Source organism: Halolamina salifodinae (genome assembly GCF_017874235.1).
Taxonomy (GTDB): domain Archaea; phylum Halobacteriota; class Halobacteria; order Halobacteriales; family Haloferacaceae; genus Halolamina; species Halolamina salifodinae.
On record NZ_JAGGLC010000001.1, the window covers coordinates 387905 to 442111 of the forward strand.

Sequence of the window (54207 nt, forward strand, 5' to 3'; positions counted from 1 at the left end):
CCACGAAGAGGTGCCCAGCGCTGCGCCCGGTGACAACGTCGGGTTCAACGTCCGCGGCATCGGCAAGGACGACATCCGCCGTGGCGACGTCTGTGGCCCGGCCGACGACCCGCCCAGCGTCGCCGAGACGTTCCAGGCGCAGGTCGTCGTCATGCAGCACCCCTCCGTCATCACCGCTGGCTACACGCCGGTCTTCCACGCCCACACGGCGCAGGTCGCGTGTACCATCGAGTCGATCGACCAGAAGATCGACCCGTCGACCGGCGAGGTCGCCGAGGAGGAGCCGGACTTCATCAAGTCCGGCGACGCCGCAGTCGTAACGGTTCGTCCGCAAAAGCCGATCTCGATCGAGCCGTCGAGCGAGATCCCGGAGCTGGGTAGCTTCGCCATCCGTGACATGGGTCAGACCATCGCGGCCGGCAAGGTGCTCGGCGTCGACGAGCGATAGATGCCCGAGCAACAGGCTCGCGTCCGACTCACGGGAACGAGCCCGGAGGATCTGGACGAGATCTGCGACGACATCCGCGAGATCGCGGAGAAGACGGGTGTCTCGCTGTCGGGTCCCATCCCGCTCCCGACGACGGAGCTCAACGTGCCCTCGCGGAAGTCCCCGGACGGTGAGGGGACCGCCACGTGGGAGCACTGGGAGATGCGGGTCCACAAGCGGCTGATCGACATCGACGCGGACGAGCGCGCGCTCCGCCAGCTGATGCGGATTCAGGTCCCGAACGACGTCTCGATCGAGATCGTCCTCGAGGACTGAACCCTTCCGTTCTCACGTTTTCTCACCCGGCGAGCGGCGGCTGTATCGGCGCCGTGAGTCGAGGGGAAGCGCAACGTTCAAACCGCTCCCCCGCCTCGATTCTGATGCGGGCTCGTAGATCAGTGGTAGATCGCTTCCTTCGCAAGGAAGAGGCCCTGGGTTCAAATCCCAGCGAGTCCACTACGTTCTGGCCTTCTCACGAAGGCTCCGTTCTCGCACTGGTGAGCGCCTCGCTCGACAACGTTCAGTAGCGGCAGGGGGCGAACAAACCCCCGAAGGATGTGAAGTTCGCCGAAAGTTCTGGCGCACCCCATGCCATCCCCGAAGTATTCTGGCTAGCGCGGGGTGGTTCGCGTGAGTTCCGTCAGCGAGACGGACCCGCGCATCTGTGAGTTCTGCGGGCTCTCGATCACCGACGAGGATCAGGACTGCGCAGCGCTGGATGACGGGAGGTGCCGGCCATGACGCCGGCCCCCACTCCGCACACCGGCACGCTCGGTACTGAGAAGGACTCCGAGTTCCGGTGCGGGACCTGCAAAGCTCGTTGCACCCGTAGCCCGTCCGACGGAACCGAATACGGGCATCTGATCGGCTGCCCTCACCGACCGGACGATCTCACGACCGGATCCTCCGGAGGCGGCCACTACTACCGGCCCGATTCGGAGTCAGTTCCCGGAGGTGAGTCGGCTTGACTTCATGGAACCCCGGCCCGAAGTACGAGAAGCTCGTCCGCCTCTGCGACGACGTCCTCACCGACGAGAAGCGGACGGTCCGGGACATCTACTACGCCCTCGAAGCTCGCGGACACGAGTACGAGTACCGCTCGGTCAAGCGGGCCGTGAAGAAGGGGCGCCGGGCTGGCTACATCGATCCCTCGCTGATCATCGACGAGTCGCGCCGTGCCGAGGCGACCGTCGACAGCGGGTACGACGACGCCCAGCAGTTCGTCGATGAGCAGATCCGCGATTCGTGGAAGGCCTACCGCGAGAACTTCTGGGAAGAGCAGGAGGCCTACGTCGAAGTCTGGCTCGAGAAGCAGAGCCTCGCATCGGTGTTCCGCCCGATCTGTAACGACCTGAACGTCCGCCTCGAGGCAACTCGGGGCGACTGGTCCGACTCGAAGGTCTTCGAGGCCAGCCAGCGGCTCGCCTCCAAGATCCGGGACGGCAACGACGTTCGAGTCCTCTACTACGGGGACTTCAACCCCTCTGGGTACCACGCTCCCGTCTCCGTTCAGGAGACGATGCGGCACTACGGGGTCAAACTCTCGTTCCGAGACCCCGAGAACGCCACCGACGAGACGTACTTCGACATCTGGCCGCTGAGCAGCGCCGCGAAGTTCGACGGGAGCGGCGGTACGCTCGCGTTTGAGCGCCGCGGGATCAACCTCGAGCACATCAAGCGGTTCGACCTCCCGGAGAACCCGAACCCTTCGTCCACGGACAAGGATCGACAGCTCCGAGACCGGTTCCGGACTCAGGTCTCGGAAGGTCGTGACATCAACGTCGAACTAAACGCGCTGAAGGAGTACGAGCGCGAGTTCCTGGAGGACCTGATTCGCGAAGGGATCGAGCAGCACATCGACGAGGACCAACGGCGCGACGTGGAGGAACGCATCGACGAACGGCGAGACCTCGTCCGGCGGGCCGTCGACATCGACGACTCCGTCCTCGGAGGTGGTGAGCTTTGAGCCGTCCGCCAGTCCCGCAGGAGCGTGTCTACGGCGCCACGATCACCGCCAACTGGGTCGGTGGTGCGTGGGTCCAGCCGTGGATCCGGCCGAATCAGGTCACCAACTTCTGGGGTGAGGCAGCGTGATGTCCCCGGCAAAGCGCCAGTCGCGGCGTCGCCGGTCGTCGGAGATCGAGGCGACGATCTTCGAAGCCTGCTGGCGCCTCTACCAGCGCGACGAGACCGACCTGCTCGAAGGCGGCGTCGCGTCGGCCCGTATCGCGAACGAACTCGGCATCACCAGAGACCGAGCCCGGAGCGCGCTCCAGCGCCTCGGGAGTCAGGGCGTCGTCGTCTCCGTCCAGGGCGCCGCGCCCGAGGACTACCGCGCGCGCCGGTCGTTCGTCCCAGCACCATTTGCGGACGGGACCGGGGGTGAGCAGCCTTGACCGGCATCTTTCCCTCCTCGAGGTGCCCCTGCGGCGCCGCCGGCGTCCCCGAGACGCGCCCCTACTGTAGCGATTGTCTTGATCGCCTCAGTGCAGCCGTTACCGACGATCTTCGAGGTGATCAGCTTGAGTAAAGCTGCCTCGAAGGTGGTCGGCGAGATCGTCGAAGATCTCGTCTTCGAGGACGTCGACGAGCTCCAGACAGCGGACGTCCCCGAGTCGTGGGGACGGGCTGCCGAGGACTACTGGCACGACGCTATCCCAGAGGTCGCGCTGTTCGCGAGCAAACAGATCCCGATGGTCGGGATGTGCGTGATCGAGCCCGGCCAGCCCGTCGAGATCAAGGCCGCCCGCGCGACTATCTCGAACGGTTCCAGGTCTCGATGTGGCCGCTTCTACATCACCCGACGCCAGCACGAGAAGCTGGTCGAGACCGGCGGCGTCTACCTGTTCGTCATCTACGGCGAGGATGACGACGGCGACGAAGAGCTACTCGGCCTGCTCGCCGTCCCCGCGGTGATCGTCGAGGAGGAGCTCCGCCCGACGTGGTACGAGGTTGACGGCCGATCGGACTACTACCAGTTGAGCGCGGACGCGCTGCCTATCGACGGTCTCGGAGGTGAGGCAGCTTGAGCGCCGATCACGACGGCGAAATCCGCACGACCTACGTCGGCGGACTCGCCAGTGCCGATGTCGCCGACGAGGACCTCGTGCTTGGCGTCGTTCGCTACGAGTACGACTTCGTCGGTCGGTCCGTCGACCGGAACGTCCCGGCACTCGCTCCGCCGGAGGAGCTTCTCGACGCCTACAACGCGATCCGAGAGGCCGCGGCGAAGGACGAGTCTATCCCGGACACCGACGATGAGGCCCGCCGTGTCGCGTGGGACGGCGTCTCTTTCCGTGAGCGGTATCTGAACTATCTCGATCGTGCCGGTCCCCAGGAGGTCCTCGGAACCCTCCGGGATCGACTCGACGACGATCGCGACGTGTGGCTCGTCTGCCTCGAGGCCAACGAAGCGTTCTGCCACCGGCGACTCCTCGCTGCCCGAGTTGTCGACGAGGAGCCAGCGCACTTCAGCGAGATCTACGGGCCGCCGGAGGTCGAGCAGGATCCACAGGTCACTCTCGACGACTTCGACGGAGGTGAGTCGGCGTGACGGGGATGGTCGATCTTCCCGACCGGCAGAGCGGTGTCTGTCCCCGTTGCGGTCTCGAACTCGAACTCTTCGAGCCGACCCACGGCTACCGCTACTGGACCTGCCCCGCTTGTCACTCACCGCCCGTCATCCAGATGGGTCCGGAAATCGTGACTTGGTCGATCACCGAGGTGGTGGTCGGCCTAGGCGTCACCAGCTTGCGTTCCACCGACCTCGGGGCACTCGACGCCGAGGCCGCGGATCCGACTCGGTTCGTGGACCGCCTGTGCGAGGCGTTCGAGGGTCGACGACAGTGGACCCGAGAGAAGGAACTCGATCGCCGTGCCGATGAGGCCGATCACGACAGCGCCGCAGACGGAACTCAGGCGGACCTCGCGGGGTGGTCGAAGTGACTCTCACCGAAGAGTTCGCCGACGATCCGGAGACGGAGCCGCCGGTCCCGGTACAGGCCAGCGGCTACCTCAGTAACCACGTCGACGATATCGACGCCATCCCCGCGAACCTCGTCGACGACGAGCACGTCGCGAAGATCAACGACACATGGGTCATCCGCGCCGGCGTCGAGTGCCCCAACTGCGGGTCGCACGTGTTCCTCCACCCGCGGAGCATCGTCCCGCGGAACTCGATCTACTGCTTCAACTGTAGTCACGCACCGACCTCGCACGTCTGGTGGGAGACGCCGACACTCGATTCGTTCAGCGGAGGTGAGTCGGCGTGACCTCGGACGAGTTCGACCTCTTCGAGGACGCCGAGCCCGTGACGACCGACGGCGAGGACAGCATCGACAGTCAGGTCTGGGACCACGAAGCGAAAGGAGAGCGGTACTCAGCCGATAGCGACGGCGTCGACGCCGGAGACCGCGTCACGAAGTCTGAACTCGAGGAACAGCGCGAGCAGCGTCACCAGAACTGGGAGTCGAACTACGTCGCCGGCTGCCGCCACTGCCGGGTCTACTTCGAGACGCGAGAAGCCGCTGAGCAACACGAGGGATCCTGCCCGCAGGAACCGCGTGCGACCTGCCGGTACTGTCAGGAGGACCTGGAGCGGCGCGACGATGTCGACGATCACTACTACCAGTGCGACGAGTTCCGGAACGTTCGGAAGCAACAGCAGGCCGCAGCGAACCGGAACAACTCGGACGCCGGCCGGGACTTCTTCGACCTCCGCGCGTTCATCGATCCGCAGCCCCACGAGTTCGCGGCCTATCTCAAGTTCGACACGGGCCTCGCGAGCTACTTCGGGCTGAACTCGCTCCAGAAGGAACACGACTTCGAGCGCCTCGGCGCGTTCCGAGAGACGTTCGAGGACGTCGACGGCAAGGAGTGGGCCATCGAGTTCCGCTTCAAGGGCTCCGGGATCGCCCCGCGTGATCACCCCGACTTCCGCCTCGAGGAGGTTCGCGAGTACCAGGTCTACGTCTACCCGACCGGCTACGAGCAGTACGAGGACGCGAAGGCGGAGGACCGGAAGCGCGCCTACTTCCGCATCTCACCGCGCTGGCCCGAGATCGAGACCGTCGAAGATGCGGCGCCGATGTCGAACCCCCACGACATCCTCGGCTACGACGTGGAGGTCAAGGGCTCCTACTTCGAGTTCGGTCGGTACCCGCATCTCCTCCAAGATGCGCTGAGTCGCCTTCGCGAGCGCCAGGGCTTCAGGTTCAACTCGCCCACGCTGATCGACCCGGACGCGTTCGCTCCGGAGAAGATCCACGAGTCGTCGAACATCGTCGACGCCGAACTCTACGTCCGAGTGAAGGACGGTGAGACCGGGAAGGTGTTCGCGTTCGACGGGAGCTTACACCGCGTCTCGATGCTGCTGGGTCAGGAGCGCCGCGGCTACGCGAAGAGCGTGCGCGACGATCGCGAGAAGCCCGGCCACTACCACACCGCCACGATCGGCCCAGAGCGCGCCGCCGAGCTCCTCGGCGGCCACCAGTACGCGAAGGAACTGAAGCACTACCACGTGAAGAACCCCGACGCCGTCTCAGGAACGGCGCTCGAGAACCCGAAGATCGGCTCCTCGCTACAGCACTCGCTCCAGCGCGATACCGTCTACTGGGACGATCTGGAGCGGCTCGATCGTGAACTCGACGAGGCGCTGCTGAACGTGCTGGAGTGGTCCGGCCTTCCGGTCCGCGCCGACCACCAGATCTTCGTCGACGACGACTACTTCGAGGTTCGTGGACGTCGCCGGTTCCGGAAGCTCGTCTACGACCAACTCCCGCGCATCCGCGCACAGCAGAATCGCGGCCTCGAGGCCGTCGTCGGAAACCTCAACGAGACCGACGTTCGGATGCTCGATACGCTGCTGACCGACGGCGGCGAGTTCACGATGACGGAGTTGGCCGGTCGGATCGACCGCGCCCTCGGGACCGTCTCGACGGCGATCGATCGACTCGGCGCCCTGGTCACGCACGACCGTGCAACCGGCGTCGAACTCGGCTCGAAGTACCTCGCCCAGGAGATCGTCCAGCGCATTGAGGGCTGGAAGGACTCGGTGAACATGACGACCGAGGCCGCCGTCGACCGCTACGTCGACGCCGGCACCTTCGGCGACGGCGAGACGGCGTGGGACCGCTGGCTGGATCACTACGTCGGCTCCCTCGATCGGAGCCAGGGCCGCTCGGAGATGGAGATCGGCTACGAGCCCGAGACCCGCCAGGACGCGAAGCGGCTGATCCGACAGGGTGCCCTGAAGTGGGCCGAGGCGCACGGTCGCCCGGTCCACGAGTTCGCGAAGGAGTTCTCGCCGGTCGTGAGAACGCAGAAGGGTGATAAGTTCCTCCCGGGCGACTGGTGGATCTTCCGCGAGTACCTGCCGTACGACATCAGCCCGAGCAAGGCCTTCGGCTGATTCGGCTCCGTGTGAGTGGCAACACTACCTCTCCTCTCTGATCTTTATAAGTGATACCGCGCGCCAGCCGCTACCTCTCTGTTTTTCGAGTGTTCTTCGCCGTCAACGCCGTCTCGATCGCGTCGGCAGCGCGCCGCTTTCACCGCCCCACCCCGACTTCTCCGTTACGCGTGTGAGTAAGGACTCACTCAACCAAAACACCGCTCCCTCCGGTCGCGGACTCCACCCGCAACGCAGGTCGGCGCCCTGACTCGGGCGCCTCACACGAACAGGGCGAGCGCGAGGAACACTACGAAGGCGGCTGCCGCGATGAACCCGAGGTCGAGTAGGTCGCTGACGAGCGGGAGTTCTCGAAGGAACTCCATCACCCGAAACTCGGCGTACCGGATCCTGCGAACACGACGGCGCTGACCAAGATCACGAGCGGGTCAGTCATGGCAGGAACCCCATGCCGAGTTCGAGCAGCGTCTGTCCGATCGCCAGCAGCGCCGACGGGTTGATCTCGACGGCGCCGGCGAGCACCAGCCCGCCGAGGATCAGCACTGTGCCCCGCAGACTCGACAGAACCCCGCCGAGCGCTGCCGTCTTCCCGAGGTAGTGGTAGCCGACCAGCAAGCCCACGGCCGTCGAGAGCCCCCCGATGTGCCCGATCGTCATCTCAACCGCCGTCACGACCAACTCGGTCAGCATCTCAGTTCTCACCCCGGCCGGGGATCTCGAACTTGACCACGTTGTTCGGTTTTCCGCGCTGTCGCAGCCAGTAGTAGATGATCGCGGCGCCGGCGAGGATCAGCAGCGGCCACGAGCTCGCGGCGCCGCCGAGGAACGTCGCGATCCCGTTCGCGATCCCTGCCACGAGGCTCGCCGCCGAGATGATCTCGAGGCCGAAGATCCCGATGACCACGACGGCGCCCAGCGCGAATCGCTCCGTCGAGATCCGGCCTCGGCCGAACTTCTGGGAGACGAACCAGACGCCGGCCAGCAGCACGACCGAGAGCACGATGAACAGCGAGGAACCGAGCGTCACGCCGCCCTGCCCGGTCTGCTCAGTGTCCTGCTGTTCCGGATCTCCCTTCGTCCCCGAGCCGTCTCCGACGAAGATCCCGACCTTCCAGTCCTTGTCCTCAACGGTCAGCGTGACCGGGGAGTTCGCGACCGCCGAGTCGATCAGCGACGTCGACTCGGGCAGGATCTCCTTGAGGAGGTACGTGGTCCCGCTGCTGGTCTGATAGTGCGTCAGCGAGATCTGGTCGCCCGGGCCGCTCGGTCCCGGGCCGATCTTGAACTGCGGCGTCGATCCGGTCTCGATGACCCGGATCTTCGCGTCGCCGGTGCTCAGGTTCGCCCGGGTCGCGACCGTCGACACGCGGAACGTGTCGTCTGCTCGCGCTCCCGGAACGTGGAGCTCTTGAGAGCCGCCAGAGTCCACGAGGACGAAGCTGTTCGCGTCCCACGACTCCTCGTGCGTGTAGTGAATCCGGTCGCCCTGAGCCGTCGGTCCGACGTCGATGTAGGAGTCGTCGGTCTGGGAGTCGACGCGGATCTTCGAGTTGAGGTCCTCGTTCGGCGCCGACGCCTCGAGGATGGTGACCTCCATGCCGACCGGGTCGACGCGGCCGCCGACGAACCGGACGTCGACGGTCGTGTTCTCGGGGATGTCGCCCCCGTAGGCTTCGTCGACGTCGACGGCGACATCGTTCTGCTCAAGCTGGTAGTTGCTGTCGGCGACAGTCGACCACGAGCCGCCGTCGACGCGCATCTCGACCGAGCGGATCGAGACGACGTTGTGCTCGAACGTCGTGTTCATCCAGACGTTCTCACGGCTGCTCGCGAAGGATTTCGAGACGTTGTAGCTCTCCACCCAACGCCCGCTCTCGTACTGGACGCTCTGCCGATCGAGCGCGTCGTGGGAGTAGTTCAGCGCCACCTTCGGCGCCGGCGCGTCGCCCGAGAGCGACCCGTCGCCGGCCGAGATGTTGAGCACGTTCGTCCCCTCGACGATCGCACTCTGCGGGAGCGTGAGCGTCTGCGTGTCGCCCTCGGCGAGGCCGGAGGTCGAGTTCGAGACGTTGTTCAGCTCCACGCCGGCCGATCCAGTCACCGTCGTCTCGGTGATCACGGCCTCTATCGTCACCGGGCTGCCCGTCGACGAGACCGCCCAGCTATCGTCGCTCAGGCTCGGCGAGATCGAGAAGTTCTGGCTATCGGTCCCGGTCATGAGCCCGGTGACGCTCGCCTCGGGAATGCCGTCGTTGTCGATGTCGACACTCGGGTTTTTCGCCGCATCGACCTCGTTGATCGACAGGCTGTAGTCCGCGGTCATGGCGGGCGATCCGGTTGAGACGCTCGCTAGCGAGATCGAGTAGGAGTTCGAGGCGCCGGCCGTGAGATCCGACGGCGCCCACGAGAGCGTCACCGTCTCGCCGTCCGCGAGCTTGCCCGTGTGCGATTCAGTGACGCTATCGAGCGTCACGCTCGGGTTGTCAGTTTGAGTCCGCTCGGTCCACGAGGCCGAGAGGCCCGTGGTCGTGCTGCTGGCCGTCGAGACCGACAGCGTGTTGCTCCCGGTCGAGAGTGCGGAGATGCTCACCGTCGCCGTCTGCCCCGGCGCGAGCGTCCCGCTATAGGTCGCGTCGGCCGTGCCGTCGCCGTCGGCGTCGACGCTCGGGTCCTCGGTGTGCTCCACACGGTCATAGCTTAGAGACCAATCGTAGGGCGCTCCAGAGCCGCCGAAATCGAGCGTTACCGAGCCAGTCGATAGGGACGAGACTGATTTAGTCATGGTCTCCCCGTTCGAGAGCGTCCCAGAGTAGCTCGCGTCGGCCGTGCCGTCGCCGTCCACGTCGACGCTCGGGTTTTGGGTGGCGGAGAACGCCATGCGCACGTCGCCCCAGCCGTAGATGTTGTAAGTCGAGCCTCCAGCGGAGTATCCGGACTTATCGTTGCCTGAATCGTCGGTTTTGAGCGTCAGCATATCGGTGCTACCGTCTGAGTCGGTGCTCTCAGTAACGAACTCCAGATGGTAGGTTTGGCCTCCGGTGACATCGGCCCCGCTCACCGAGATCGTCTGCTCTCCGGTCGACCAAGTCGGATCCCATGTTGCGATTTTCGTTCCCTCGCGGTAGGTGCTGTCAATAGTGCCGGGCACGAGATAGACAGATATGCCCGTTCCCGTGTCTGAGCCGGAGACGGACGCGATATCGACGGTTAGGTTTTTGATTTTCTCCCCTGCGCTGGGGGTGAACTGAACCGCCGACTTCATCAGGTCGTTATTCCCCGAGTCACCGACCATGTTCTGGGACGATTCGGTGGCGCCGTCCCCCTGGTCCGAGACAATACTGTGCGGCGACGGGCTGGCGCCCCCGATGAAGGTGATCTGCGCGTTTCGGGGCGACTCGTCTCCACCAACGGATATACTGGTGCTTGATCCGCCAGAAACCCCCGTCCCGCTGCGGGACTCGGCAAACGTCGATTCCTCGCCAGTGAACGTCACGGACTGCCCGCTCGGCGGCGCGTTGCCGCCCACGCTCACGGTTTTCGAGGCGCCGTTCGAGACGCCCGACCACGACGAGGACTTGCTCTGCGTCGTCGTGTTGCCCGTCACGGTGACGGTCGGCGCCGACGCCTCCGACGTGTCCGACAGCGAGCCGTCGACGGTGATCGAGCCGGAGTGCCCGTCGCCGACGCCGGCGTGGCTCTGGTTATCCCAGCGGGATCCGAAACCGTTGCCGAACAGCGTCAGCGTCGTGCTCGGCGGCGTTTCGGTCCCCGAGATGTCGGCGGCGATCGTTCCCGACGTCGCCGAGCCGGTGACGGTATCGTTCTGCGTAGTCGCGACGCCGGTCAGGTTGACCGTCGGGTCGCTTGCAGCGTCGAGTTCGGAGATGTGGTACTGGAACTGCGTTCCGTTCGCGGCGCCGGTGCTCGTGATCGAGACCGAGCTCTCCCAAGTCACCGAGTTGCTCGAGAAGTGCTCGGCCGTCGCCGTCAACCAGCCGTCCTCGACGGTCGCGGCGTACTGCCACTGCTGGCCCGTCTCGTTGTTCTTGACCGTGAGGTAGTTCGGGACGTAGCCCAGCGCTTCCTTGAGAACGGACGTTCTGACGGCGATCTCGCGGCCCTCGTGGTTCTGGTCGTCGCTCACGACGAGCGCCAGACTCGAGCCGTGATCGCAGTTGAAGTTCGGGTTCTTCCCCGCCGCCGGCGACGAACAGACCGCCTGTTTCGCCACGTCAGACGGCGAGGAGCCGTTTCCGACTTTCTCCGCTTGGTTGTCCGTCACGATCGAGACCTCTGTCGTCGACGCGTGGCGCGAGACGTAGATCGCGCCCTGCAGGTCGGACTCGGTGACGTTCGTCGATACTCCATCTGGCCGAATGTCCTGCACGTTCGCGTCCGCGAGCGCGGTCATGCCGGCGGGCGGGCTCGACGGTGCGGCCGCCGCCGTTCCGACGACGCCGACGACCGGCGAGAGGCCCACCAGAGCGACCACGAACGCGAGGACAAGTTTCTCTCTGAGTTCGGACATATCTATCGCTCACCTCGAAGCTGCTCGCGCTGTCGACCCCCTCTCCCCGTGCTGGGTCTGCGCGTTACGTGCGCGCGTGTAACGGGTCGAGATCTCGCCGGATTCGAAATGTTCACTCTACCCGAGAAATCCGGGGTTCGAACTTTGATCTCGGGAGGCGTCGGTAGCGGCTCCGACGACGGCGTTTCCGGGTCGCTCACTGCCGGACCTCCACGCCGCTGTAGCTGATGTCTACCTGCCCCTGAAAGTCGTAGCGGCGGTAGGGGTTCGGCCAACTCACTTCGACGTAGTTCACCGAGTCCCAGATGAAGCAACTCCCGACATCGAGGAACTTCGGCTTGCCCGAGGGCAGTGCCACGTCGCCGAGGCCTGCCCTCGAGGACGAAGGGACGGGAGTTCGCGGCATCGTGGCGAACCACCGCTCCTTCTCGAGGACCTTGTGCGTCGGCTCGCTGAGCGAGTGGCTCATCGCGAACATGCTCCCGTCCTTCTTCCGGAGCTTACCGTACCGCTTCGGCCACTCGTTCACCTTGTCCTTCTCGTCGTGTTCGTTGTCCTCCGGGTTCTCTGGCACGAGGTCCCCGAATTCGTCAACGATCAGCGTCGTGCGGTGCAGGAAGACGTCCCGCTTCGCCCGGACCTCCAGGAGTGCGTGAGCGTAGTCCCGCAGCGGCGTGATCTCGTTGGGCTCATCGGCCTCTGGCCCGCTGATGTACGTCGCGTTGACGAGTTCCTCGCACAGTCGAAAGTGCGGATCCGGAAGCACGCCGTAGATCCCGCCCGGAACGACCTTCTCGAAGATGTCGATCGGGTCCGTGTAGCGCACGACATCTCGGAAGATGTCCTCGAGGTCGATCTCGACATCCGGCAGCTGGTAGGCCGTCGGCTTCGCCACCGCGTTGATGTCGACGCCAGCCGGCGCCAGAATCGTCATCCACGGCGCGAGCGGCAGGACCTCCAGCTCGTCGAGCGTCAGCGCCCAGATGATCGTGTCGTTGTTGATCTCAGCGTTCCGGACGGTGCCGACGACGTTCAGGAACGAGGACTTCCCACGGCCCGGCTTCGCGTGGCCGTGTACGTCCTTCCCGCCGTCTTCGAGGACCGAGTGATACTCGGGGTGCTCAGCAAGGAACTCCATCGTCTTCCGGCGGGTCTGAGACGTGTCCTCGAACATCCGCATGTCGTTGGCCTCGAGAGCCGCCTTCTCCGCGTCGTTGACGTGCACGAGCGCGTTGAGGTACGTCTCTGGGTACTGGAGAACCGGACTCTGCTCGCCCCGTTCCAGCGCCCGCTGTTCCCGGCGCAGTGCTTTCCAGAACGGAGTCATGCCGAACTCCCGGAACATATTCGCGCCGTCGTCGTGGCGATTGATCGTCTCGAACGCCTGCCGGCCGTTCTTCTCGTGGTACTTCGCCTGCCGGCTGGTCAGGTGGGGTTCGAAGTCGTTGGCGAGCATCTCGCGAACAATCTTCTCGCCGTCTTTTTCGTCTTCAGCAGATGTGGCAAAACTCATGTCTCGAAGGTCCTCTGTCCGGATTTCACTTCGTCAACCGATTCCTCAGCCATGGACGCTTCTTCGCGGAGCGCCGCGTTGAACACGCTCAGCACGCTGTCGGCAAGCTCGAGGTGAAGGCTCGCGTCCTCAACGCGAGCATCCCCGTCGATCGTCAGCATCCGCCACCAGCGGCTCCAGATCGCATCGTGTGAGAGCCCGCCGTCGATCCCGCGCGACGCCTGGAGTACCGAGCGGACCCACGTCGAGAGGTCGTCGTGATCTCGGAGGCCGCGAGGTTGCTCCGGGTGCCGGCCCAGCACCTTCTCGAGTGCCGTCCGCTGCCGCTGCACGAGTTCGTCGAGTGCTGGACGCATCGCCAGCCAGCGCTGCTCGCCGAACTCCTCGGAGCCGCCAGACTCGTCGGCGTACTGGGTGCTGCTCTGGGCCATGATCCGCATCGACACGGAGCACGCCTCGAGCAGTTCGTCGTCGCGCTGCAGCCGGCGTTCGAGCGCCTCGAGGTCCTCGATCTCCCCCGAGGCCCCGCCGGCCTCCCCCACCAGTGCGGCCGTCTGCTGCCGCGACCGCAGCACGCGGACCGCCCAGTCGTCGTCGACGCGTCCGAGCGTTCGAGCGGACGCCTTGTGCATCCAGAGCAGCAGGTCCGCCCGCGTGTCGAACCCGTCCTCGAGTTCCTCGAACATCTCCTCTTGGGCGAGGGTGAGTTCGTCGACGGCCGGTCGAACCAACTCCCGCCGATCGCGGTTGTCGATCACTGTCGATCACCCGCCTCAAGCGCGAGGTACAGTGTGGCCAGCAGGGTGGCCACCACGAGCAGTGCAGCCACGACGACAGCAGCGACCCCCGGCTCGCCAAGCTTCTGAACCGCCGCGATGACGACCTCGAAGATCGCCACCAGCGGCCGAGTCAGGAGGGAATAGGCGGCTCCCGAGAAGTCGATCATCGTCGATCACTCTCCTTACCGCCGTCTGCTGCCGCTCTCGTGTCTCCTCGAGCGTTACCAGGATCCTCCCGCTGGTCGTCTCGAACGGATCCGAGACCGAGTAGCCGGTCGAGAATCCGCTTCTGGTCCTTCTCTCGAGAGTCCATGAGCGACATGATCGTCTGCGCGAGCTCCTCCTCGTGCTCGCTGTCGTCGCTCTCGAGTTCCTCGAACGTCTCGGCGACCGTGTTCTCGTGCTTCTCCGAGACCCGGATCGCCTTCGCCTTCGAGGCCATCCCGGGAGCGAACCGGATATGCGCCCAGCCGCTGCGGACTTGAGACGACGAGTAGGCCGCGCCGATCGTCCCGACCGCGGCCGCCTGGGTGCCTACTCCGACCACGAGGCTCGCGATCAGGCTCACGAACGCCCACGCCGCGAACGCGGCAGACAGCCGGTCTTTCGACCAGCCGTCGCCGACCGTGTCCGGGACCTCCACGTCCTCGGGGTCGATATTCTCTGACCCGTCCGGCAGTTCGTCGCGGGTCTCTTTCAGGTTACTCAGCCCGACGTCCAGCGACGGCCACTGGACCTCGAGGAGGTCGCCCTCCTCTTCGGCGACGTAGATCTTCGCGTCGGCGACCTTCGATCCCTCACTCGAGTCGTTGTGGAGTTCGACCCGGCTTTCCATGTCGGAGAGGTCCAGAACCGGCCACTCAGCATCTGTGAGGGCAACTAGCAGCCACTTCTTCAGACTCCCCTTCTTGACCAGCTTCAGCTTTGATCCGTCGGGCACCACGTCGAACTTCGTTGCCGTCTCGTGCACGACGTCGGGGACATCCTCGCCGAGTGCGTTCGTCGAGCCCTCGGTCGTCACTTGCTCCAGAGCGACCGACTTCGTCGTCTCGGCGTACTCAGTGGTCGCGATGAACGCCATGCCGACCGCGACCAAGCTGAGTGAGTACGGGGCCGTCACGATCAAATCCGCGATCCGGCCGAGGTACAGATACCCGGCCATGTAGGCGAGGAACCCCGGCACCATGATCCACCACGCGAGGCCCTTCCCGGGCGGAGCACCGACCGCATCGACGGCGCGGAACCCGCCAAAGATCGCGAGCGGGACGCCGATAAACACGACCGCGAAGAACCGCGTCGACGCCCACGCGAGGAAGCTCGCCCAGTTGTCGCCGAACGGGAGCGAGTTCGTCGTCGCGACCGGGTCGTGCGGTGCAACCCAGCGCGCTTCCGAGTAGCCCTCGATCCAGATGCTGACCATCTTCTTTTCGTCGGTATTCGGCAGCGAGACGGTCACTGTGTCACCGCCACCGTTCAGCGTCGCTTCCTTGGACCTGTGCGTCTGGTTGAGAGCGGCCGGCTCGGTTCGGGTCTCGTTCCCCTCGCCGATCGTTCGGGTTCCCTCCTCCCACTGCACGACGTGGATCACGATGTCCTCAGTCGGTGCGTTTTGGGTCCTCGAGAAGTGGAACGTCACCTCGTTCGTGTCGATGGTCTGTCCGGGGGTCACGACCTTGTCGATCGCCCACTCCGGCGAGTTGACGTCGCTCATCTCCTTGATGAAGTTAGTCTCCTCGTAGGCGACGTAGACCATCCCGTCGTCGCCGAGGTAGCGACTGCTGGGGTCCTGCCCCTCGATCTGCTGGCCGCGCTCTGAGAGCTCCTCGTAGCTCCACGAACCCGAGCCGTCGGCCTGCCCCGCAACAGCGATTGCCGGCGACAGCGCCGTCAGCACGGCCAGCACGGCCAGCACGACCACGAGGAGTCGCCGCATTAGTCCATCCTCCTCGCGACGAGAGCCGCCACCAGCAGCGCCATGGCGATCACTAGCACTTGGGTTCCCGAGATCAAGCCGAGGAGCGAGCCACCGATCGCCACGATCGTCCCGAGGTTGGCCGCTGCCAGCGGCGCCGCCAGTCCACCACCGGCTACGCTCACGACCGCGTCGAGAAGCTGTGTCCCGACCGTCCCGGCGATCGCGACGATCCCGACGCAACGCGCCCGTCCCATCGAGGAGTCCCTTAGATCGGCGCTCAGCGCGATCTGCCGTCTTCGATATGACCTCGCTCGCGTCGTCATCGTCCTCGGCCTCGTCGAGCGCCCACCAGAGCAGCAGCCCGAGGACGACGAACCCGAGGATGATCGGGTCCGCCGCCACGATCGCCGCTACTGCCTGCAGTACGCCCGACTGAATCCCCAGCAGCACCGCGCCGAGGATCACGAACACGAGCACGATCTTCGATCGCTGGCCCATTTCCTCCATCTCCAGATCCATCATCGGCGCTCTACCTCCGGTCTGGGTGCCTGTTCACCGTCGTCTCTGCCGATTCTCTCAGTCATCGTTCTGAAATCTTCTTTTTGACTTTGTCGATGAGGCCGTCCACGATGTAGGCCGCGTAGATCGCGCCAGCCACCAGAAACGCGTTCTGGGCCAAGCTGACGGGGATCCACGACAGCATCGAGGCAAAGGAGTTCGTCAGCGAGATCAACGGGAACCACAGGCCCGACGTCACCCCGACCAACTCGACGATCATCGCGAACGTCGAGAACATCGGATCGAGCAGGCCGAACCCGTTACCGAAGAGTGCGAACCCGCCCATAATCGCCGCTGACGGACGCTTCAGCACGTCCTTCATCTTCTCTTTGAATCCGTTGATCACGAGGAGTCACCTCCGAGCAGCCCCCAGACGAACGTCAGGGCCGCGTCGAGCAGGCTCCCGATCACCGGGACAGCGCCGAGAAGGTCCGTCAACGCCGGGATCAACGCCGGCACGACCTCCTCCGCGGACTCGATAACGATGAGGAACACCAGGGCTGCCATCAGTGGCGCGGTCCAGCCCATCGCGTCGATCAAGCCGATCACCGGTGACGCGAGGCCGGAACCAAGGCCGAACAGCCCACCGCCGATCGCATCCCCCAGCGAGATCACGTAGCCCACCAGCATCGTCGGCACCGACGCCGCCTGTCCGACAGCCTGCAGCGCGAGCGCGACGACTGCCGTCACGAACCCGAACAGCTCCTCAAGGAACCAACTCAGCATCGTGCCGACGATCAACTGCCGACGGTAGCTCTGGTCCATGACGAAGCTGACGAGTTGGCCAGAGACATCGGAGAGGTTGCTCAGCGAGTCCGGAACCGAGAGGTCGCCCCACGACGTGACCACGTTGATCAACCCGCCGCCTTCGCCGCCCTGATCGGTCCTCGAGCCCTTAGGCATCGTCAGCCTCCCGGAGGATCACGAGATACCCGAGCACCAGTGCGATTGCCACGACGATGACCAGCGGGTTCGTGACGCCGCTCACCACTCCGATCAGCCCGCTCCATCCCGTCGCGCCGATCTCGATCAGCGTCCCGACGACACCGAGAACGACATCGACGTAGAACGAGGCCAGAGCGTTGAACAGCATCCTCGGCGCCGCCAGAATGCTCTGGATCACCGTCGAGATCCCGATGCCGACCGTTGACATCGCGATCCCGGCCAGCACCATGGCGAGCGAGCGAAGGTCGACGCTCGTGCCGCCGTCGGAGAGGAATCGGCTCGTGTTGATACCGTCGTCGCTGCCGCCACTGCTCATCGGCCCCGACCTCCTTTAAGTAGGGGTGTGGCGGCGTTCATCGTTATTCGTCCTCGTCAGCGACTCCCGAGTCGTCGTTGTTCAGGATCATGTCCGGGACATCCATCGCGAAGCCGATCACGTCGCGGTCGACGTAGTCCAGATACCACGCGACCTCCCACGCAGTGATCAGCGCGATACCGACCCCGACGGGCGTCTGCAGGACGCCGAGGAGACCGAACCACCCTGTCCCGAAGCTCGCGATCCCGGCGTCGAACGCGGCGCCGATGAAGCCCGCTAGCCCGCCGAACGTCGCCTCGTTCAACTGCGGGATCAGCCCCGCGAGCGCATTGAAGACTGCTATCGGGACGTTCAGAATGGCGTTAAACAGGTCCCCGAACCCGAGTGCGAACACCAGCGCGATCGTGCCGATGATCGACTGGCCGAGGCCCGTCCATCCCATGTCCTGGATCAGGTCGCTCGAGGTCGACAGCAAGCTGCGAGCCCGTTCTGTAGACCGGGCGGTGTAGCCGCCTGATCCCCCAGAGCCCATGTCCGACGGCTCGCTGCTGGACATCTCAGTTCCCTCCGCCGAACTTCCGGAGGACGCCGAGGACCGCGACGATCAGTCCCCCGATCACCGGAATCGAGCCGATCCCGCCGGAGGACTTCCCGCCCGTCCCGCCGCTGCCGCCGGATTGGTGGTTCGAGAGCTGGTCAGCGTCGACTTTGAACTCGAAGACCGCGAGGTTGCTCTCGCCCGGAGAGACCGACGAGTCGGCCTGAATCGTGTCGCCCTCACCGGAGAACTGCCCGGTCAGGTCCGATCCCTCCGCGGCGCCGACGAACTCGCTGTCGAGTTCTGCGCTCTTGTCGACGCCCTCGACGTGCTCAACCGACAGCAGTCGGTCGTTCGTGACCGTCTGCGTGATGTTCACGCGCTGGTTGCTCGGCGTCAGGTCGTAGGCGTCGGGTTCGCCGTAGCGCACGGCGATTTTCACCTTGCCCGCGTAGGACGGCCACTTGTCCGTCTCGGTGACGTTCAGGTAGACGTCGTCGGCGCTCTGATCCGCGCCCGTCTCCACAACCTGTACGTCGACGCCGTGGATCGTCGCGGTATCGAACGAGGAATCGAGCGTGTCGAGGCCGGTCAGGCTGATTGCGCCCGGCTCCTTGATCTCGGTGATCGACTCCGTCGCGTCGCCCGGCTCGCTGTCGTCGTCGTCGCCGTCGACGGCGGTCGTGCCGAAGCTGTACGGCGACATCTTGTCCAGATTCAGCATGGAGACGGAGACGTCGGCGTCGCCGTCGACGACGCTGACCTGCACGCTCTGGATGTTGTCGTAGCCGTCACTGTCCGAGTCGGTGGTGTTCATCGCGCCCAGCTGTGTCTGGAACAGGTATCCCTCCCCAGTGCTGTTCGCGATCAGGTCCTCGCCGCTGCTGCGCGAGGGATCGACGACGGCCGTCTTAATGTCGCCGTCCTCGTCGACGACGCTGACCTCGAGCGCCGCTCCCGACTCGATCTGGTTCACGTCCATCGCGAGCGAGAGGTACCGCTTGTTCTCATTCGAGGTGAGCGAGAAGTTCGAGAACGTCGCCGTCGCCGAAGCTCCGGAACTCAGCGTCCCGTCTGTGTCGAAGCGCACGGCGTTGAGACTCGGCGCCGTCTCGACGTTCGAGACCGTCGCTGCGGACGAGTTCTGGCCACTCACGGACCACTCAGTGGCCGTGAGAGCGCTGACGTCTTCCTTCGCGTGTGGGAACGCACCGAAGTCGTCGAACTCGATGTCGGTCGCGACGAACGATACCGGGTTCGCCACGTCCTCGTTGACCCGAGCGTTCATCGTCACGATGTCCCCCGAGTCGTCCTCGTACTTCCGGAGATCCTCGCTCGAGGTCCCCCACGACATATTGTGGACCGCCTTCGTCTCTGTCCGCTCGTAGTTGATCTGTGGTGCCGAGTCCGCGCCCCAGTTGACGGCTCCCCCGGTCGCTGCGAGACCGGCAGAAGTCGCGAGCAGAAGCACGAACGCAAGCGATGCGACTGTCTTGGTGATCTTCTTCATCGTCAGTTGTTAGAGTCGCTTTCCGGGCGACGAGTCCGTTTTCCCAGGATCGGGAGATCCGGGTCGATCCTCGCGATCCAGGCTCGGACCTCACCGAGCCGCGAGATCGCGATCAGCGTCGCACCGTAGCCGACGATCATGCCGCCGGCGCCGGCCGCGAGGTCGCTGACCATGATCAGGCTCTCGCCGTAGACCGCCGCCTCGATCGGCTCGGCGACGGTCCCAGCAAAACACGCCAGAATCCCCAGCAGGAGCAGCGCCATGCCGATCTCGTACAGAAGATCTGCCACGCCGTCCAGCGTGATCGAGACGCCTCGATCCTGTTCGCTCACTGTTCGCCTCCGTCCGCCACTGGTTGCCGATCCGCAGTACTCGTCGGCGACCGTGATCTCGAGGCGCGACCGAGCAGCTTGCCCGCAGCTGCCAGCGAGATCGTCGCGAGGCCGAGCGCGGTCCCGGCGATCGTCGCCTCGAGCGACGAGAACACCGGACCTCCCAGCATGATCTCGTGAGCCGCGACGTAGACACAGACCACCGCAAAGAGCACCGCAAGCACCGCCAGCGCGGCGCGTGCTGCATTCATCGGCGCCTCCGTTGCCACCGCTGCGGGTGGATCCTGTTCGCCTCCTCGTCGGGGAGTCGTCGGTCCCCGTCCTCGTCGTAGGTCATCGCTTAGCCGACGCTCGTCAGCGCCGAAAAGTAGCCGCTGGTGGGCCTCTCGGCCCGGACTTCGTCTGATACCCATGGTTCTCGACCGGGCGTCCCCGGCCGATACCAACGAATGGCTACGGCGGTCCCTAAATCGGAGAAAATCAGGGGATAGCAAACGGGATCCGTGAGATTCTGTTCGGATCTGCCGTTTTAAGATTGATCACGAGAGTCCAGACGTATGGGCATCAACGATCGGTTCGCCGACTGCCGGACTGCACAGGAAAGCAAGGGGAGCGTGACAGTCACGATCCCCAGCCCACTCGCCGAGGAGTGGGAGATCGAGCAGGGAGACCAGATTCCGTTCTACGCAGAAGAGGGCGACGACACGGCCGAAATCCGGCGCCCGTCGAAGCGCGACGACTGACCTCGGATTTTTCTCAGACCGTTACGAGGACCCATGTTGTCACTGCCGCGGTGAAGACGGAAACCGCGACCGTGAGATACGTCATCCGGCGCTGAAGAGAGGCCATCTCCTCGCGATGTTCCTCGAGGATTTCATCCATCTCTCCGCGGTGGTTGTCGAATATCTCTTCCATCTGGTTGGGTCCCGTCCCTCCGCCGCTCATTCCTGCCATACCCTATCTGTCTTCCCGAGAGACATGAGTAATTTGACCTCGCTTTACGCCACCCCTGCCTTCTCGAACGCCTCGTTCACAACGCTCGGTGTCGGGGCGTTCAGGTAGGGCTCGATCGCTTGGAACGAGTCCCAGCCGCCGACTTGCATGACCACTCGGGGGTTCATCTGCCAGTCGACGAGGAGGCGTTGGGCGAACCGGCGCCGGAGATCGTGGCTCGAGACGTAGCGGAAGTCGTCATCGCCGGTGGCCTCGGCCGCGCGCTTGGCCGTGCGTTTGACCGCCGCTCGCACACCTCGCTCGGTGAGGTCGACGAACTGCTCGTAGCGGTCGATGTCCTCCGCCGACTGGTAGCGGTGGGTCGCCCCCTCCACGTCCCGCGGGAGATAGGCGTCGCGAGGCTTCCCGCCGTTCCCGCTGGTGTCTTTCCCCTCCGGGACGCGCAGCCGGAAGTGCTCGCCGTCGTCGGTTCGCTTGACGTGGGTCGGCCGGATCTGTGGAATTTCGAACGATCGGAGTCCGACGTAGCCCCCAAGCTGGATGATCAGATCGTCCCGATGATTCGAGGCCGCTCGGCGGAGTTCCTCGAGCTCGTTGTCGGTCATCCAGCACTTGTACTGATCTGGCTTGTTGGTCGCCTCCAGTCGCATGGAGTCTTGTATAACAAGTCCGCACATAATGGGTCAGTTCCGACCGGGTTTGGGGCGTGATCAGCCCGCTTCCCCCGGGGTTCGTTTCCGACTTATACGAAAAGTCGGCAGGTGGTGAGCGGACCGAAGGGGATAACTTACCAACAGTTAGTGGTTGCACATGGCCATCAACCGACACGCACTCGCTGCCGGAGCCGTCGTCGCTCTTCTCTTGCTGGCAGGATGTGGGAGTATCGCTGGTGGAGGACCGAGCGCCTCCAGTCCAGAGGCAGACGTCATAGACGGCACACCCGTGATCACGTTCAACTACAGCGTCGATGACTATACCTCAGTTCTTCTGGAATCGCCGTCAGGAGACGTGATCAACGAAGGAACTCTTGAGCCAAACCAAAGCACCGGCACTCTCAGGATGGGGGAACCGGTCGAAGGGACCTACAAGATCATACTCCAAACGGGAGGGGAGACGGCCGCTGAAACGTCTGTCTCGTTCAACGGTTCCGACGCCTCGGTAGAGACCACGTCCGCCGTCTGGGAGCGGAACAGCCTGCAGGAGGCAGAGGTCACCGTACGGAACTCGGGGGACCTACCGATGAAGGTGTCTGAGGTCGCGCTCTCCACCGACGACACCACCATCAACGAGGAGTACGCGTACGAGTGGATAGCACCGGGCGAAGAGAAGAGGCTCAGTCTCTCGCCGAGCTTCGAGTCGATCGAGGCCACCGAACGAGGGACGTTCGAGGGCACCGTGATCGTTGGCACTTCGGGCGGGACCGTCGATGGGACCTTCAGCAAACGATTCGAAGGAGCGAACCTCTCGATCACAGATACGTCTGCAGAGTGGAACGGCGGAAATCTGGAAACGGCGACCGTTACTGTCGAGAACAGTGGCGACCTCCCAACCGAGATAGAGGCGACTATCGAATCGTCCGGAACCGATCCTCTCGCTACGTCTGATCAGATAGCTATCGCTCCGGGGGAATCGAAAACGCTTGAGCTTGGGTCGCTGGGGCCGATCTACGAGTCGACTGGAGGAAACGTGTCGCTCCCGGTCGTCGTCAACTCCTCTGTCGGCTTCGAGACTACCAAAATCACTCACGACGTTGCCCCTGCGAGCGTCAAACTCGTCTCGGTCAACACCGAATGGCGAAACGGTGGCCTGATTTCGGTGTCCTACACCGTCGAGAACACGGGAGACGTGGCGACGGACTTCTCAGTTTCTTTCAAAACGGGCGGATCTGAGTTCGGGGTCAGTAGCCAGAGGATCGAGGGTGGTAGCAGCGCTACGTTCACCTATTCCGGCACTACCTACTCGAACGGACCCATCTTCAACGCAGTTTCCGGCGGCGACTTCCCGGTGACTGTGGCGATCGACAGCGGGGACGGAAGCGACTCGATGACCGATACGACGACGCTCGGGGAGCCGGACGTTTCGGTTAGCGGTACAGATGCGACGTTCTTCGATCAGTACGACTCTGAACTCACCGAACTCAGTACCCTGTCGTTCGACATCCAGAGCACCGGTGATATCGCGCTAGTCTACGATGAAGTCCGTATCACCTTGGACGGTTCTTCCCGCTCAAAGACACTTTACTCAGATACGGTGGTTGCACCCGGCGGCAGTGAAACGCAGTACATGACGCCCAGTGACTCAATCGCCGTCGAACCGGGTAGCTATCAGATGGAGATCGTGCTCCTCTTCGACGGGGAAGAAGTAGCGAGCGATACGGTGACCGTCTCTACAGGTTCGTAAATCTGCTGTGCGACAGATCCCTCCGATTGCATGATGGCCCGGGAGTCACACCGGTACAGAAGACATCCTCTATAGACCTTCAATAGGCGGTTGACGGTGTGATGAAGATTTATCACCAGTGGAACCACAGATAGGGATGTCACCTATTGGTAGGTGGCAACCAGCAAAATAACGTAAAAAATTCCGAATTAGCCTGACGACGCAGGCTAATCGGTAAGGCCGTGGGCGATGAGGACCGCGAGCAAAGCCCAGCCGAGTGGGTGGCCTGCTTGGATCAGGCCAAATGCCGCGGCCGTCATCGCGCTGTCTTTGTCGACCGCCATCGTTTCGCTGCCATCTTTCAGACAGCAAGAAGACACATCCGCCGAATACCCAATAACGATTTGGATCCCGGCGCGTTTGGAGTAGTACAAACTCACTTGTGAAGACTCGTATAGCCATATTAGCGGATTCTGAGAAATTGGATGCCTCCTCCGGTTCGCAGTCTACATATAAAGGGTGGCTGGCTCTGTTCATCACTGCCGAACCGAATAGCACGCCCTACTGGGGAAGAATTACGCCACCCGTCGTCCCCGAAGCGGCGCCTTCAGTTGGTCGTCGACGGCCCACCAGTGGTCCCATCGCGAAGAGCCGTCCCCGTCACAGGCCACGAGGTCGTATCGCTGGAGCTTCCGTCGGTACTTGACCACCGCCTGCCGTCCTCGAGGGTTGTCCGAGCGCTCTCGGTACCGCTCCATGATCTCCGCTGGCCGGAGACCTTCCTCTCCGGCCTCCCTGATTACCCGGTAGACGATGTGGTGCTGGCGCGAGAGGCTCGCGAGTAGCTGCTCGCGGATGCGCGCCTTCGCGTGATCGAACGAGTCGCCCACGTCTTCGTCGGTGACGGAGGTATGGCCGCGCTCCTCGCCGAGCTCCACCGCGCTCCGGAGTGACTGGACTCCATAGCGTGCCGATCCCGCGACCTCGTCGGCGATACGTTCCAGTTGGTCGTCGTCGATCACGCCGGGCTGGAGTCCGGTATCGACTCGAGCACGGAGAATCTCCATCATCGACGGGACTGAGTAGGGCTCGAACCAGATCTCCGGCGCGTGTCGGAGTCCCTTGACGGCGTTCGGGATGCTCGCGATCGCCTCGGCCTTGTCGTGGCCGATGCAGATCAGGGAGATGCCCTCGATGTTGGTGAGATCGACGAGGACCTCCGGCACCTCGAGACCGTCGAATTCATCCAAAACAACCACGAACGGCTCCGATTCGACATCGTCGAGTTCGGTGAGAAGTTGCGTGGTCCCCATGCCGTTGTGCTGAGGGACCGAGGGATGCTCGGCGGCGATGTCGCGGAGCAGCTCCCAGCGAGAGGCGCCGACGCACTCAACGAGCGCGAAGCCGATCCCGTAGTCGACGCTCAATTCCTCGAGGAGGTAGCGCGCGGTCGACGTTTTGCCCGCGCCACTCGATCCGATCATCCAGCACGACTCGGCCGGTTCCCCTTCAGCCGCCGGCTCGAGCACGTCTGAAAGCTCGTTGAGTTGCGTCCCCCGCCCCGGGAGGTCTCTCGGCAGGAAGTGCTCGGTGAAGACCTCTCTCCTGCTGAACATGCTCTATTGGTGATGCGACGGGGGGTGATAAATGGCGGGAGGGGGGTGTATCGCGATACACCCCCCCTTCGGGCTATTTGGTCCCCACTCCCCTCAGCGTCGGGTATGGCATCGAAGAACTGGGATGTCCAGCGGCTTGGCAGTGGTACCGAGCGCGTCACGGTCGAGATCGCCGACGGCGAGTCCTGCGACTCGCTGATGCGACTGACGAACCCAGACGGCGAGACCGTGATGATCCGCGTCGACGACGGCCTCGGCGAGCCGGTCGGTGACACGGTGCCGGACTGGGCCGACAACGTGGCCGCGCGCCTTGGCGTGGCGGTGACTCGGTGAAAATGGCTTCAGCTGTTCCGGTCGATCCACGCGCAGAACTCGTCGAAGTCCTCGGCGCCAGCCTGCTCAGCGATGCTTCGAAGCGTCCCTTCTCGGATTCGATCCTTCCGCGGGACCGTCACCACGCGCGGGTCGGTGTTGTGGTGCGCGGGCGGGTCACATCGGAGTTTCACGTGGCTCCCGGTTACGTTCTCGATATGGAACGGGCCGACGTTACACAGGACTGTGATCACGTTCTCGCCCGAAAAGTCTCGTGTAACCACCGTTACTCGAAGATCTCCGAGTCTTCGATCGACCCGCTTTCGTTGTTCTCGGGGTCGACGCCGATCTCGCGCAGTTCCTCCTCGGTCGGCTCGTGGCCGATCTCGCCCTTGTACAGCGCGACTGCGTCGTCAAGCATTTCGAGGGCTTCCTCGCGGCTCTCCCCCTGCGAGGCGACGCCAGTCTCCTCGTCGCATGCGACCCAGCCGTCATCTTCAGCGGTGAGCGTGATCGTCTGCTCGGGTTCGGACCGATCCGCCCCGGTTGCGCTGTCCGTGCTCATGGTGCTTTCTCGGGGGCAGAGCGGCAAAAGCGTTCGGTGCCGAGTACAGCCGCGCGTCGGTCTACTCTTCCAACTTCTCCGGATCGACTTCTCCATCGAGGAAGGATCGGGCGTAGTCCGTGAGTTCGTAGAGACCACTTTCGTCCTTCCGCAACAGATCGAGATCCCTCAGTTCGCCAAGTCGCTTGCTCACGTACTGGCGGTCATAATCGATGTTGACCGCGACGACCTTCGGCGATGCGAGGATATCGTGTTCCTCGAAGAACTGGAGGATCTCGTAGTCAACGGGCGAGAACGACGATACTCTCTCCACCATTTCTTCCCGGCTCTCGTCACCCATATGGGAAAAAGAGTCCCTATGCGCCATCAATCTAACTACTTGCGTAGATATTCAGGAACTACGTACGTCGTTAGATATATCAGGGGTACGCATCAATGGGTCTCTGACGGGGCTTCACACGGGCTGGTCATTCAGACCGGCCTCGCAGAAGAGGTAGCACGGTGCTGGCACACCGGCTCGCGTTGGCCCCGGTAACGGAACCACACATGCACGCAAGCAGTAGAAGACACGGCTGGCAGGGGTTTGAAACCCCTGCAGCGGCCGGCCGTCGTGTCCTGACCCACACCAGCGCCCCTCACCCTTCCAAAGACGAGGGCGCTGATGCAAGGGACACGGCCTCGATCGCGCTGCAAGTTCCCCCGGAGAGGGTCACCTCCAGCGATCACGAGACCAATGAGTCCTGAAGATACCCACCGAGAAAGTAGTACCGACGATAACCAGACGACGACCTCGCCGATCAAGGTTCGATGGAGCGGCGACGCGCGCTCGAAGCTCCGCACGCGGAAGCTTCAGGCCCGGCTCGCCGACGGCGCCGAGGGGGCCGAGGCAGCAGCGCGCGCGATGGACCGTCAGAAGACGCAGGTCGTCGCGGAGACCGAGGCGGAGGCAGTCGCGCTCGAGGAGATCGTCTCCCTGATGGCCGAGAGCCAGTACCGATGGACAACCGAGGGCCACCTGAAGGCGTTCCGCCGAGTCCGTGACGAGCTCCACGAGGAGATGGAGGCCCGCGACTGGGGCGAGTACGGCGTCGACGAGGAGAGCGTCGAGACGACGGATGATCTCCTCCCAGAGTGGACCGCAGAGGCAGGCAACTGTTCGGAGTGTGGAAGCGACGATACAGTGGTCGAGCACGAGGACGGGCGCCGCGTCTGTGCGGCGTGCGACGCCAAACTTCAGGACGCGGGCGGTGGTGTTGATCTCCCGACCTGCGAGACCTGCGGCGAGACGTTCCTGTCCGAGACGATCGCCGGCCCCGGCGAGGCTCGCCGATCCTGCGGCTGCGCGTTCGTCCCGGAGTTCGAAGTCCCGGACGATACGGCGGTCGGCATCACGAACGCGGCGATCCGCGCGCTGAATGCGGCCGGGGACGTGGAGACGGCCGCGCAGATCCACGAAGGCACGCGCAAGCGTCTCGTCGCTGACGGTGGCGAGGACATCATCGACGAGACGAAGGCGCTGCTCGAGGTCGCTCCGGACGCCAGCGACGCGGTCGTGAACGCGGCGTTCCAGCAGAAAATGAAGTCGGGGCACCCTGATCAGGGCGGCGACACTGCGCAGTTCGAGCGCGTGAAAGAGGCACGGGACGCGATGCTCGGGGGTGAGTCGGCGTGAGCGACCGTAGTTCTCCAGAGGCTGCTCGCGACACCGACATCCGTAGCCCGCGGCAGGCAGCGCTGGACGGCGTCGTCATCGCGTCGCTCGGTCTCCTCACGGTTCTGGTGGTGATCTACCTTGTCGCGTGAGGAGGCTGCGGCTAAGTCTCGGGAGGAGCATGTTCGTCGGACCCTCCGGCTGTTGAAGGCGTCCCGAACCGAGGACGCCAAATCGGTCCTTCGGTCTTACCTGCGCAAGTTCGCGGCCACAGAGGAGAGCGCTGTCGAACAGTGCGACCTCTGTCCAGCCGAGGCCGATTACCGCGCTGAGGTCGAAGATCTGGAGACTGGTGAAACAATCAGCCGCGGTCTCTGCGAGCGCCACTACACCTCGTTCACAGCTTGGTGGATGTCGATGGGTCCGGTCGAGAACCCAGACGCTCAGGAAGCAGTCGAAGACGCTCTTGCGGAGGTGTCGGACCGTGCCGAGTAACGACGCGGAGTCTACGGTGGCAGTGCAGCGAATCCGGCTTGAGGTGAAGGACACTCGACGCGGGAAACTGCTGGCGTTCGCTGACGAGAACGCCGACGCTGGGTTCCGCGGGATGACCGACGCCGAGAGAAAAGCTCACGATTATATAATGAATCTCGTCGACGAGTTCGACGAGGAAGCGGTCGAGCCGGGCGTCGTCGGCTACGTCACCGTTGATGACGGCGCTGCGGAAGTCGAGTGGTGCAGCGACGAGGCGCGTGCCGCTGCGGGAGGTGCAGCATGACGCGCGATAGAGACACCGCCGAGGTCGATCGTCCAGAGAAGATTCCGGGTGGAACCGGCCGGTTCATCGACTGCCCGAACTGCGGCGGCGACGGCGAGATCGTCGACTGCTGGGACGACATCTGCATTGCGCAGGGTCGTTGCATGCACGAGGGGAACGCCATCTGCCGCGAGTGTCAGGGCGAGGGCCGCGTCTGGATGTGGTTCTCGGAAGTCCTCGAGCAGCATCCCGAGCTGAGAGACGACATCGAGGAGCCTGATCGGTAGATGCCGGAACCGAGTCACGAGCGCCATCGGGACCACTTGGTCTCGATGACGCCAGAGGAGGGGCTCCAGCGGTTCCTCGAGCAGCGCAAGCCCAGTGTGGCGAAGTCGACCTATCAGAACAACCGGACCACGCTCGAGCAGTTCGTCGGGTGGCTCCACGATCAGGAGGTCGACGATCTGAACGACCTTACGGGTCGGATGCTCGCGGACTACGTCCACCACCGGCGTCAGAAGGTGAAGCCGATCTCACTCCAGAAGGAGCTCTCGGCGATCCGGGTGGCCTTGGAATACTGGGCCGACCTCGATGCGGTCGAGCCCGGCCTTCGCGAGCGCGTCCACGCGCCGGAGGTAGTCGACGGTGCCGAGGCCCGGGACGTGAAGGTCGACGACGAGACCGCCGAAGAGATCCTGGACTACCTCGAGCGCTACCACCGCGCGACGCGCGATCACGTCGTGCTCGAACTCTGGTGGCACACGGGGCTCCGCCTCGGTGGTACCCGAGCGCTGGATGTCGACGATCTTCGGCCCGAGGACGAGGCTCTCGCTGTGAAGCATCGTCCTCAGACCGAGACTCCCCTGAAGAACAAGCAGTCGGGAGAGCGCTGGGTCTGGCTCGGCGAGCGTCTGTTCGATCTCGTAGAGGAGTACATCGAGGTGCACCGCATCGACGTGACCGACGAACACGGTCGCGAGCCGCTGTTCACGACTCGGCAGGGCCGAGTCTCGGACTCGACGCTACGGGACATCAGCTACCGCTGGACGCAGCCGTGCCGGTGGTCGGAGTGTCCCCACGACCGCGAGCAGGAGAGTTGCGAGGCCTACGGTGCTCCGAACACGCCGAGCAAGTGCCCGTCGGCGAAGTCGCCGCACGGGTGGCGCCGCGGCTCGATCACCGACCACCTCGCTCGAGGCGTCTCGCCGGAGGTCGTCTCCGAACGCGCGAACGTCTCGCTCGAAGTTCTGTATCGACACTACGACGCCCGCCAGCCGGACGAGAAGATGGCGGTCCGTCGTGAGCACTTGGAGAAGAAGTAAACATGAGAGAATTCGCCAACTCGGTCCACGAATTCGGTCCGTGCAACGCACCGGCGTTGGCGCTTACCCAGCGAGTCCATCGGCTTTTCGCCGGCTTCTCAGGACCGTAGAGCGACGCGTCGCGCGTGCGCCGGATGCACGCCCAGACCGTGCGCGACCTCGTCGAGAAGACCGTCGGCTGGGGACCGAGCGGGCACCAAGAGTTCGACGAGCAGGCGAAGCTGCCGATCGAGGCAGTTTTTGAATGACCCATTTCTAGGGGAGACGGTGGTACGGAGAAAGTGATTTCTCCCCAGGAAAGAGAGGAAATGTCATGTTTGGGTTCATAATGCGGTTTGGACAGGTCAACGCAACTCTTACCGATCTGTTGGAGATGAAATTCATACCTGACGAATCCCAGGATGAGATGGAGCAGTTTCTGCATAATATATCCGGCAATATTCTACAGGCGCACAATAACGGAAATTACGAAGTGAGGGATTACGAGCTACTCCGCCTGCAGATGTTCGCGAAGCACCTACAAGAAGTCGGGGAGACTAGACCGGATTTGCTGGAAGAATTTGCCAGCGAAATGCACGATATTGGTTATAACGAGTATTTTGGAACCCGCTTCGAGATCGACACCTGTGCGTCGTTGGTCAGGAATGAAGTGGATTTTGAGCATCCAGATCCTCCCGACTTCATAATTGAGAGGGTATCTGGAGAGATTGCTATCGAATGCACCACTTCCCATTACTCAGGATCTAGCCAAACGCTGGAGGACAAATACAAGTCCACGATCGATAGCAAATCTGGGAAGTCCTACTACGAAAGCTCTACCGCCCTTTTTGTAGACATCACTAACCTGTACTACCACGGAGTAGACAGACAAGAACCGCTCTCGCGAGAAAAAATAATAGAGTGGACTAGGGAGCGGATAGAGCTATTCGACCTGGACATAGGGAGCGTCCTTCTTTTCAGTTATATTGTCGACAGAGACGATGGGGGAATGCACCACGCATACAACCGCTTTGATACAGATAATGCAGCGGACCCACTGATAGATTTCTTAGACGAGTTCTATCCGAGTGACGATGGTTTTGATGTAGATCGAGCATATCACCCCCACGAAAGCTGAGCAAGCAGGAGAGCGAGGCACTTCCGAGAAGCAGGGGGAGTGAGTCGGAAGGTCAGCGCTCGATCGGGCCCTTGATCGGCCCGAATCACCCCCGTTTCGCGGAAGCTCGGCCGGGATTCTTCCGGAATCGCGCAAAGAGGAAGCCGCACACCATGATGACTGAAGAATACGACGACAAGAACGGGCGGCGCGTGTGGCTCAGCTGCGACGAGGTCGAGGCGCTGCTCGACGTTGCCGGTGACCCACTCCGGAAGGTGGCGTTCCGACTCGGTGCGGAGGTCGGACGACGCTCCCACGAGGTCGTGGACGTTCGACCCGAGGAAGTCGTCGACGGCGGCGAGGCTGGAAAGGTGCTGGTGGTTGCCGAGGCTAAGGGCGAGAAGCTCCGGGAGGTGCCCATCCCCGACGCGCTCGCCGACACCGTGGACGCCGCAGCCAGCTTCGGCGGCGTCAACGACGACGAGGTGCTGGTCGACCGTTCGACTCGCTCGGTCCGAAACTGGGTCGAGGACGCCCGCGAGGAACTGGCAGCGGAGACCAGTGAAGCGCGCTGGGAGTACCTCACGTTCCACGATCTACGACGCACCTAGGCGGGCCAGCTTGCGAACGCCGACGGCGATCAGACCGTCGCGCTGCGGTGGGTCGGCTGGAACGACCTCGACACGTTCCTGAACCACTACCGGGGCGAAGCGATGGAGAAGGCGCAGGCGCGGGAGCGCGGTAAGGTGGAGTGGCTATAGGGAACACCTATAGGATTTAGCTATTGGGAGGGTTTACAACAGTGGAAGACAGAATATACGGTAGAGTCTATGGCAACCACACAGACGACCCAGCGTCAGCAGTTGGCTAAAATGCCAAAAGCTCTGCTGAAAGGGGTTTCTCTCACCCTGCAAGTTCTGTGGGTTCCAGTAATCGCCTATAGCGTTATCACAAGCATTCCCGCAATCTCTACGGTTATCGAGGCGTATCTGAACACGGCCGAGTGGGAGCTATACGCCCTGTGTGCGATCGGGGGGATGCTTCTACTCAACTTTAGTGCCATCCTCGAGAATGATCTTGAGGACGATTCCTCGGAAGAGAGTGCCGACGAGGAAGAAGAGGATAGCAGCGGGAACGATCTAATAGAAGGCGCTCGGATGATCTACGAAGGACTCGGTGCAATAACGTACTTCAGCCTGTACGTGATATTCGCCGTCTTCGCCGGACTGATCGTGGCGACATACGTCTCTCCCGTGTTCGGTCCCGCTGTCGCCGTGCTCTACCCATCGGCTGAGTACACGCTCAGCAATCAGTTGGAGCATCAGGTGACCCCCTCCGCACTCACGATGTACCCCGCCCTCATCCCGGTCATAATCGGAACTGGACTGATTGTGCTCGCGGCTTTCGTTCTCGGGAGTATCATCGGTGTCCCGACGGCGATCGTCAAGGGGCTGGCAGAGCAGGCACCACCGATGCGAACTCGGCTACCGTTTTCGCGAAACGGCCACGGCCGACGACCGATGAAGTAGCGCTATTCGGCCAGCGTTGAGCACCAGAGGGTAGAGTAGAAACGAGCGTAGCCGCCGGCGAAGAAGGCACAAAAAGTCCCAGCGGTTTCTAGGAGTGGCTGGCCGAGGTACCACATACCGAGTACTGCTATGAGACCCAAGAGCGTGCCGGGGAGCGCAATATGCCACTCGTGAACAATTTTTGCAAGCTGGACCTCCTTGGGGGCAGTGTCGTGTTCTTCATCCCACTCCTCACGTATCCACTCCTTGGAGAACCGTGGTGGGGGATTTTCTTCCTCCGACATACTGGAGCCATTCAACTTCATACCTGAAAGGGACACCGCTAGTACTTGCCGAACGGCGATGATGTGCTCGGTGGGTGAACTGAGCGAAAACGGTCGAAGAACACAACCACATCATTCAGCTGTGTACGCGGTAGTGTCCGGAATCATTGGTCAGGTCGTTCCGTCGACGCCGATACATCCCCTACAGGCGTACATTTACCACTGAACCGAGCGATCACCGATCAATGCCGGAGCAAGCCGACACCTCAAGCAGTACTGTCAGGATCGCCTCGGCGAGGGCCTCAGAGCCGTCGGCTAGCACTCGGGGGACAGCGTCGAAATCGTCGACATTCGGGACGAGCTGGGCAAACAGTACACTCCCGAGGACGTCGACCAGTTCGTCGGGTCCTCGCGGCGGATCCACTCGGACCTCCAGGGGGTAGACGAAGACGTTGGCCGGAACTTCACCGAGTTCATCGACGACTGCCGCGACGCCATGCGCTGAATCGCTCAGTCGGTCTCCGCAGTCACGCGATACCGCGCCGACTGTGGCTGGAGCATCGAGACGGCCTGGTCGATGAACGTCGTCAGCCGGGCGGCTACCGTGCGGTCGAGCGAGATGAGGAGCCCCTCCGGGAAGTGGACGATCACCCCGTTCTCGTGGCCCTCCGTCGTCACGTTCGTCCCGCCCAGGGGCGGGTACTCCTCACCGTGTAGGAACGCGTCCGCCTGCCGGGCACGTTCGACAACTTCGGGCATCGAGTCACGCAACCGTCTGGCCGCGACATACCCACGCACGTAGCTACTCTCCCAGCCCCCTCGTTGTAGTAGAACGCGGATCGGTAGGCGTCTCCGGCACGCTCCCGCAGGTACTGATGGACCGATCGGTGGCGGTCGGTGACCGTATCGACAGTATTCGGTCAGGAGATGTATGTATCTATCCCGAAGCGTCACCGGCCGCAAACCCGCCCGAGGTTCAGCCGAACGCCACCGCGATCTCGAAGTGGACGATCTGGACGCGGTCCAGGCCCGTCGTCTCACAGGAGATTCGCTGGCCGTCCTCGCCGTCGGGCCAGGAACAGCTCATCCCCTGTCCTTCGAGGTACGCCGCCCAGCGGTCGGCCGCTGGCGAGGAGAGCGCGATTTCGAGTCGGTCGACGCCGTTGTTGTCGACTTCGACGCTCCGGATCCGGCGCTCGGCGCGGACGAGCACCGTCCGCGAGCCGGCGATGGTGCGGTCCTCGACGGATAGCTGGATCACCGGGATGATCGCCCGCTTCTCCGAGATGACGTAGTTGGGCTCCTGGAGGAGGAGCGATCCGTCGGGCTGGATCCGGGTCACCGCGCCGCCGGCGTAGCGAATCCGGGTGCCGCTAGCCTCGTACACCACCGGGTCGAGGCTGTAGTTCCCCGTCGAGAAGTCGACCGACCCCGACTCGTAGCCAGTGATGTTCAGCAGCGTCGGCGGCCCGGTGCCGATGCTGGCCTCCGCGAGGCGGATCTCCGTCCCGCGGCTTGGCGCGCCGCGGGCCGTGATGTCGGCGATGTTGTCGACGAGCACGTCGAAGGCACGCTCGGCGTTGTTGATTCGCTCGGCATCGCGCGCGTCCTGAAGGCCGCCGTAGCCGATGGTGAAGACGGTTCCGACCGTGAGCAACACCAACGAGAACACGAGCACGAAGCCGACCGTCTCGCTTACGCCCCGGCGGTCGCGGAACACGCTCTATCCTCGGTGAGCGCGGGTATAAGCGTTCGGCCAGCTCACGCGTCGTCCTCGAGCAGGCCGAGATCCTCGACGACGAGCTCCTGAAACGCCGCCGCGAGTTCGGGGTCGACCCGTGCCACGTCATCGCCGTCGTGGACCGCGTCGTTGTGGCGCTCGATCTGGGCCTCGAGATCCGACAGCGGAACACGAGTGGTGGTCTCACACTCGGGGCAGTAGATCGGCACCTGCGGGCCGTCGTCGTCGGTCATACCCGATCCTCGCCAGCCGCAACCATAAGCCCCCGGGTGCTACTCGCCGTCGAGTTCGTCGGGATCGACGCCATATCGCTCCCGGAGCGCCTCGGGGGAGAGCTTCCCCAGCCGCAGGTCCCGCGCCAGCGCCGACGGCGACCGCTCGTCGGGATCGCCATACCCCCCAGCACCGGGCGTCCGGATGCTGACGACACTTCCGGGATCGAGATCGTGGACGGATTTCTGAGGGAGTTTCTCGCCGACGCTGACCCCCGCATCCTCCTCGGCCGCGTAGGCTTGCGCGTCCTCGTAAAGGTACGCAGCCCCCCGCTCGCCCTCGTCGCCGCCCTCCAGCCCGTAGGGCGCGTGCTGCTGACGGTCCGCGAGCAGGCTGAACCGGGCCGTGTGACCCCGGACCTCGATATCCCGCCGGATCCCCAGGCCGCCGCGGAACTCACCGGCGCCGCCGGAGTCGGGCCGCAGCGAGTAGCGCAGCACCCGGAGCGGGTAGGCCGTCTCCAGCACCTCCGCGGGCGTGTTCATCGTGTTGCTCATGTGGACGTGGACGCCGTCCATCCCGTCTTTCCCGGCGCGGCCGCCGAAGCCGCCGCCCTGGGTCTCGTAGAAGGCGTAGGGCTCGCCGCCGGCGTCTGTGTCCTCAGATCCTCGCGGGTCCGTCCCGCCGAAGGTGACGTTGTTCATCGTCCCCTGACACGCCGCGAGCACGCGCTCCGGGGCCTCCGTCGCGAAGGCGCCGAGCACCACGTCAGTCACGCGCTGACTGGTCTCGAGGTTGCCGCCGACGACGGCTGCCGGCGGTTCGGGATTCACCAGACTCCGCTCGGGGGCGTCGATGGTGATCGGCCGGTAGCAGCCGTGGTTCGGCGGGATCTCGGGGTCGGTTACACACCGGACCGCGTAGTACGTCGCCGAGGAGGTGACCGCCAGCACGGCGTTGATCGGCCCCTCGGTCTGGGGGGCCGTGCCCGCGAAGTCGACGCCGACCTCGTCGCCGTCGACGGTGACTTCGACCTCGACGGGCAGGTCCTCGTTCCCGCGGCCGTCGTCGTCGAGCAGGTCCCCGAACTCGTAGGTGCCGTCGGGGAACGCCTCGATCTCGCTGCGCATCCGGCGCTCGGAGTAGTCCTTCACCGCCTCGAAGGCGCTCTCGAGGGTGTCGGCGCCGTACTCGTCGACCATCCCGTGGACCCGCTCGCGGGCCGTCTCGTTGGCGGCCTCCTGGGCGCGGATGTCCCCGCGGCGCTCGTCGGGCGTGCGCACGTTCGAGAGGATCATCTCCAGCACGTTGTCGTTCACCTCGCCGCCCTCGAACAGTTTTACCGGCGGGATCCGCAGGCCCTCCTGGTAGATCTCGGTGGAGTCGGCGGCGACGCTCCCCGCCGTGGAGCCGCCGATGTCGGCGTGGTGGGCGCGGTTGGCCGCGTAGGCCACGAGTCGCGGCTCTTGGTCCTCGCTCTCCAGCGTCTCGGGGTCGTACACCGGCGAGACGAGGGTCAGGTCCGGGAGGTGTGCGCCGCCCCGGAACGGGTCGTTGAGGAGGACCGCGTCACCCGGGTTCAGGTCACCCTCGAAAGCGTCGACGGCCGCCCGGACCGAGAACGGCATCGCGCCGAGGTGGACCGGCATGTTCTCGGCCTGACTCACCATCTCGCCGCGGGCGTCGAACAGCGCACACGAGCAGTCCCGGCGCTCCTTGATGTTGGGCGAGTAGCCCGTCCGGACGAGGTTGGCGTTCATCTCCTCGGCGACCGCAACACAGCCGTTCCGGACGACTTCGAGCGTGACGGGGTCGACCTCGGCGTCGTCGCCGGCCGCGGAATCCGCGCTCATCGCTCCACCCCCGTATCCACGACCAGCGTGCCGTCGGGGTCCACCTCGGCGGACTGCCCGGGGCGCAGGACGACGGTACTCTCCGGCCCTTCGACGACCGCGGGCCCGTCGATGTCGCCGCCGGCCGGGAGCAGATCCCGGTCGTAGATCGGCGCGTCGTACGCCTGGTCGTCGAACCGGACCTCCCGGTGCTCGGCGATAGCATCGGCGACGGTTCCTTCAGGGCTGACCGCAGCCGTCGACGGCGAATCGACGACGCCGCGGGCGTGCAGGCGCAGCGTGACCAGTTCGACCGGCTCCTCGGGGTCGGCGTGGCCGTAGCGGGACTCGTGGCGCTCGTGGAACCGCGCCTCGATGCGGTCGAGCGCGTCGGCGTCGATTTCGCCGTCGGGCACCGGGACCGACACGTCGAACGACTGGCCCGCGTAGCGCAGGTCGGCGACGCGCTCGAACTCCCGGCGCTCGGGGGCGATTCCTTCCCCGGCGAGTTCGTCGTCGCCCTCCGCGCGGAGTTCGGCGAACGCGCCGGCGACCGTCGCGGCGTCGACGGCGCCCCAGGGTCGGACCATCGACTGGCTGTAGTCGTAGCCCACGTCGCTGATCAGGAGGCCGAGCGCGGAGAGCGCGCCCGCCGTTCTGGGCACGAGTACGGTCGGCACGTCGAGTTCGGCCGCGAGCGTGGGCGCGTGGAGCGGCCCGGCGCCGCCAAAGGCGACCAGCGCGAACTCCCGGGGATCGTGGCCGCGCTCGACCGAGACCACCCGGAGCGCGCGGGCCATGTTGGCGTTCGCAACGTCGAGCACGCCCTGTGCGGTCTCCTCGGGGCTCATCCCCACCTCGTTTCCAAGTTCCTCGAAGCCGGCGCGCACGTCGTCGACGCCCACGTCGCGGTCCTCGGGCAGGAACCCCTCGGGGTCGATCCGCCCGAGCAGGAGGTGCGCGTCGGTCGTCGTCGGTCGCTCACCGCCGCGGCCGTAGCAGATCGGGCCGGGATCCGCGCCCGCCGAGCGCGGCCCCACGCGGAGCGCGCCGCCGGTGTCGACCCACGCGACCGACCCGCCGCCGGAGCCGACAGTGTGCACGTCGATCATCGGCACGCCGACGGTGTAGTCGCCGATAGCCACATCGGTGGAGACGACCGGCTCGCCGTCCTGCACGAGCGAGACGTCACAGGAGGTGCCGCCCATGTCCATCGTGATCAGGTCCTCGTAGCCCGCGCGGGCGGCGACGTGGGTCGCGCCCTGCACGCCCCCGGCGGGGCCCGAGAGCAGCGTGTTCACCGGTCGGCTCCGCGCGGCGTCGGCGTCGATCAGGCCGCCGTTGGACTGCATCAGCTTCACGGCGGCGTCGACGCCGCGCTCGCGCACCTCGCGCTCGAGGTTGCCGACGTAGCTCGCCATCACGGGTTTCAGCGCGGCGTTGAGGGTGGTGGTGACGCTGCGCTCGTACTCCCGGATCTCGGGGAGGACGGCGCTCGACTGCGAGACCGACACGTCCGGTAGCTCCTCGCGCAGGATTTCGGTCACGCGGCGCTCGTGGGCGGGGTTCTCGAAGGCGAAGAGCAAACAGACCGCGACCGCCAAGACCCCGGTGTCGTCGGACTGCGTCCGACTGCCAGACGAGCTTTGCTCGTCGATGTCGTCGATGGCGGCGGCGACCTCCCGGACGGCGTCCTCGTCGAGTTCGCGCAGGACGTTCCCGCGCTCGTCGAGGCGTTCGGGGACGGTGAATCGGCGGTCCCGCGGGACCACGGGTTCGGCCTTCTCGGCGTCGAAGTCGTAGATGTCCGGGCGGTCCTGTCGGCCGATTTCGAGGGCGTCGCGGAACCCTTCGGTCGTGACGAGGGCGGTATCGACCCACGTGCCCTCCAGCACTGCGTTGGTCGCAACGGTGGTGCCGTGGCTGAAGAAGTCCACGTCCGCGGGCGCGTAGCCCGCGGCGTCCTCGCTGGCGTCGAGGCCGTTGAGGACCCCCTGCTCGGGGTTCTCGGGTGTGGAGGGCGTCTTGGTGACGGTGATTTCGCCGTTCTTGACGGCGACCACGTCGGTGAACGTGCCGCCGATGTCGACGCCGACACGGGTCTCTTGGGGCTGTTCGCTCACAGTAGGAGACCTCCGAGGCTCGTGTGGTTCGCGCGACTGCACGGGGTAGGCTGCATTACTCGCAGGGTATGGTTCGCGGTACGTGGGTGTTTCCCCTTGGCGTGGATTCTCTGTTGGTGGCTCGTTTGTCAACTGAAGCGGCACCCGCAACGGCAACAGCATCTCGTTCGTTGGCAACTGAGAGACCGCCGGGCGCCGGACCCAAAGTCCGGCGCAGCCCCGGATCCCCACCCCTCCCCCCGCGCTCGCGGCTGTCGCTAGCGCGAGGCGTCCACCGCGACTGCGGCCGGTGGTGGCGCGCGACGTGAGCGCCTCCGTGCGCGAACGAGCGTGCGAGGGACGAGCGACTGTATGTTCTCGTGAGCGAAGCGAACGAGAGCACAGCAGAGCTTGCTCTGCCGGAGGGAGCGGGTCGGCTGGGGAGGCCGTGGACGCGGTGCTGAGCGGTGCGGTCACAAGTGGCCCTGGGAACTCCGCGGTGCCGTTCGCGGTCGCGGTACTCCTTCAGGAATCAACTCCCTTCACGACCACTATCGCTACCCAGCCAACTGCTACAGCAAAAACGAAATAGCGCCAGACTTAGACGACGTGGTCCGCTTCCTCGGCCTCCACGACCTCGTAGCCACGATTGTTCACCGCGTGCGGATCCAGCCCCTGCTCCTGCATGAACTGCTTGTAGAGCCGTTCCGCCGTTTCCCCGTCCTTCTGCTTGTCCGAGGCCCGGTCACACAGCTCCAGCAGATCCTCCGGCACGTCGTTGGTGTGGACGATCCAGTGGTTGATCAGGTCCGACAGCCGCCGGATGGGCGAGGTGAAGTGGCCGTAGATGTCGAAGTTGAGCGCGTGGTGCCCGCCGAACGGGTCGTTCATGTACTTCGCCCGGGGCATCACCTTCAGCACGGCGCGCTGGATCTTGTCCAGCGAGCGGCCGGGCGACTCCTCCAGCGCGGCGTTGACCGCCTTCCGCGGGTCGTCCCCGAACGCCTCGCCCGGGATGGAGACGCCGTCGAGGTCCTGAATCTCCTTCAGCGCCTCGTTCCACTGATCCGGGGTGGGCTGGGGGTGGACCCGATACATCGCCTCGACGCCCCGGTCCCACATCAGCGTGTGCGTGACGGCCTTGTTGGCCTTCAGCATCGACTCCTCGATCAGCGTGTGCGCTCGGTCCCGCCGGGGGTTGAGGACGAGTGAGCCGTCCGCCTTGCGCTGCTCGTGCATCCGGTCCGCGAGGTCGAAGGCGAGTTTGTTCTCCTCGTGCAGTGGCGCGTCCTCGTCGTCAAGGCGGTGCTCACACTGCGTGTAGGTCAGGCGCTCGTCGGAGTTGATCACCGACTTGTAGATCTCGATGTTCTCGAAGGAGAGGTTCTCCCGGTCGAGATGCATCTCGACGGTGTGGGCCAGTCGGTCCTCGTTGGGGACGAGCGAGCAGACCGTCTCCGCGAGCGCGGGCGGGAGCATGTGGGTCGTGTAGCCCGGCAGGTACACCGTGTTACAGCGCTCGACGGCCTCCTCCCACATCAGCGAGTCCGGGTGGACGTAGTGGCTCACGTCCGCGATGTGGACGTAGAGCACGTACTCGTCGGGGTGTTCCTCGACGGAGATGGCGTCGTCGAAGTCCTGGGCGTCGGCGGGGTCGGTGGTCCACGCCGTCATGTCCCGGAGGTCCTGGCGCTTGTCGAGTTCGTCCTGAATCTCCTGCTCGACGTTCTCGATACGTCGTTCGGCCTCCCGCATCACCGCGGGCGGGAACTCGTCGCGGAGTTCGAACTCCTCGAACAGTTCGTCGCGCTTCTCGGCGAGGCGCTCGTCGAGGGGTTCAGAGAGCAGCACGGGGCCCTGCCCCTCGGCCGTGCCGGCCGCCGCCTGGGCGTCGTCAGATTCGCTCATGGTCCCCGTTGGCGGAGCCGGCAGGTAGGCGTTTCGGGGCGCCGGCCGTTCAGAAGAGTCCGAACGCGCCGGCGTACACCCCCACGCCGACGGCGCACAATGCAAGCGAGAACATCGTCGCGAACGGCCCGCCGACCAGCAGCCGCCGAGCAACTGTGCGCCGGTCCGCGTCGGCCAGCAGGAACGAGCGCCCGCCGTCGATGACCGCCTGCACGGCGCCGACGGCGCCGCGAGCGTCCCGGGCCGCTCCGCAGACTACTACCTCGTCGCCGACTTCGAGCCGGCGCTCGACGTACTGCCGGTCGTCGCCGACGCCCCAGTCGATTGGCCCCAGACTCACTGACAGTTCCTCGTCGTCGATGTCGTCGTTGGCGTCGATGTAGTGCCGGATTCGCTCCGGCGGGGGGTCCCCGCCGTCGACCTGTATCGTCGTGTCCGGGTCGAGTCGGAACGTCGCGCCGGCTGGCTCGACCCGTACCTGGCCGGTGCCGTCATCGAGCAGGAAGGGGTTCGCGACGGCCCCGCCGTCGATGGGTTCGAACTGTGTCACGCTCCCGAACGGGAAGCCGAGCAGCCACCAGCCGCGAGTCCGGCGCGCCTCCAGCACTTGGTAGGCCAGCGCGACCGCCGACCGCCCGGTGAAAGGTGCTTCGACGGTCCCGCCGTCCGGCGCCTCGGCGACGGTGCCGGCGAAGCAGGCGCGGTCGGGCCGGTCACCGAGCAGGGCCGAAACCGGCCGGTCGGGCGTCCGAAGCAGACGAAGCCCCGTCAGCGGCGCCGGGGCAGCGAGCAGCCAGACGAGGATGCCGGCGAGGAGGAAGGCGGCGGGCCAGAGCGGGGGCATGGGACTGAACGTCGGCGCCCGCGGGCAAAAGCAGTTCGGCGCCGACGCCGGAGCGGGCGATTTATGCCCCGAGACGGCCCACGAGGAGGTATGAAGATCAGCTCCCGCCACCATCTCCGCAGCGACGCCGTGGCCGAGATCGAGGACGCGCTCAGCGAAGGGCTGGGTGTCGAACTGGACGCCGACACGTACGAACTGGTCGAACTCGAGGACTCCACGTTCGACGTGGTACTGGTCGACGGCGAGCCTGACGTGCTCTACTACGAGGGCGAGCCGTTCCTCTCGGTCCGCGGGGCCAACAGCCACGCGCCCGAGGAGGGCGTCGTCACCGTCGACGCCGGCGCCGTTTCCTTCGTCAGCGGCGGCGCGGACGTGATGCGCCCGGGGATCACCGAGACCGACGACGACATCGAGGCGGACGACCTGGTCGTCATCGTCGAGGAGAGCCACGGCAAGGCGCTCGCGGTCGGCCGCGCGCTCGTCGACGGCGACGAGATGCTGGGCGACAGCGGGAAAGTGATCGAGTCGCTGCACCACGTCGGCGACGACGTCTACGAGTTCTCGGTCTGAGGCGACGTTTGCAGCGCGTGAAACTCCGCGTGCGACTGAAACCGAGCGACGGCGAACATTCGCTGCCCAGACCGCTCGCGTGGGGGCAGTCACGCACGGTCTCTGGGTGCCGGAAGCACGTCGTCGCGCTGTGGGACGCGGCGACGGGAGGGCTCAGCCCTCCGTGGGATCTCTTCGACTGCGGAACACAGTACCTTTGAGCGGCCACCCCCTCGATTGAGCCATGAGCGACCGTTCCGGCGCCGACGACACCGCGCGGAGCTACCGGCTGGATCGGCTGGCCGGCTTCTCGGTGATCGGCGCGTTCGTCCTCTCGCTCGCGCTGCTGGTCGTCGGCGAGCCACTGTTCTGGGTCCCCTTCGCCCTCGGCCTCGGCATCGGCCTCCCCGGGTTCGCCATCCTCGCCGACCGCGAGCGCGAGCACGAACGCGAGAGCGGGCCGGCGACGGCCGACGAGCAGTCCGAGTAGTCAGGGCACCTCGCCGTCCATCGACCCGCGGTACCAGCGGCCCGTCTCGGTCCCACACCGCTTGCAGCGCGCGACGACGGCCTCCTCGTCCTCAGCGCCCTCGAGTTCCTGATCGGTCTTCTCGCCACAGTTCGGACAGTGCCGGAGTTTCACCTGTGTCCCGTACTCCAGCGGCGCCCCCAGCGCGAGCGCGACGACGCGCTCGTCGCCGTGGTTCCAGCCGCGCTGGAGTTCCTCGCGCCCGAACCGGATCGCCTCCCCGGCACCCACCTCGACGGGACCGTCTTCGGTGTCGAACGTCGCGGTCCCCTCGATGACGTAGAACACCTCCTCTTGGACCTCGTGGCTGTGGTAGGCGAAGCCGAAGGAGTCGCCCGGTTCGAGTTCGTAGTAGTTGATCGCCATGTCGGTCAGCCCCAGCGGGTCGGTGAGGTGGCGCATCACCGTCGCCGGCTGGACGCTGTCTTCCAAGTCGTCGACGCTGACTCGCTCCATGGTCGGGCGCCGGGCCGCGAACGGAAAAACCCGCGCCGTCGCTCAGTCGAAGCCGCTGACGAGCGTGACGAGCCACTGCGCCGGGTCCGGATCGCGCCGGATCTCCACCCGTTCGACCCACTTCACCCACTGGAACCCGCGCCTCCCGGGCGCGACCAGCCGCGCGGGGGCGCCGTGCCCGTGTGCGAGGCGTGAGCCGCCCGTTCCCGTCGCGAGCAGCGCGTCCCGGGCCTCCGCAATCGGGAGGCTCCAGCGATAGCCCGTGACGCTGACGAACCGGACCCAGCGAGCCGCCTCGTCCTCGGCGTCGACGCCCGCCGCGTCGAGCAGGTCGCCGACGCGGACCCCCTCCCAATCCTGTATCGTGTACCAGCCGCTGGTGCAGTCGAGCGTCGCTCGGCGCTCCATGTCGGCGACACCGACGAGGTCGCCGTAGTCCATTTCCTCCCCCGTGCCGTCGAGGCCGGCGACGGTGACCGTCCACTCGCGCCGGTCGATGGGATCGGGGTCGTCGGCGACCCACGAGGTGACCGGGAAGGACCCGCCCTCAGTTTCCGTGTCGTAGAGCTCCCCAGTCGGCTTCGAGCCCGTATTCCGAATCGTCGCCCCGCGAAGCCCAGCGACAGCCTCGCTCACGCGCCACGCGAGCGTGCCCGCGACCAGCAGGCCGCCGATGCGGAGCGCGCTCCGCCGCGAGGCGTCAGTCCGGTCGGGAAGCGTGAGTCGGGCGCGGAGATGGAACAGGAGAACCGGGATCGTGAGCAGCCCCAGTCCGACGTGGGCGGCCAGCGTCGTCCACGGGCCGAGTGGGACGTTCCCGCCGAGCCCCCAGAACACCCCGGAGCCGAGCGTGGCGACGGCGACGGCGCCCAGCAGGACCGATATCGGCGTCGCGCGGTCCCACTGCCGGCCGTCGAGCACGCGCCGGGCGACCCGGGCGAACTTGAACACGAGCAGGCCCGCGAGCGCGAAGCCGAGCAGGCCGTGCAGGTCGACCAACAGCGCCGGCGGGAGCCAGCCAGTCCACGCGAGCAGCCCCGTGGCGACGGCGCTCGCGACGACGGCGAGGATGGCCCAGTCCACCGCCCGCGGCGGCGGGGCGAGTCGGAGTAGCCGGGCGCGCATGGGCGCTACTGGGCCGGGAGCGCCAAGAAGCCGTCGCGGGTCAGGCCTCCCGAACCGCCGCCTCGATGCCGTCCAGCCCCTTCTCCAACTGCTCTAGCGAGTTCGCGAAGGAGAGCCGAAGCTTCCCCTTCCCGGCGTCGCCGAAGCCGTCGCCGGGTGCGAGCACCACGTCGCGCTCCCGGAGCAGCCGCTTGGCGATGTCGAGGCTGCTGCCCGGCAGATCCACGTCGAGGAACGCGTAGAACGCGCCGTCGGGCGTCGGCGCCGAGACGCCGTCCATGTCGGCCACGCGGTCGGCGACGTACTCGCGGCGCTCGGCGAAGGCGTTGTACATCTCCTCGACTGGCTCCTGTGGCCCCTCCATCGCGGCGATAGCGGCGTGCTGGGCGACGGTGCCGGCACAGGCGGTCGTGCTCTCGTGGATTTTGGTTACCTCGTCGACGATCTCCGTGGGGCCGCCGAGCCAGCCGACCCGCCAGCCGGTCATCGCGTACGCCTTCGAGCAGGAGCCGATGGTGAGCACGTGGTCCGGGTGGCCCGTGAGCGCCGCGAGGCCGACCGGGTCGCGGTCGTAGGTCAGCCCCAGATACACCTCGTCGGCGAGCACGTAGGCGTCGTGTTCGGCGGCGGCGTCGACGACGGCCTGCATCGGTTCGGGGTCGAACACCTGCCCCGTGGGGTTCGAGGGCGAGCAGAGCACCACCGCGTCGGTGTCGTCGCCGATGGCGTCGATCACGCGCTCGGCGTCCAGCGCGTAGCCCGTCTCCTCGGGCATCGCCACCTCGACGGGGACGCCGCCGGCGAGACGGGTCTGGGTCCAGTAGTTGGGCCAGGCTGGCGAAGGGATCACCACCTCGCCACCGTCCTCGACGGTCGCGAGCATCGCCAGATGGAGCGCCTCCATCCCGCCGTTGGTGACGGTGAGTTGACCCGGATCGTACTCGACGGCGAACTCCCGGTGGAGCGTGTCGGCGATTGCCGCCCGGAGTTCGAGCATCCCGGCGTTGCTGGTGTAGTGGGTCTCGCCCGCGCGGGCGGCGTCGACGGCGGCCTCGACGATGTGGTCGGGTGAGTCGAAATCCGGTTCGCCGACCTCCAGACGCACGAGGTCGCGGTCGGCGGCCTCCGCGAGGTCGAACATGACCCGGATCTTCGAGGGGTCGCAGGCGCGAACGCGCTCCGTGGGCGTGGGCATACGGGCCAGTTGGCTCGGACCCTAAAGGCAGTTCCCCCGACCGCTCCCGACAGCCCCGGATCTGATCAGATCGGCGAGGAGTAGAAACTGATTTAGGGGAACCTAAACAGGTTCGTAGTAGATGACGGTGACAGGCACCGCGGCGGACGACCGGCCCGACACGGCGCTCGAGAGCGACGCCGTCGAGTCGGTGGCGTTTCTCGCCCGGTCGGAGCATCGGCTCCGCGTGCTCGCACTGCTGAACGGAGGCCCCCGCGGCCGGCAGGAGCTACGCGACGAGACCGATGCGAGTCGGGTGACGCTGAGCCGGATCCTCGGCGATCTGGAGGACCGAGAGCTCATCGACCACCGGCCGTCGACGGGCGCGTACGCGCTGACCGGGTTCGGCGACCTCGTCTATCAGGACTTCAGCCGGCTGCTCGGCACCGTCTCCGTCGGGCAAACGTACCCGGACGTGGTGACGCGGCTGCCGACGGAGTGGTTCGACTTCGAACTCCGCTGTCTCAGCGAGAGCGAACTCGTCGCCGAGGGAAGCGCCGACCCCCTCGCTGGCGCGCGCGTCGTCGCCAACGCCGTGCAGGACGCCACGGAGTGTCGCTCGCTGCTCGGGACGTTCATCTCGCTGCCGATGTACTCCTTCGAGGAGGCGCTCCGGGCCGGCGACTACCCGACGGGCGCGGTCGTTTTCGACAGCGACGTAACCGAGACGATGGTCGGGGACCCGGATCTCCGCGAGCGCTGGCAGAGCATCGAGGCCCGACTCGACGCGACGGCGTACTACAGCGTCGACGAGCGTGTCCCATGCAGCATCGACCTCATCGACGGGGAGACGGTGTTTCTCACCGTCGACCGCGCGGACGAGCGCGGGTTCGACATTCTGCGGTGTACCCACCCGGACGTCGTCGCGTGGGCCGAGAAAACCGTCGACGCCTACCGGGCGAAGGCGACGCCGCTTGCGGATCACGTCGCCGATCACGTCGACGACTACGACTGAGCCAGCCCGCGCTGTTCACGGGCTGTTCGGCGTACACGCCGTGAACATCGAACACGGCCCACCACACTGAAAGCCGCGAAGCACTAAGTTGGTTTAGGCCGGCCTAAAAACATGGCGCGAAGACGCGACCTACTCGCTGGAACTGCAGGATTGCTCGCTACCCTCGCCGGCTGTGCCGGAGGCTCCGGCACCGAGACAGCCCCGGAGACAACGGCAACGGACACTGAATCTGGGTCCACGCCGCAGGGCGAATCGACGCCGACGGCGACGGAGAGCCCGACGCCGTACTCCGTCGAGATCGCTCCCCACGGGGAGTTCACCTTCGACGAGGTTCCCGAGACGTACTCGGTCATCCCCAGCGTCTATCTGGATATCGGGATGGCGCTCGGGATCCAGCCGACGGCGGCGACGGACATGGCGCGGGCGCCGCGGAAGATGTACGACATCCTCCCGGACGTGAGCTTCGACGAGGACGGGATCATGGCGCTTGCCTCCGGTTCCGAGTCCGGCTACGACAAGGAGAACTTCTACGCCGCCGACCCCGACGTGAACCTCATCGATCCCCGGGATCTCGGACGGTTCACCGACTGGGACGACAGCGACATCCAGGAGATCGAGGACGCGACCGGCCCGTTCGTCGCGTCGGGGGTCCGGTTCGGCCCCACCCACCCGTACGGGAACGAGCAGGACACCTACTACGAACTCTACGACGTCTTCGAGAAGATGGCGACGGTGTTCCAGCGCCAGGAGCGCTACCGGCAGTGGGTGTCGCTGCACGAGGAGTTCATGGCGACCATCGAGGCCGACCTGCCGCCCGAGGACGAGCGCCCCTCGGTCATCGCGCTGTGGCGCGGGGTCGACCCGACGGCCGCGCAGTTCTACCCCTCGCCCATCCACCAGTACCACAACCAGACGCTCCCGCTCTCCCGACTCGGCCTCGAGGACGGGTTCGACGCCGAGATCCCCGGCGGGGGCACCATCGGCTACGAGGAACTGCTCGAACACGACCCCGACTACATCGCCGTCGTCGGCTCGCTGACCTCCGACACGCACGAGGAGTTCGTCTCCAACATCGTCGAACCGTTCGAGAACGACGCGAACGGGCAAGAGCTCACCGCCGTGCAGGAGGGGAACGTCATCCGCTCGGGCGGGCAGTATATGGGCCCCATCGTCGACCTCTTTGCCACCGAGGCGGTCGCCAAGCAGGTCTGGCCCGACCGGTTCGGCGAATGGCCCGGCCCCGTCCGTGATGTCGCCGAGGACGGACAGCTGTTCGACCGGCAGGCGGTCAGCGACATCATCAACGGGAACGCGTAGCTGATGGGGCGAGTACTCGACCGACTCGCGGCGCTGCGTGCCGCCGGAACCGACTGGTACGCCACCTCCAAACTCGCGCTCATCGTCGTCGGCAGCGTCGCCGTCCTGCTCGGGTCGACGATACTGCAGGTGAGCTTCGGCGCCTACCCGCTGACGCTGGGCGAGGCCTGGCAGACCGTGTTCGACGCGGAGATCCTGTTCAACCCCGAAATCTGGCGGTGGACGTTCCTCGGCGCGGACGTGCCCGAGTGGCTGACCCGCCAGCAGGTCATCGTCTGGAACCTCCGGCTGCCCCGCATCCTCGTCGGCGCCATCGTCGGCGCGAACCTCGCGGTGTCGGGTGCGTTGTTTCAGATCATCACGCGCAACGAACTCGCCAGCCCGTACATCCTCGGGGTCAGCGACGGCGCCGGCCTCGTCGTGCTGCTCACGCTGACGACGTTCTACGGCCTCATGCCGTTCCTCCCTATATTCGCCGCGGTCGGCGGCGCGCTCGCGTTCCTCCTGGTTTATGCCATCGCCTGGAAGAACGGCACCAGTCCCGTGCGGTTGGTCCTCGCTGGCGTCGTCGTCGGTACCGTCTTCGGCTCGGTCCAGCGCGCGCTGTTTTTCTTCATCGACGACCTGGGGGTCGCGATGTCCGCACAGGCGTGGCTTTCCGGCACGCTGATGAACGCGGGCTGGGAGGAGGTCCGGATCGCGCTCCCGTTCACCGTGCTCGCGATGGCGCTGGCCTTTGCCGTGACACAGGAGTTGGACGTGCTGTTGCTCGGCGAGGACCGCGCGGACTCCCTGGGGATGCCCGTCGAGAAGATGCGGTTCGCCATCGCCGGCATCGGCGTGCTCTCGACGGCTGCGGCCATCGCCGTCGCGGGCCTCATCGGCTTCGTCGGCCTCATCGTCCCGCACATGGTGCGGAACATCGTCGGCAGCGAGTCGAAACTGCTGCTGGCTGGCTGTCTGTTCCTCGGGCCCGCGCTGCTGGTCAGCGCGGACGTGGGCGCGCGGCTGGCGCTGAGCCCCGTTCAGCTTCCGGTTGGGGTCATCACCGGCATCGTCGGCGGCCCGTACTTCCTCTACCTGATGCGCAAGAAGACGAATCTGGGTGAACTATGAGCGACGGGTCACTGCGGAACGGCCGAGAACCGGACGACGACGCCGCGGATCGGTCCGCGAGTAGCACGGTGACCAGCACGGAGACCAACCCGGAACCCACCGCGGGCCCAGAAGCATCCGACTTCTCCGGGTCGGACCTCGTCGTTGGCTATCCCGGGCTGGAGACGCCGGTCATCGACTGCGAGTCCGTCGCCGTCCCGCCGGACGCGGTGACGGCACTCATCGGCCCGAACGGGAGCGGGAAGAGCACGTTGTTGAAAGGACTCGCGAACAAGATTTCTCCCGACGACGGGACGGTGCTGCTCGACGGCCGGACCATCGAGGAGTTCGGCTCGAAGGAACTCGCTCGGACGCTCGGGCTGCTCTCTCAGGAGAACGCCGTCCCCTCGGGCGTCTCCGTCGTGGATCTCGTCGAACGGGGCCGATACCCCCACACGGGCTTTTTCGATTCGCCGGACGAGTCGGATCTGGCGGCCGTCGACGAGGCGATCCAGTTGGCCGGCATCGACCATCTGCGCGACCGGGACGTCGACAGCCTCAGCGGCGGGCAGAAACAGCTCGTCTGGATCGCGATGGCGCTGGCCCAGGAGACGGACGTGCTACTGCTCGACGAGCCGACGACGTTCCTCGACCCCCACCACCAACTGGAGGTGATGGAGATCGTCGAGACGCTGCGCGACCGGGGCGGCATCACGGTCGTGCTGGTGCTCCACGACATCAATCAGGCCGCGCGCTACGCCGACCACGTCGTCGCGCTCAAAGACGGGTCAGTGTACGCCCGCGGCGATCCCGGGGAGGTCATCACGCGGGAAACCCTCGCGACGGTGTTCGAAATCGACGTGGACGTCGTCGAAACCCAGCACGGGACGCAAGTGATCCCGCTGGATCCGCTCCACGACGACCACCCGGCGTAACGGGCGGCTCAGGCGACGAGCAACAGGACGCCGAGCGAGAGCGCGACGGCGCCGACCGCCAGACCGGCAAGCGACGTACTCGCCATCCGCCGGACGGTTCCGACGGGCGAGCGATCCGAGACCACCAACGGATCGACGCCGGCGGCGGTGACTCGACCGACGACGGTCACGTCGTCGCCCGGCGTCGCGCGCTGCTCACTGTACCGCCGCGTGCCCAGCGAGAGCGCACTTGCGACGGCGCCGACTCCGAACGGTCGCGCGTACCACACCGTCGTCGTCGGAACCGCGTCAGTCCGGGCCTCGAAGCCCGCGACGCGCTCCGGCGGTGTCTCCCCCGGCGCGACCGTCGCGACGACCTCCCGGCCCAGCGTGACCGTCCGGGTCGGCTCGACCACGTCGACGACGCCCTCGGGAGTCCGGAGGCGGAACGGCACCGAGCCGGCGCGCTCGTGGATCGTCACGAACCACGGGAGCAGATACAGGCCGAGCCGACGCTCCTCGACGGCGTAGCGCAGCGCCAGCGACTCACGCCCGGAGAATGGTGCCGTCAGCGTCCCTTCGTCGCTTGCTTCCGCGGTGCCGTCGAGGCGAACGAGCGATCCCGGAGGCGCCCTGGCGAGCGAATCGGTCGGCGTGGCGCGATAGACGGCCACGGCGCGCCAGACGTACCGGAGACTCACGAGGAGGACGACGGCGCCGACGACGAGCATCGCCGCGCCGAATAGGTCGGACGTGGCAGGGAGGGCCATACCGGTCGTTCCGACCGGCCGGGGCAAGGAACTGGTGGTCGGCTTACTCGAACAGCGTTGCGGGCGGGCCGCCAGGGAGTTCGTCGCGGCTGTGGGGCTCGGTGAAGTCGATATCCGGACCCACCGCGACGATTCGCTTGGGGTTGATGTCGCCGTGGCTGACGTAGTAGTGCCGGGTGATGTGGTCCATGTTCACCGTCTCAGGGACGCCCGACTCACGGGTCGTTTCACTCCCCGTTCGTCCGTCCGACGAACCCGAGGGTTCGCCCGGGGTCTGGTAGAGATCTTTCGTGTACCCCCAGAGGTTCGGGTACTCGTGGATCGCCCGGCGGTTGCACTTGAAGTGGGTGTGGTAGACGTGGTCGAATCGGACCAGCGTTGCGAACATCGCCACGTCCGCGAGCGTCAGTCGCTCGCCGTCGCCCGCCAGATATCGCTGCTCGGCCAGCACGCCCTCCCAGTGGTCGAGCGCGTCGAACAGGTCATCGACGGCGTTCTCGTAGGCCGCCTGCGTGCCCGCGAAGCCGGCGCGGTAGACGCCGTTGTTGATCGGGTCGTAGATGGCGTCGACGATCTCGTCGATCTCTTCTCGAAGATCCGCGGGGTAGAGCGAGGCGTCGTTACCGTCGAACGCGGTGTCGAGCATCCGCATGATCTCGCTCGACTCGTTGTTGACGATGGTCTCCTCCTGCTTGTCCCAGAGGACCGGGACGGTCACGCGACCGGTGAATTCGGGGTCGGCGTCGGTGTACACCTCACGCAGGTAGTCGTGGCCACCGAGCGGGTCCGGGTGCTCCGCGGAGAACTCCCAGCCCTCGTCGTAGCGCTCTGGCTGGACCAGCGAGATGCTGATGTCGTCCTGCAGGCCACGAAGCTGTCGGGTCATCGCCGCGCGGTGGGCCCACGGGCAGGCCCGGCAGATGTACAGGTGGTAGCGCCCCGACTCGGCAGGGAACTCGGTGGACTTCGGTGCCTCGCCCGCCGCGGCGACGCTGCCGTCGAGCCAGTTCCGGAAACTGGTCTCCTGGCGGTCGAACTCCCCCGCCTCGTCCGTGGACTCGTACGCGTCGGTCCGCCACTCGCCGTCGACGAGCATGTTCATGGGCGTAATTGGGCGCCTCGCCGGATAAAGCGAGCGCCACCGGGCCTCAATGGGGCTGGACACTCCGAGCAGCGGGAAAGAGTATTGTCGTCGGCTCCAAAATGGGTCGCCGTGCGCCGTCGCGTGCTCGCCGTCGTGCTGCTGCTCGTCGCCGGCCTCGCCGGCGCGACAGTCGCGGGGTCGTCCGGCGCCGAGCAGGCGAGCGCGCCTCCGGCCGACCAGTTGGTCGCCCCCGACGGCACCGAGAGCTACGTCTGGCCCTACACCAGCCGCCACCGGTCGACCGAGGGGCGGACGCTCGCGCTCAACGTCGTCGTCCACGGCGAACCCGACCGAGTCAGCCGGGCGTTCACCGCCCGCTCCGACGAGAACTGGTCGCAGGTCGACCCGAACGCCACCGTCAGCGTCTCGCCGTGGCGCCCGGCCCACGGCTCGGTTCGCTACTCCTACGTCAGCGGCGACCACGGGGGCTCGGGCGAATGGATCCCGCCGGCCTACCAGCTTGCGGTTGGCACCTACTTCGGCGAGCGAACCCACATCCGAGCCTACCCCAGCGCGTCGGGCAACTGGACCGCGCTGCAGGCCCACACGGAGTACTGGGACTGGTTCCGCCTCCGTCACACCGTCACGGGCGTCGAACCCGGCGCGGCGTTCGTCGAGCGGGATCTGGCCGACGAGCCGTTCGTCGCCGACGTCTCGCGGGCGACCCACGGAAACACGGGTGGTGGCAGCGACGGCTCGTGGCTGGTCGTGGAGTTCGCGTCGGCCGCGCTGCTTGCGGCTGCGGTGCCGCTGACGACCCGGCGCCTCCAGCGCGCCGACCTCGCCGTTGCCGCGGCGCCGCTCGCGGTCGTCGTCGGCGTCCGCACGTGGGGTCTCGCCGCCGAGGCAGTCGCACCCGGCGTGAACCCCAAACTGTTCGTCGCGATTGGCTACCCCGTGCTGGCTGCCGGACCGCCGCTGCTCGTGGCTCGGTTTGCCCGCGGGCGGCCGCCCGTCCGTGCTGGGGTGCTGGCGCTCGGGAGTCTGACTATCGCGACCGTGCTGGATCTGGGGTTCGTCGGCGTCGCCGACGTCCCAGCACGGATCGTCCAGCACCGCGTCGCGCTGGCAGCGGCGCTCGGCGTCGTCGCGTTCGGCGCAGCGGAGAACCACCGGCGCGTCGTCGCCGCCGGACTTGCGGCGTGGGCGGCCGCGCTGGCCGCACCACTCTTCGGCCTGATCTAGCGCAGCAGCGTCTCGACGACGGCGTTCGCGACCGTCGGGGCGTCCCGGCCGATGACGTAGGTGATGGGCTCGACGCCGTGTGCGCCGGTCTGGTAGAGCACGAACGGCTCGCCGTCTTCGAGGTCGGCGCCCGCGACAGCCGTCGTAACGGCGTCGGCTGCCTCGGTGTCGAACTGAACCGTCGTGTAGCCCGCGTCGGCGAAGGCGTCGACGATATCCGCGTCGTAGACGACGTTCACCGCGGCGCTGGCGTCGGAGCCGGCTTCACGGGCCGCCAGCAGGATGCCGGCGACGTGCTCGCTGACGCCGAACGCCGGGTCGCCCGGCACCGTCGCGCTGCCGCTCACGTCGACGATCCGACCCGGCACCGCGGCGACATCCTCGATGCCGGTAGGATCCGGGAGCGCCTCGACGAGGTTCGTGCCGACGTTGGGGATGAGGTCGGCGAATCCGGAGACGTTCGTGAGCACGCGCAAGCCCCGGCGGACCGACGCGAGCACCTGCTCGCTCGTGCGCAGCGTCGACTCGGCGTCGTGGACCGCGAACGTGGCGTCGGCCTCGGCGAGTTCCGGGACGGCTTCCTCGTGGAGGCGCGCGAGCAGGTCGCCGTCCTCCAACTGCCGGATCAGTACCTCCGCCTCGACCAGCGCGCCGACGCGGCTGAGCGTCCCGTCTGCCAGCCCCTCGGCGACGCGGTCCGTGAGTGCTGTGACTCGCTCGTCGCGTTTCACGTCCGGGTGGCCCTCGACCTCGCCGTGGGCGTACTTCGAGACGGCCGACTGGCTCACGCCCAGCAGGTCGGCGACTTCGGCCTGTGTCAGCCCGCGCTCCCGCAGGCGCTCGGCCAGCATCGCCCGATAGGTCGGGAGGAAGGCGTCGACGACGACCTCCTCGACGAACTTCATTCGTCGCTCCCCGTGAACTCCGGATCCGTGCCGATCCGGGAGGCCTGTGGGCCCGACTGGTTCTGGTACTTCGAGTCGCGCTCGACGCCGTAGGGGCGCTCGGCGGGCGAGGAGAGTTCGGTGAAGATGAGCTGTGAGACCCGCATCCCCGGCGAGAGCGCGACCGGCGCGGTGCCGAGGTTCGAGAGTTCCAGCGTGATCTGGCCCTCGTAGCCCGGGTCGACGATGCCCGCGGTGGCGTGAATCACGACCGCGAGGCGGCCAAGCGAGGAACGGCCCTGCACGGTCGCGATCAGGTTGGCGGGCACCTCGACGCGCTCCTTGGTCGTGCCGAGCACGAAGTCGCCGGGGTGGAGGATGAACTCCTCGCCCTCGGGGACGGTGGTCTCGGTGACGTAGTCGCCGACCTCCTCCTCGCGGTTCGGATGGATACAGGAGATGTTCGTGCGCTGGAACTCGAGGAACTCCTCGCCAAGCCGGAGGTCGACGCTCGCTGGCTGGATCTGCTGGTCTAAGTCCTCGATGGGGTCGATCACGAGGTCGCCAGCCTCCATCCGGCGAAGGATGTCGCGGTCCGAGAGGATCATACCCGAGATGCAGGGCCCGGGGGTGCCTAAACACGACGGTCCACGAGTCGGGCACCGGGCTGAGCGTTCACACGGGAGCGCCGCCGGGGACGCCGCGAACAGCGGCTCAGCCCAGTTCGAAGACGAACCCGATCACGGTGAGCACGCCGACGATGACCCCCGCTGTCGACGCCGGAACGTCGTGAGCCTCGGCCAGCCCGAAGATCCGGATCGCGCCGGCCCAGACCGCGACGACTAGCACCGCCACGATGCCGACCACCTCGATACCCGAGATCGCCGACTGGAGCACCGCGATGGCGTTCTCGGGGTTGTTTGGAACCGAGACCGACTGGAGCCGCTGGATCGTGAACCCGAGTACGGCGACGAGTCGGAGGAGGCTCGGCGCCATCCCCCAGCCAGCGACCGTCGCCACGTCGACGAAGCGTCCGGACCCGCCCGCCATCGAGCCAGCGACGTAGAGCACGCCCGCCTGAATCAGCCACCAGAGCGGGACGAGCACGACTGACGCCGGCGCGAGCCACGAGAGTT

General features: G+C 65.7%; 67 protein-coding genes and 1 tRNA gene (2 of these 68 only partly in view). 30 read left to right on the plus strand and 38 right to left on the minus strand.

Annotation, left to right across the window (positions count from 1 at the left end; all coding sequences use genetic code 11):
* The 11 genes from tuf to J2753_RS02025 all read left to right on the plus strand — a co-directional run.
* Positions 1-448 carry the end of a translation elongation factor EF-1 subunit alpha gene (tuf, locus tag J2753_RS01980; RefSeq protein ID WP_209489954.1) on the plus strand. 818 nt of this gene lie to the left of the window's left edge, so only the last 448 of its 1266 coding nucleotides appear in the window; its start codon lies off the left edge, out of view; it ends in the stop codon at positions 446-448.
* Positions 449-763 carry a 30S ribosomal protein S10 gene (gene rpsJ / locus J2753_RS01985; RefSeq protein WP_209489956.1) on the plus strand — a complete coding sequence of 105 codons (315 nt, stop codon included), beginning with the start codon at positions 449-451 and terminating at the stop codon, positions 761-763.
* Between the two features lie 108 nt (positions 764-871).
* Positions 872-943 (plus strand) — tRNA-Ala (locus J2753_RS01990).
* A gap of 508 nt (positions 944-1451) precedes the next feature.
* Positions 1452-2453, plus strand: coding sequence for a hypothetical protein (locus J2753_RS01995; protein ID WP_209489958.1), 1002 nt, complete (start codon positions 1452-1454; stop codon positions 2451-2453).
* Entirely contained in the window at positions 2450-2581 is a 132-nt protein-coding gene (locus tag J2753_RS14510; protein WP_281064170.1) for a hypothetical protein, read from the plus strand. The genes J2753_RS01995 and J2753_RS14510 overlap by 4 nt, the downstream gene beginning before the upstream one ends.
* Positions 2581-2883, plus strand: coding sequence for a hypothetical protein (locus J2753_RS02000; protein ID WP_209489960.1), 303 nt, complete (start codon positions 2581-2583; stop codon positions 2881-2883). Before J2753_RS14510 ends, J2753_RS02000 begins: the two co-directional genes overlap by 1 nt.
* Positions 2884-3009: 126 nt before the next feature.
* A complete protein-coding gene (locus J2753_RS02005; protein ID WP_209489962.1) occupies positions 3010-3516 on the plus strand; it encodes a hypothetical protein in 507 nt (168 codons plus the stop codon).
* Complete coding sequence (locus J2753_RS02010; RefSeq protein ID WP_209489964.1) at positions 3513-4040, plus strand: DUF488 family protein, N3 subclade; 528 nt, start codon at positions 3513-3515, stop codon at positions 4038-4040. Before J2753_RS02005 ends, J2753_RS02010 begins: the two co-directional genes overlap by 4 nt.
* The gene (locus tag J2753_RS02015) at positions 4037-4432 is read left to right on the plus strand and encodes a hypothetical protein (RefSeq protein WP_209489967.1); all 396 of its coding nucleotides are present in this window, start codon (positions 4037-4039) and stop codon (positions 4430-4432) included. The genes J2753_RS02010 and J2753_RS02015 overlap by 4 nt, the downstream gene beginning before the upstream one ends.
* Positions 4429-4758, plus strand: coding sequence for a hypothetical protein (locus J2753_RS02020; RefSeq protein WP_209489969.1), 330 nt, complete (start codon positions 4429-4431; stop codon positions 4756-4758). Before J2753_RS02015 ends, J2753_RS02020 begins: the two co-directional genes overlap by 4 nt.
* Positions 4755-6896 (plus strand): DUF7845 domain-containing protein, encoded by a 2142-nt coding sequence (locus J2753_RS02025; protein ID WP_209489972.1) that lies wholly within the window; start codon positions 4755-4757, stop codon positions 6894-6896. Before J2753_RS02020 ends, J2753_RS02025 begins: the two co-directional genes overlap by 4 nt.
* 432 nt (positions 6897-7328) lie before the next feature.
* On the opposite strand, the gene J2753_RS02030 is transcribed toward J2753_RS02025, so the two are convergent.
* The 14 genes from J2753_RS02030 to J2753_RS02095 all read right to left on the minus strand — a co-directional run bounded on the left by J2753_RS02030 (position 7329) and on the right by J2753_RS02095 (position 20081).
* Positions 7329-7586, minus strand: coding sequence for a hypothetical protein (locus J2753_RS02030; RefSeq protein WP_209489974.1), 258 nt, complete (start codon positions 7584-7586; stop codon positions 7329-7331).
* Position 7587: 1 nt separating this feature from the next.
* A complete protein-coding gene (locus J2753_RS02035) occupies positions 7588-11424 on the minus strand; it encodes a hypothetical protein (protein ID WP_209489975.1) in 3837 nt (1278 codons plus the stop codon).
* A gap of 196 nt (positions 11425-11620) precedes the next feature.
* Positions 11621-12937 (minus strand): hypothetical protein, encoded by a 1317-nt coding sequence (locus J2753_RS02040; RefSeq protein WP_209489977.1) that lies wholly within the window; start codon positions 12935-12937, stop codon positions 11621-11623.
* Entirely contained in the window at positions 12934-13695 is a 762-nt protein-coding gene (locus J2753_RS02045; RefSeq protein WP_209489979.1) for a hypothetical protein, read from the minus strand. Before J2753_RS02045 ends, J2753_RS02040 begins: the two co-directional genes overlap by 4 nt.
* Complete coding sequence (locus J2753_RS02050) at positions 13692-13883, minus strand: hypothetical protein (RefSeq protein WP_209489981.1); 192 nt, start codon at positions 13881-13883, stop codon at positions 13692-13694. The genes J2753_RS02045 and J2753_RS02050 overlap by 4 nt, the downstream gene beginning before the upstream one ends.
* A complete protein-coding gene (locus tag J2753_RS02055; RefSeq protein ID WP_209489983.1) occupies positions 13880-15649 on the minus strand; it encodes a hypothetical protein in 1770 nt (589 codons plus the stop codon). The genes J2753_RS02050 and J2753_RS02055 overlap by 4 nt, the downstream gene beginning before the upstream one ends.
* A complete protein-coding gene (locus J2753_RS02060; protein WP_209489985.1) occupies positions 15649-15954 on the minus strand; it encodes a hypothetical protein in 306 nt (101 codons plus the stop codon). Before J2753_RS02060 ends, J2753_RS02055 begins: the two co-directional genes overlap by 1 nt.
* A 257-nt stretch (positions 15955-16211) precedes the next feature.
* The gene (locus J2753_RS02065; protein WP_209489987.1) at positions 16212-16535 is read right to left on the minus strand and encodes a hypothetical protein; all 324 of its coding nucleotides are present in this window, start codon (positions 16533-16535) and stop codon (positions 16212-16214) included.
* Positions 16532-17092, minus strand: a complete 561-nt coding sequence (locus tag J2753_RS02070) for a hypothetical protein (RefSeq protein ID WP_209489989.1) — start codon at positions 17090-17092, stop codon at positions 16532-16534. Before J2753_RS02070 ends, J2753_RS02065 begins: the two co-directional genes overlap by 4 nt.
* Entirely contained in the window at positions 17085-17450 is a 366-nt protein-coding gene (locus J2753_RS02075; protein WP_209489991.1) for a hypothetical protein, read from the minus strand. Before J2753_RS02075 ends, J2753_RS02070 begins: the two co-directional genes overlap by 8 nt.
* A 43-nt stretch (positions 17451-17493) precedes the next feature.
* Positions 17494-18006 (minus strand): hypothetical protein, encoded by a 513-nt coding sequence (locus J2753_RS02080; protein WP_209489993.1) that lies wholly within the window; start codon positions 18004-18006, stop codon positions 17494-17496.
* A gap of 1 nt (position 18007) precedes the next feature.
* Positions 18008-19498, minus strand: coding sequence for a hypothetical protein (locus J2753_RS02085; RefSeq protein ID WP_209489995.1), 1491 nt, complete (start codon positions 19496-19498; stop codon positions 18008-18010).
* A gap of 2 nt (positions 19499-19500) precedes the next feature.
* A complete protein-coding gene (locus J2753_RS02090) occupies positions 19501-19830 on the minus strand; it encodes a hypothetical protein (RefSeq protein WP_209489996.1) in 330 nt (109 codons plus the stop codon).
* Positions 19827-20081 (minus strand): hypothetical protein, encoded by a 255-nt coding sequence (locus J2753_RS02095; protein ID WP_209489998.1) that lies wholly within the window; start codon positions 20079-20081, stop codon positions 19827-19829. Before J2753_RS02095 ends, J2753_RS02090 begins: the two co-directional genes overlap by 4 nt.
* Before the next feature lie 306 nt (positions 20082-20387).
* On the opposite strand from J2753_RS02095, the gene J2753_RS02100 reads away from it, so the two are divergent.
* A complete protein-coding gene (locus J2753_RS02100; RefSeq protein ID WP_209490000.1) occupies positions 20388-20573 on the plus strand; it encodes a hypothetical protein in 186 nt (61 codons plus the stop codon).
* A 13-nt stretch (positions 20574-20586) separates the two neighbouring features.
* On the opposite strand, the gene J2753_RS02105 is transcribed toward J2753_RS02100, so the two are convergent.
* Both J2753_RS02105 and J2753_RS02110 read right to left on the minus strand, forming a co-directional pair.
* Positions 20587-20784: a hypothetical protein gene (locus J2753_RS02105; protein WP_209490002.1), complete on the minus strand. Its 198-nt coding sequence runs from the start codon at positions 20782-20784 to the stop codon at positions 20587-20589.
* 44 nt (positions 20785-20828) lie between these two features.
* Positions 20829-21434, minus strand: coding sequence for a site-specific integrase (locus J2753_RS02110; protein WP_209490004.1), 606 nt, complete (start codon positions 21432-21434; stop codon positions 20829-20831).
* A 160-nt stretch (positions 21435-21594) separates the two neighbouring features.
* Here J2753_RS02110 and J2753_RS02115 point away from each other — a divergent pair, with 160 nt between their 5' ends.
* On the plus strand, positions 21595-23184 hold the full coding sequence (locus tag J2753_RS02115; RefSeq protein WP_209490006.1) for a hypothetical protein: 1590 nt from the start codon (positions 21595-21597) through the stop codon (positions 23182-23184).
* Positions 23185-23390: 206 nt separating this feature from the next.
* Here the strand turns inward: J2753_RS02115 and J2753_RS02120 are convergent, their stop codons facing one another.
* Together J2753_RS02120 and J2753_RS02125 are read right to left on the minus strand one after the other, a co-directional pair.
* Positions 23391-23603 (minus strand): hypothetical protein, encoded by a 213-nt coding sequence (locus J2753_RS02120; RefSeq protein ID WP_209490008.1) that lies wholly within the window; start codon positions 23601-23603, stop codon positions 23391-23393.
* 135 nt (positions 23604-23738) lie between these two features.
* Positions 23739-24779, minus strand: coding sequence for a Cdc6/Cdc18 family protein (locus J2753_RS02125; RefSeq protein WP_209490010.1), 1041 nt, complete (start codon positions 24777-24779; stop codon positions 23739-23741).
* A 105-nt stretch (positions 24780-24884) separates the two neighbouring features.
* Here J2753_RS02125 and J2753_RS02130 point away from each other — a divergent pair, with 105 nt between their 5' ends.
* On the plus strand, positions 24885-25112 hold the full coding sequence (locus J2753_RS02130; protein WP_209490012.1) for a hypothetical protein: 228 nt from the start codon (positions 24885-24887) through the stop codon (positions 25110-25112).
* An 8-nt stretch (positions 25113-25120) separates the two neighbouring features.
* Here J2753_RS02130 and J2753_RS02135 read toward each other — a convergent pair whose 3' ends face one another.
* The 3 genes from J2753_RS02135 to J2753_RS02145 all read right to left on the minus strand — a co-directional run bounded on the left by J2753_RS02135 (position 25121) and on the right by J2753_RS02145 (position 25996).
* Positions 25121-25345, minus strand: coding sequence for a type II toxin-antitoxin system HicA family toxin (locus J2753_RS02135; protein ID WP_321168770.1), 225 nt, complete (start codon positions 25343-25345; stop codon positions 25121-25123).
* Between the two features lie 32 nt (positions 25346-25377).
* Positions 25378-25656: a type II toxin-antitoxin system HicB family antitoxin gene (locus J2753_RS02140; protein ID WP_209490016.1), complete on the minus strand. Its 279-nt coding sequence runs from the start codon at positions 25654-25656 to the stop codon at positions 25378-25380.
* 61 nt (positions 25657-25717) lie between these two features.
* Complete coding sequence (locus J2753_RS02145) at positions 25718-25996, minus strand: MarR family transcriptional regulator (protein ID WP_245334411.1); 279 nt, start codon at positions 25994-25996, stop codon at positions 25718-25720.
* 393 nt (positions 25997-26389) lie between these two features.
* Here J2753_RS02145 and J2753_RS02150 point away from each other — a divergent pair, with 393 nt between their 5' ends.
* The 9 genes from J2753_RS02150 to J2753_RS02185 all read left to right on the plus strand — a co-directional run bounded on the left by J2753_RS02150 (position 26390) and on the right by J2753_RS02185 (position 32011).
* Positions 26390-27328, plus strand: a complete 939-nt coding sequence (locus J2753_RS02150; protein WP_209490019.1) for a hypothetical protein — start codon at positions 26390-26392, stop codon at positions 27326-27328.
* Positions 27325-27459 (plus strand): hypothetical protein, encoded by a 135-nt coding sequence (locus J2753_RS14515; RefSeq protein ID WP_281064171.1) that lies wholly within the window; start codon positions 27325-27327, stop codon positions 27457-27459. Before J2753_RS02150 ends, J2753_RS14515 begins: the two co-directional genes overlap by 4 nt.
* On the plus strand, positions 27449-27802 hold the full coding sequence (locus J2753_RS02155; protein ID WP_209490021.1) for a hypothetical protein: 354 nt from the start codon (positions 27449-27451) through the stop codon (positions 27800-27802). The genes J2753_RS14515 and J2753_RS02155 overlap by 11 nt, the downstream gene beginning before the upstream one ends.
* Complete coding sequence (locus J2753_RS02160) at positions 27792-28085, plus strand: hypothetical protein (RefSeq protein WP_209490023.1); 294 nt, start codon at positions 27792-27794, stop codon at positions 28083-28085. The genes J2753_RS02155 and J2753_RS02160 overlap by 11 nt, the downstream gene beginning before the upstream one ends.
* Complete coding sequence (locus J2753_RS02165) at positions 28082-28351, plus strand: hypothetical protein (protein ID WP_209490025.1); 270 nt, start codon at positions 28082-28084, stop codon at positions 28349-28351. The genes J2753_RS02160 and J2753_RS02165 overlap by 4 nt, the downstream gene beginning before the upstream one ends.
* On the plus strand, positions 28352-29386 hold the full coding sequence (locus J2753_RS02170) for a tyrosine-type recombinase/integrase (RefSeq protein WP_245334412.1): 1035 nt from the start codon (positions 28352-28354) through the stop codon (positions 29384-29386).
* 313 nt (positions 29387-29699) lie between these two features.
* Positions 29700-30503: a hypothetical protein gene (locus tag J2753_RS02175; protein WP_209490026.1), complete on the plus strand. Its 804-nt coding sequence runs from the start codon at positions 29700-29702 to the stop codon at positions 30501-30503.
* Positions 30504-30655: 152 nt separating this feature from the next.
* Positions 30656-31093 carry a site-specific integrase gene (locus tag J2753_RS14340; RefSeq protein ID WP_245334413.1) on the plus strand — a complete coding sequence of 146 codons (438 nt, stop codon included), beginning with the start codon at positions 30656-30658 and terminating at the stop codon, positions 31091-31093.
* Positions 31094-31312: 219 nt separating this feature from the next.
* Positions 31313-32011 (plus strand): hypothetical protein, encoded by a 699-nt coding sequence (locus J2753_RS02185; protein WP_209490028.1) that lies wholly within the window; start codon positions 31313-31315, stop codon positions 32009-32011.
* Positions 32012-32013: 2 nt separating this feature from the next.
* Here J2753_RS02185 and J2753_RS02190 read toward each other — a convergent pair whose 3' ends face one another.
* From J2753_RS02190 to J2753_RS02230, 9 genes are all read right to left on the minus strand, one after another.
* Positions 32014-32295 (minus strand): hypothetical protein, encoded by a 282-nt coding sequence (locus tag J2753_RS02190; protein ID WP_209490030.1) that lies wholly within the window; start codon positions 32293-32295, stop codon positions 32014-32016.
* A 214-nt stretch (positions 32296-32509) separates the two neighbouring features.
* Complete coding sequence (locus J2753_RS02195) at positions 32510-32698, minus strand: hypothetical protein (protein WP_209490032.1); 189 nt, start codon at positions 32696-32698, stop codon at positions 32510-32512.
* An 86-nt stretch (positions 32699-32784) separates the two neighbouring features.
* A complete protein-coding gene (locus tag J2753_RS02200; RefSeq protein ID WP_209490034.1) occupies positions 32785-33033 on the minus strand; it encodes a hypothetical protein in 249 nt (82 codons plus the stop codon).
* Between the two features lie 217 nt (positions 33034-33250).
* Positions 33251-33994, minus strand: a complete 744-nt coding sequence (locus J2753_RS02205; protein WP_209490036.1) for a DUF7289 family protein — start codon at positions 33992-33994, stop codon at positions 33251-33253.
* A gap of 41 nt (positions 33995-34035) precedes the next feature.
* Positions 34036-34248: a hypothetical protein gene (locus tag J2753_RS02210; RefSeq protein ID WP_209490037.1), complete on the minus strand. Its 213-nt coding sequence runs from the start codon at positions 34246-34248 to the stop codon at positions 34036-34038.
* 39 nt (positions 34249-34287) lie between these two features.
* A complete protein-coding gene (locus J2753_RS02215; protein ID WP_209490040.1) occupies positions 34288-36081 on the minus strand; it encodes a hydantoinase B/oxoprolinase family protein in 1794 nt (597 codons plus the stop codon).
* Positions 36078-38183, minus strand: coding sequence for a hydantoinase/oxoprolinase family protein (locus J2753_RS02220; protein ID WP_321168771.1), 2106 nt, complete (start codon positions 38181-38183; stop codon positions 36078-36080). Before J2753_RS02220 ends, J2753_RS02215 begins: the two co-directional genes overlap by 4 nt.
* Positions 38184-38762: 579 nt before the next feature.
* Positions 38763-40070: a ribonuclease catalytic domain-containing protein gene (locus J2753_RS02225; RefSeq protein ID WP_209490042.1), complete on the minus strand. Its 1308-nt coding sequence runs from the start codon at positions 40068-40070 to the stop codon at positions 38763-38765.
* A 49-nt stretch (positions 40071-40119) separates the two neighbouring features.
* Positions 40120-40914, minus strand: coding sequence for a hypothetical protein (locus tag J2753_RS02230; RefSeq protein WP_209490045.1), 795 nt, complete (start codon positions 40912-40914; stop codon positions 40120-40122).
* 90 nt (positions 40915-41004) lie between these two features.
* On the opposite strand from J2753_RS02230, the gene J2753_RS02235 reads away from it, so the two are divergent.
* Entirely contained in the window at positions 41005-41484 is a 480-nt protein-coding gene (locus J2753_RS02235; protein WP_209490047.1) for an RNA-binding protein, read from the plus strand.
* 223 nt (positions 41485-41707) lie between these two features.
* Positions 41708-41953 carry a hypothetical protein gene (locus J2753_RS02240; RefSeq protein ID WP_209490049.1) on the plus strand — a complete coding sequence of 82 codons (246 nt, stop codon included), beginning with the start codon at positions 41708-41710 and terminating at the stop codon, positions 41951-41953.
* Here the strand turns inward: J2753_RS02240 and J2753_RS02245 are convergent, their stop codons facing one another.
* Genes J2753_RS02245 through J2753_RS02255 form a run of 3 tightly spaced genes read right to left on the minus strand, consistent with a single transcriptional unit; the run spans position 41954 to position 44768 of the window.
* Complete coding sequence (locus tag J2753_RS02245; protein ID WP_209490051.1) at positions 41954-42448, minus strand: cupin domain-containing protein; 495 nt, start codon at positions 42446-42448, stop codon at positions 41954-41956.
* Between the two features lie 42 nt (positions 42449-42490).
* On the minus strand, positions 42491-43573 hold the full coding sequence (locus J2753_RS02250; protein WP_209490053.1) for a molybdopterin-dependent oxidoreductase: 1083 nt from the start codon (positions 43571-43573) through the stop codon (positions 42491-42493).
* Positions 43574-43613: 40 nt separating this feature from the next.
* The gene (locus tag J2753_RS02255; RefSeq protein ID WP_209490055.1) at positions 43614-44768 is read right to left on the minus strand and encodes a pyridoxal phosphate-dependent aminotransferase; all 1155 of its coding nucleotides are present in this window, start codon (positions 44766-44768) and stop codon (positions 43614-43616) included.
* A gap of 121 nt (positions 44769-44889) precedes the next feature.
* Between J2753_RS02255 and J2753_RS02260 the strand changes: the two genes are divergently transcribed.
* From J2753_RS02260 to J2753_RS02275, 4 genes are all read left to right on the plus strand, one after another.
* On the plus strand, positions 44890-45762 hold the full coding sequence (locus J2753_RS02260; protein WP_209490057.1) for a helix-turn-helix transcriptional regulator: 873 nt from the start codon (positions 44890-44892) through the stop codon (positions 45760-45762).
* 111 nt (positions 45763-45873) lie between these two features.
* Positions 45874-47079 (plus strand): ABC transporter substrate-binding protein, encoded by a 1206-nt coding sequence (locus tag J2753_RS02265; protein ID WP_209490059.1) that lies wholly within the window; start codon positions 45874-45876, stop codon positions 47077-47079.
* A gap of 3 nt (positions 47080-47082) precedes the next feature.
* The gene (locus tag J2753_RS02270; protein ID WP_209490061.1) at positions 47083-48195 is read left to right on the plus strand and encodes a FecCD family ABC transporter permease; all 1113 of its coding nucleotides are present in this window, start codon (positions 47083-47085) and stop codon (positions 48193-48195) included.
* Positions 48192-49109 carry an ABC transporter ATP-binding protein gene (locus J2753_RS02275; protein WP_209490063.1) on the plus strand — a complete coding sequence of 306 codons (918 nt, stop codon included), beginning with the start codon at positions 48192-48194 and terminating at the stop codon, positions 49107-49109. Before J2753_RS02270 ends, J2753_RS02275 begins: the two co-directional genes overlap by 4 nt.
* A gap of 8 nt (positions 49110-49117) precedes the next feature.
* On the opposite strand, the gene J2753_RS02280 is transcribed toward J2753_RS02275, so the two are convergent.
* Positions 49118-49858: a hypothetical protein gene (locus J2753_RS02280; protein ID WP_209490065.1), complete on the minus strand. Its 741-nt coding sequence runs from the start codon at positions 49856-49858 to the stop codon at positions 49118-49120.
* Between the two features lie 43 nt (positions 49859-49901).
* Positions 49902-50960 carry a glutathione S-transferase family protein gene (locus tag J2753_RS02285; protein ID WP_209490067.1) on the minus strand — a complete coding sequence of 353 codons (1059 nt, stop codon included), beginning with the start codon at positions 50958-50960 and terminating at the stop codon, positions 49902-49904.
* 111 nt (positions 50961-51071) lie between these two features.
* On the opposite strand from J2753_RS02285, the gene J2753_RS02290 reads away from it, so the two are divergent.
* Positions 51072-52187, plus strand: a complete 1116-nt coding sequence (locus J2753_RS02290; protein WP_209490069.1) for a hypothetical protein — start codon at positions 51072-51074, stop codon at positions 52185-52187.
* Here J2753_RS02290 and J2753_RS02295 read toward each other — a convergent pair.
* The 3 genes from J2753_RS02295 to J2753_RS02305 all read right to left on the minus strand — a co-directional run.
* A complete protein-coding gene (locus J2753_RS02295) occupies positions 52184-53092 on the minus strand; it encodes a thiamine-phosphate synthase family protein (protein ID WP_209490071.1) in 909 nt (302 codons plus the stop codon). The genes J2753_RS02290 and J2753_RS02295 overlap by 4 nt on opposite strands.
* Positions 53089-53679 carry a dCTP deaminase gene (dcd, locus tag J2753_RS02300; RefSeq protein ID WP_209490073.1) on the minus strand — a complete coding sequence of 197 codons (591 nt, stop codon included), beginning with the start codon at positions 53677-53679 and terminating at the stop codon, positions 53089-53091. The genes J2753_RS02295 and dcd overlap by 4 nt, the downstream gene beginning before the upstream one ends.
* A gap of 106 nt (positions 53680-53785) precedes the next feature.
* A protein-coding gene (locus tag J2753_RS02305) for a YIP1 family protein (RefSeq protein WP_209490075.1) crosses the window boundary here: on the minus strand, positions 53786-54207 show its 3' portion. The gene runs 295 nt beyond the window's last position; only the last 422 of its 717 coding nucleotides appear in the window; its start codon lies beyond the right edge, outside the window — the gene reads right to left on this strand; its stop codon occupies positions 53786-53788.

Excerpts from the sequence above, each read along its gene's own strand:
- rpsJ (WP_209489956.1), top strand. The coding sequence starts at position 449 with ATGCCCGAGCAACAGGCTCGCGTCCGACTCACGGGAACGAGCCCGGAG.
- J2753_RS02000 (WP_209489960.1), top strand. The coding sequence starts at position 2,581 with ATGTCCCCGGCAAAGCGCCAGTCGCGGCGTCGCCGGTCGTCGGAGATC.
- J2753_RS02030 (WP_209489974.1), bottom strand. The coding sequence starts at position 7,586 with ATGCTGACCGAGTTGGTCGTGACGGCGGTTGAGATGACGATCGGGCAC.
- J2753_RS02035 (WP_209489975.1), bottom strand. The coding sequence starts at position 11,424 with ATGTCCGAACTCAGAGAGAAACTTGTCCTCGCGTTCGTGGTCGCTCTG.
- J2753_RS02040 (WP_209489977.1), bottom strand. The coding sequence starts at position 12,937 with ATGAGTTTTGCCACATCTGCTGAAGACGAAAAAGACGGCGAGAAGATT.
- J2753_RS02050 (WP_209489981.1), bottom strand. The coding sequence starts at position 13,883 with ATGATCGACTTCTCGGGAGCCGCCTATTCCCTCCTGACTCGGCCGCTG.
- J2753_RS02055 (WP_209489983.1), bottom strand. The coding sequence starts at position 15,649 with ATGCGGCGACTCCTCGTGGTCGTGCTGGCCGTGCTGGCCGTGCTGACG.
- J2753_RS02060 (WP_209489985.1), bottom strand. The coding sequence starts at position 15,954 with ATGACGACGCGAGCGAGGTCATATCGAAGACGGCAGATCGCGCTGAGC.
- J2753_RS02070 (WP_209489989.1), bottom strand. The coding sequence starts at position 17,092 with ATGCCTAAGGGCTCGAGGACCGATCAGGGCGGCGAAGGCGGCGGGTTG.
- J2753_RS02075 (WP_209489991.1), bottom strand. The coding sequence starts at position 17,450 with ATGAGCAGTGGCGGCAGCGACGACGGTATCAACACGAGCCGATTCCTC.
- J2753_RS02080 (WP_209489993.1), bottom strand. The coding sequence starts at position 18,006 with ATGTCCAGCAGCGAGCCGTCGGACATGGGCTCTGGGGGATCAGGCGGC.
- J2753_RS02085 (WP_209489995.1), bottom strand. The coding sequence starts at position 19,498 with ATGAAGAAGATCACCAAGACAGTCGCATCGCTTGCGTTCGTGCTTCTG.
- J2753_RS02095 (WP_209489998.1), bottom strand. The coding sequence starts at position 20,081 with ATGAATGCAGCACGCGCCGCGCTGGCGGTGCTTGCGGTGCTCTTTGCG.
- J2753_RS02100 (WP_209490000.1), top strand. The coding sequence starts at position 20,388 with ATGGGCATCAACGATCGGTTCGCCGACTGCCGGACTGCACAGGAAAGC.
- J2753_RS02105 (WP_209490002.1), bottom strand. The coding sequence starts at position 20,784 with ATGGCAGGAATGAGCGGCGGAGGGACGGGACCCAACCAGATGGAAGAG.
- J2753_RS02110 (WP_209490004.1), bottom strand. The coding sequence starts at position 21,434 with ATGCGACTGGAGGCGACCAACAAGCCAGATCAGTACAAGTGCTGGATG.
- J2753_RS02115 (WP_209490006.1), top strand. The coding sequence starts at position 21,595 with ATGGCCATCAACCGACACGCACTCGCTGCCGGAGCCGTCGTCGCTCTT.
- J2753_RS02125 (WP_209490010.1), bottom strand. The coding sequence starts at position 24,779 with ATGTTCAGCAGGAGAGAGGTCTTCACCGAGCACTTCCTGCCGAGAGAC.
- J2753_RS02130 (WP_209490012.1), top strand. The coding sequence starts at position 24,885 with ATGGCATCGAAGAACTGGGATGTCCAGCGGCTTGGCAGTGGTACCGAG.
- J2753_RS02140 (WP_209490016.1), bottom strand. The coding sequence starts at position 25,656 with ATGAGCACGGACAGCGCAACCGGGGCGGATCGGTCCGAACCCGAGCAG.
- J2753_RS02145 (WP_245334411.1), bottom strand. The coding sequence starts at position 25,996 with ATGGGTGACGAGAGCCGGGAAGAAATGGTGGAGAGAGTATCGTCGTTC.
- J2753_RS02150 (WP_209490019.1), top strand. The coding sequence starts at position 26,390 with ATGAGTCCTGAAGATACCCACCGAGAAAGTAGTACCGACGATAACCAG.
- J2753_RS02165 (WP_209490025.1), top strand. The coding sequence starts at position 28,082 with ATGACGCGCGATAGAGACACCGCCGAGGTCGATCGTCCAGAGAAGATT.
- J2753_RS02170 (WP_245334412.1), top strand. The coding sequence starts at position 28,352 with ATGCCGGAACCGAGTCACGAGCGCCATCGGGACCACTTGGTCTCGATG.
- J2753_RS02175 (WP_209490026.1), top strand. The coding sequence starts at position 29,700 with ATGTTTGGGTTCATAATGCGGTTTGGACAGGTCAACGCAACTCTTACC.
- J2753_RS14340 (WP_245334413.1), top strand. The coding sequence starts at position 30,656 with ATGATGACTGAAGAATACGACGACAAGAACGGGCGGCGCGTGTGGCTC.
- J2753_RS02185 (WP_209490028.1), top strand. The coding sequence starts at position 31,313 with ATGGCAACCACACAGACGACCCAGCGTCAGCAGTTGGCTAAAATGCCA.
- J2753_RS02190 (WP_209490030.1), bottom strand. The coding sequence starts at position 32,295 with ATGTCGGAGGAAGAAAATCCCCCACCACGGTTCTCCAAGGAGTGGATA.
- J2753_RS02200 (WP_209490034.1), bottom strand. The coding sequence starts at position 33,033 with ATGCCCGAAGTTGTCGAACGTGCCCGGCAGGCGGACGCGTTCCTACAC.
- J2753_RS02210 (WP_209490037.1), bottom strand. The coding sequence starts at position 34,248 with ATGACCGACGACGACGGCCCGCAGGTGCCGATCTACTGCCCCGAGTGT.
- J2753_RS02215 (WP_209490040.1), bottom strand. The coding sequence starts at position 36,081 with ATGAGCGCGGATTCCGCGGCCGGCGACGACGCCGAGGTCGACCCCGTC.
- J2753_RS02225 (WP_209490042.1), bottom strand. The coding sequence starts at position 40,070 with ATGAGCGAATCTGACGACGCCCAGGCGGCGGCCGGCACGGCCGAGGGG.
- J2753_RS02230 (WP_209490045.1), bottom strand. The coding sequence starts at position 40,914 with ATGCCCCCGCTCTGGCCCGCCGCCTTCCTCCTCGCCGGCATCCTCGTC.
- J2753_RS02235 (WP_209490047.1), top strand. The coding sequence starts at position 41,005 with ATGAAGATCAGCTCCCGCCACCATCTCCGCAGCGACGCCGTGGCCGAG.
- J2753_RS02240 (WP_209490049.1), top strand. The coding sequence starts at position 41,708 with ATGAGCGACCGTTCCGGCGCCGACGACACCGCGCGGAGCTACCGGCTG.
- J2753_RS02245 (WP_209490051.1), bottom strand. The coding sequence starts at position 42,448 with ATGGAGCGAGTCAGCGTCGACGACTTGGAAGACAGCGTCCAGCCGGCG.
- J2753_RS02250 (WP_209490053.1), bottom strand. The coding sequence starts at position 43,573 with ATGCGCGCCCGGCTACTCCGACTCGCCCCGCCGCCGCGGGCGGTGGAC.
- J2753_RS02255 (WP_209490055.1), bottom strand. The coding sequence starts at position 44,768 with ATGCCCACGCCCACGGAGCGCGTTCGCGCCTGCGACCCCTCGAAGATC.
- J2753_RS02260 (WP_209490057.1), top strand. The coding sequence starts at position 44,890 with ATGACGGTGACAGGCACCGCGGCGGACGACCGGCCCGACACGGCGCTC.
- J2753_RS02265 (WP_209490059.1), top strand. The coding sequence starts at position 45,874 with ATGGCGCGAAGACGCGACCTACTCGCTGGAACTGCAGGATTGCTCGCT.
- J2753_RS02270 (WP_209490061.1), top strand. The coding sequence starts at position 47,083 with ATGGGGCGAGTACTCGACCGACTCGCGGCGCTGCGTGCCGCCGGAACC.
- J2753_RS02275 (WP_209490063.1), top strand. The coding sequence starts at position 48,192 with ATGAGCGACGGGTCACTGCGGAACGGCCGAGAACCGGACGACGACGCC.
- J2753_RS02280 (WP_209490065.1), bottom strand. The coding sequence starts at position 49,858 with ATGGCCCTCCCTGCCACGTCCGACCTATTCGGCGCGGCGATGCTCGTC.
- J2753_RS02285 (WP_209490067.1), bottom strand. The coding sequence starts at position 50,960 with ATGAACATGCTCGTCGACGGCGAGTGGCGGACCGACGCGTACGAGTCC.
- J2753_RS02295 (WP_209490071.1), bottom strand. The coding sequence starts at position 53,092 with ATGAAGTTCGTCGAGGAGGTCGTCGTCGACGCCTTCCTCCCGACCTAT.
- dcd (WP_209490073.1), bottom strand. The coding sequence starts at position 53,679 with ATGATCCTCTCGGACCGCGACATCCTTCGCCGGATGGAGGCTGGCGAC.